Genomic DNA, 41,498 nt, shown 5'->3' on the forward strand with positions numbered 1-41,498 from the left:
CCCGTCGCGATCACCGCGACGGGCCCTCGGGCGCTGCTGCTCCGGACGACCTGCCCCCGGGCCCCTCGGTCCCGGATCCCTCGGGTCCCTCGGACCAGCGGGACCCGTCAGATCCAGGGGAACCAGGGCTTAGTGGTCGTTCCCCCCTTTGGGGTTGGGGGGTGTGGAGAAGGGGTCGCCCCCTTTGGTCGGATCGGCCGCCCTGGTGAACAGCTGGACCTGGGTGTTCGGGTCCAGCTGGGTGCCGGCGCCCGGGTTGCTCATCTGGACGATCGCGTTCGGGTCCTGCGGGCCCACCACGGTGTAGCTCAGACCGGCCTTCTGGAGCTGGCTGATGGCGTCCGACAGCTTGACGTTCTGCAGCGGCGGGACGGTCGCCTTGTCCGGCGCCTTGTAGACGACCAGCGAGATCTTCGTGCCGGCCGGGGCCTTGGTGTTGGGGGCGACCGACTGCGAGGCGACCTGGTTGACCTTGGTCGGGTCGTTGGTCGGCGTGGTCTTGGAGGCGTCGACCTGGAAGCCGAGGTTCTGCAGCTGGGACTGCGCGTCCTCCTTCTGCGCGCCCACCACGTTCGGCACGGTCTGCTTGGTCTTGCCCTGCGACACGGTCAGCTTGACCGGGGCGCTCGGGTCGGCGCTGGCGTTCGCCGCCGGGTCCTGGGCGGTGACGTTCTCCTGCGGAGCGGTGTCGTCGTCCTTGTACTCGGTGGTGACGTTGGTGAAGCCGGCGTCGGCGAGCGCCTTGGCGGCCTGGTCCTTGGTCTTGCCGACCACGTTCGGCACCTGGGCCTTGGCCGGGCCGGAGGAGAGCTGCACCGTGACGGTGCCGTTCTCGGCGACCTGGCCGCCCGCCGCCGGGTTCTGGGTGCAGACCTGGTCCTTCTTGACGTTGGTGTCCGGGCAGGCGATCTTGTCGCCCTCGGTCACCACGAGCTTGGCGCCCGCGGCCGTCTTGGCCTCGGCCAGGGTCTTGCCCACCAGGTTCGGCACGGCCACCTTCGGGGTGTCCTTGCCGCCCTTGTCGCTGAACATGGCCTGGGCCACGAAGAAGGTGCCGACCAGGACCAGCACGGCGGCCACCGCCAGCACGATCCAGGAGGTGTTGCTCTTCTTCGGCCGGTCCTCGCCGCGCCGGCCGCCGCCCTGGCCGTAACCGTCGTCGTAGCCGTCGTGGCCGCCGCCGGCCGGGGTGCCGCCGTAGGTCTGGCCGTAGCCGTCGTCCTGGTAGCCGCCCTGGCCGTAGCCGGGCTGCGCGGAGGCCTGCGGCAGGACGGTCGTCGGGCCGCCGCCGGGCTGCTGCGGCAGCACGTTGGTCTGGCCGTACGGGTCGTGCTGCTGCGGGTAGCCGTTCTGGTCGTAGCCGTAGCCGGCGCCCATGCCGTAGGCGGCGGCCTGCTGGGCGGCGGCGACCGGGAGGCCGTCGAGGAAGCGCTCGATGTCGTCGCGCATCTCGTCGGCGGTCTGGTAGCGGTAGTCGCGGTCCTTGGCGAGCGCCTTCAGCACGATCGCGTCGACCTCGGGGCGCACCTCGGGGTCGAAGACGGACGGCGGCTGCGGCTCCTCCCGGACGTGCTGGTAGGCCACCGCGACCGGCGAGTCGCCGACGAACGGCGGGCGCACGGTCAGCAGCTCGTAGAGCAGGCAGCCGGTGGAGTACAGGTCGGAGCGGGCGTCGACCTGCTCGCCCTTGGCCTGCTCGGGGGAGAGGTACTGGGCGGTGCCGATGACGGCCGACGTCTGGGTCATGGTCATCCCGGCGTCGCCCATCGCCCGGGCGATGCCGAAGTCCATCACCTTGACGTTGCCCTGCCGGGTCAGCATGACGTTGGCCGGCTTGATGTCCCGGTGCACGATCCCGGCCCGGTGCGAGTACTCCAGGGCCTGGAGGATGCCGATGGTCATCTCCAGCGCCCGCTCGGGCAGCAGCCTGCGGCCGGAGTGCAGCAGCTCGCGCAGCGTCGAACCCTCGACGTACTCCATCACGATGTACGGGATGGAGATGCCGTCGATGTAGTCCTCACCGGTGTCGTACACGGCGACGATCGCGGGGTGGTTCAGGGACGCCGCCGACTGCGCCTCGCGGCGGAAGCGGGCCTGGAACGACGGATCCCGGGCCATGTCGGCCCGGAGCGTCTTCACTGCGACGGAACGGCCGAGCCGGGTGTCATGGGCGAGGTACACCTCGGCCATGCCGCCGCGTCCGAGGACGCCGCCGAGCTCGTACCTGCCGCCTAGGCGACGAGGCTCTTCCATAGTTCCGACCCTCTCCCTCACCCGCCGGTGAGGTTGTGACGTAGGTGTCCCCGCACGCTCTGGGTGACGCCGCGCGCGCTCCGGCCGGTTCTCCGGCCGGGCCGTGCGCGGCCTCGCGGGCGGCAACGGGCACACCCGCTGCTGGCGGATACGCTACCGGTCGCACCCCACCGGACCGGAGTCAGCCGTCGGCCGATATCAGACCGGTATCCGGAAGGGGGTGCCGATCGTGACATTCGCCTCACCCTCGGCGGTGCGGCCTACTTGCCGAGGGCGGCCTGCATCACCGCCTTGGCGATCGGGGCCGCGAGGCGCCCACCGCTGATGCCGTCGCGGTTGTCGGAGCCGTCCTCGACGACGACCGCGACCGCGACCGACTGGCCGTCCGGGGCCTTCGCCCAGGAGGTGAACCACGCGTAGGGCAGGGCGGAGTTGTTCTCGCCGTGCTGCGCGGTGCCGGTCTTGCCGCCCACCTGCAGCCCCGGGATCTGGGCGTTCTTGCCGGTGCCGTCCTGGACCACCGAGACCATCAGGTCCTGCATCTTCTGCGCGGTGGCCGGGCTCATCGCCTGGGAGAACTGCTTCTCGGTGTGCTTGGAGATGGTGGTCAGCGAGGCCGAGCGCTCCGAGTCGACCAGGTACGGCTGCATCAGGCTGCCGTTGTTGGCGATCGCGGCGGAGACCATGGCGACCTGCAGCGGGGTGGCCCGGGTGTCGTGCTGGCCGATCGAGTCCTGGGCGGTGCCGTCCAGGCTGGCGCTGTTCGGGAAGATGCTCTTCTCGGCCCGGACCGGGGTGTCGATGGTGCTGTTGAAGCCGAACTTCTCGGCCTGCGCCCGCATCTTCTCCTTGCCCAGGTCCGCACCGATCTTGGCGAAGACCGTGTTGCAGGACTGGTCCAGCCCGGACTTGACCGTGGCGTTCTCGCAGCGCTCGTTCGGGCTCTCGTTCTTCAGCGGGGTCTGGGTGCCCGGCAGGATGTACGGCTCCGGGGTCGACGTGGTGTCGTCGATGCTCTGGAACATGCCGTTCTCGAACGCGGCGGTCGCGGTGACCAGCTTGAACGTCGAGCCGGGCGGATAGGTGTACTTCAGCGCCCGGTTGTCCATCGGCTTGTTCGGGTCGGCGTTGAGGGCCTTCCAGGCGTCCCCGTCGTCGTTGCCGGCGATGGTGCCCGGGTCGTAGGACGGGGTGGAGACCAGGGCCAGGATCGCGCCGGTCTTCGGGTCGAGCGCGACCACCGCGCCCTTCTTGTCGCCCATGGCGTCGAAGGCGGCCTTCTGGACCTTGGCGTTGATCGTCGTGACGACGTCGCCGCCGCGCTTCTGCTCGCCGGTCAGCATGTCCAGCGTGTTGCGGAAGAACAGCCGGTCGTCGGTGCCGGAGAGGATGCCGTCCTCCAGGTTCTCCAGCCCGTTGGAGCCGAAGGCCTGCGAGGAGTAGCCGGTCACCGGTGCGTACATCGGGCCGTCGACCCAGGAGCGCTTGTACTTGTAGCGCAGGCCGTTCACGAAGTCCGACCTCGTCACCGGCTGGCCGCTGACGATGATGTTGCCGCGCGGGTGGGCGTAGCGGTCGTACAGCTGGCGCTTGTTGTTCTTGTTGGTCGCCAGGGCGTCGGCCTGGACGCCCTGGACCCAGTTGGTGCGCACCATCAGGGCGAGGATCAGCACGAGGCAGAAGATCGAGACCCGGCGGATCGGCTTGTTCATCGGACGGGTCCTCCCTGGCCCTCGGTGGCCGGGGCCGGTTCGGCCCCGGGGCGGCGGGCGCTGTCGCTGATCTTCAGCAGGATCGCGACCAGCGCCCAGTTGGCGACCACGGACGAACCGCCCTGGGCGAGGAACGGCATGGTCATACCGGTCAGCGGGATCAGTCCGGTGACCCCGCCGGCCACGACGAAGACCTGGAGGGCCATCGCCGAGGAGAGGCCGACGGCGAACAGCTTGCCGAACGGGTCCCGGGCGGCGATGGCGGTGCGCAGGCCGCGCTGCACCAGCAGGGCGTACAGCAGGAAGATCGCCATCAGGCCGGTGAGCCCGAGCTCCTCGCCGAAGGAGCCCAGGATGAAGTCGCTCTTCGCGGCGAAGTTGATCAGCCAGGACCGGCCCTGGCCCAGCCCCGAGCCGGTCACCCCGCCGGAGCCGAGCGCCATCAGCGACTGGCCGATCTGCTCGGTGGAGCCCTTGGGCGGGTTCGGGGAGAAGGCGGCCATCGGGTCGAGCCAGGCGTCGATGCGCACCTTCACGTGGCTGGTGGTCGTGGCCACCGCCACCGCGCCGCCGACCGACATCAGCAGGCCGAACAGGATCCAGCTGGTCCGCTCGGTGGCGACGTAGAGCATCACCACGAACAGGCCGAAGAACAGGAAGGACGTGCCGAGGTCGTTCTCGAAGATCAGGATCAGCAGGCTGAGCAGCCAGATGACCACGATCGGTCCGAGGTCGCGGCCGCGCGGCAGGTACAGGCCCATGAAGCGGCGGCTGGCCAGCGCCAGGGCGTCCCGCTTGACCATCAGGTAGCCGGAGAAGAACACGGTCAGGACGATCTTGGCGAACTCACCGGGCTGGATGGAGAAGCTGCCCATCCGGATCCAGATCTTGGCGCCGAAGTCCTCCGCCCGGGCCGGGAAGAAGGCCGGCGCGGCGAGCAGGACCAGCGCCACCACCATCGAGATGTAGGTGTAGCGCTGGAGCACCCGGTGGTCCTTCAGCAGCACCATCACGCCGATGAACAGGGCCACCCCGAGGGCGGACCAGACCAGCTGGTTCTTCGCCGCCGGGAAGTTGCCGCTGAGCAGCTTCCCCGCCTTGTCGAGCCGCCAGATCATCACCACGCCCAGGCCGTTCAGCAGGGTGGCGATCGGCAGCATCAGCGGGTCCGCGTACGGCGCGAAGCGGCGCACCAGCAGGTGCGCGACCAGGGCCAGCGAGCCCATCCCCAGGCCGTAGCCGAGCATCCCCGCGGGCAGCTCGGAGTCCATCGCCAGGCCCACGTTGGCGTAGGCCAGCATCGGCAGCAGGACGGCGAAGGCCAGCAGCGCCAGCTCGGTGTTGCGCCGGTTCGGTGCGCCCTGGAGGGAGATGGTGGTGTTGCCCCGGCGCCGCGGCACGGCGCGTCCGGCCGCCGCCCGGCGCCGGCCGCCGGTGCGACCGGTGTCGCCGCTCAGGTCGTAGCTGCTCACGTGGTGACCGCTCCCTGACGGCCGGCCGGCCCGCTGCGGGCGGACCTATGTCGGATCACGGACGTCACTGCTTCGGGCAGGATTCGGCCCGGCTGCGGTCCTCGTCGCTCAGCTGGGGCGGCTGGGCCTGCTCCCCCGGGGAGCCGGCCGCCGGCGGCGTGGCGTTCTGCGTCGGGGCGGACGTCCCCGGAGCGGCCGTGCCCGGGGTGGCCGGCGTGGTCGGGGTCGGCGTGGTGGTCGGGGCCGCGGCGCCCGGGGCGCGCGGGGTCTTCTCCTTCTCGCCCGGGACGGCCGGGGTGGCGGCCACGAACGAGGCCTTGGTGGTCTGGGTCGCCTGCGCCGCCTGGGTCGGCTGGGTGCCCTGCGCGGCGCCCGCGGTGGTGAGGCCGGCGGCCTTCTGGCACAGCTGCGCCCAGCCCTTGAGGTCCTGCACCGTCGTGTCGGCCTCCTTGCGGCTGCCGACGGAGATGGTCTTGTTCACGTGGGCGAGCTGGTCCTGCGGCAGCCACTTCAGCGGGATGTCGGAGTACGCGGTGTCCACCGAGGACAGGCTCAGCCCGGCCAGGTTCTGGTTGATGCCCTGGTAGAGCGCGACGTGGTCGCCCTCCGCGCCGATGTAGTACTGGTCCTGGGTCCACCGGTAGCCGAAGTACCCGGCGCCGCCGATCAGGCCGAGCGTGACCAGGACGGCCAGCGGGACGGTCAGGCCCCGGCGCTTGCGCTTGGCGGGCTGCTCCTCGTCGAAGTCCTCGGTGCCGTACACGGAGGGTTCGGCGGAGCCGTAGCCGTACCCGCCCTCGTAGCCCTCCGCGGGGCCGAAGCCGGGGCCGTAGCCCTCCTCGTAGCCCTCGGCGGGGCCGAACGAGCCCTGGGGGCCGCGGCCCAGGCCCGCGGCGCGGCCGGCCGGGGTGTCGGCGATCGAGCGGTCGGCGGCGGCCGAGGACGGCGGGGCGTCGGCGACCGCGCCGACCACCACCGGGACGTCGTTGAACTGGCCGCTCATGGTGTCCGTGGCGCCGACGTCGATGACGTCCGCCACGATGCAGGTGATGTTGTCCGGGCCGCCGCCGCGCAGGGCGAGCTGGATCAGCTCCTGGACGGTCTGCTCGGGCGAGTAGAAGCTGCCGAGGGTGTCCTGGAGGGTCTGGTGGCTGACCGGGCCGGAGAGGCCGTCGGAGCAGATCAGGTAGCGGTCGCCGGCCCGGACCTCGCGGATCGACAGGTCGGGCTCGACCTGGCCGCGGCCGTCCAGGGCCCGCATCAGCAGCGAGCGCTGCGGGTGGGTCTCGGCCTCCTCGGGCGTGATCCGGCCCTCGTCGACCAGGCGCTGCACCCAGGTGTGGTCCTGGGTGATCTGCACCAGGGAACCGTCGCGCAGCAGGTAGGCGCGGGAGTCGCCGACGTGCACCAGGCCCATCCGCTGGCCCGTCCAGAGCATGGCGGTCAGGGTGCAGCCCATGCCCTCCAGCTGGGGGTCCTCCTCGACCATCTGCCGGAGCCGGTCGTTGGCGCCCTGGACGGCGTCACCCAGCAGGGTCAGCAGGTCGGCGCCCGGCACGTCCTCGTCCAGTCGGACGATCGAGCCGAGCACCTCCGAGGACGCGACCTCGCCGGCCGCGGCACCGCCCATGCCGTCGGCCACGGCCAGCAGCCGCGGCCCGGCGTAGCCGGAGTCCTCGTTCCCCTCCCGGATCAGTCCCTTGTGGGAGCCGGCGGCGAAGCGCAGCACCAGGGTCATGCGACCTGTGCCCCCCTCTGGGTCTTGGACGGGATGCTTGCCCTCATGCGCTACTACTTCCGCAGTTCGATGACGGTCCTGCCGATACGGATCGGCGTGCCCGGCTGGAGCGGGGTGGGCGCGGTCAGGCGCTGCCGGTCCAGATAGGTGCCGTTGGTGGAGCCTAGATCCTCGACCGTCCACTGCCCAGTCTGATCGGGATAGATCCTGGCATGCCGGGAGGACGCGTAGTCGTCGTCGAGCACGATGGTGGAGTCGTGCGCGCGGCCCAGCGTGATGGTCTGGCCCTGCAGTGCGACGGTGGTCCCGGCCAGCGAGCCCTGCACCACGACGAGCTGGGTCGGGGCGCCCCGACGGCGGCCGCCGCCCTGGGTCTGGCCCGCGGCGGACCCGCCGGCGGCGGGTGCCTGACGGCCGGCGGCCGGGGCGGCCGCGGCGGCGCCCGGTGCGGCGCCGGCGCCGCGGCGGGAGGTGCGGGGGTTCACCTTGGTGCCGAACAGGTCGCTGCGGATCACCTGGATCGCGACGATGACGAACAGCCACAGCACGGCGAGGAAGCCCAGCCGCATGACCGTGAGGGTCAGTTCTGACATGACCGTCCCGCCAGTCGGTGAGCGAGGCGCGCGAACAACTCGGACACTACCCTTCGACCTGCCGGTAGACGATGGTGGTGGAGCCCACGACGATTCGGGAGCCGTCGCGGAGCGTAGCGCGCTGGGTGTGCTGCCCGTCCACCACGATGCCGTTCGTGGACCCCAGGTCGAGCACCATCGACGGGGTGCCGGGCCGGATCTCGGCGTGCTTGCGGGAGACCCCGGGGTCGTCGATCCGCACGTCCGCCTCGGTCGAGCGGCCGAGCACGCAGGCCGCGCCGGAGATCTGGTGGCGGGAGCCGTTCACCTCGATCCAGCGGCGCACCGAGGCGCCGTGCCCGGCGCCGGGGAAGGCGCGGACGTTGCCGCCGGCCGGCTGGGCCGGGGGCACCGCCGGGGGCGCGGGCGGCGGCGGGGGCGCGTCGTACTGCCCGGCGCCGCCCTGCTGCCACGGCGCGCCGGGGGCCGGGGCGGCCGGCTGGCGGTCGTAGCCGGGCTGCGGCGGGGCGTACTGCGGGGGCTCCTCGGCGGCCAGGGTGCGGCTGCGCACCCGGTAGAGGCCGGTGTCCAGGTCGTCGGCCTTCTCCAGGTTCACCTGGAGCGGGCCCATGAAGCTGTACCGCTGGGCCTCGGCGTACTCGCGGACCATCCCGGCGAGTTCGGTGCCGAGCTGGCCCGAGTAGGGGCTGAGCCGCTCGAAGTCGTGCGGGCTGAGCTCGACGATGAAGTCGTTCGGCACGACGGTGCGGTCGCGGTTCCAGATGCTGGCGTTGTTGTCGCACTCGCGCTGCAGGGCACCGGCGATCTCCACGGGCTGGACCTCGGACTTGAACACCTTGGCGAAGGTGCCGTTGACGAGACCCTCCAGTCGCTGTTCGAACTTCTTCAGCATTCCCATGGGGCACCCCCTTCCAGGGTTCGTTCGCCTGCCTGCCGGCCGGATCCCTCCGTGGAGCGGTCCTGCGGTGGGTCGGTCGCGCCTACTTGCGGTACTTCCGTACTGATCGTATCCACGCCGGGCCCTTCCGTACGGTTCCCGGACCGCGTCGTCCCGGGGGGTGGGCTCGGACACACAGGGTGACGCATTCCGGGTGCGGCACGCCAGGTGTGCCGGTCGGAGCCGCCCTTCCTCCTTCCCCGTCCGTGCGTCGCGCACCCGTTCGGATGCGGTCGGTCTCCCCCGGATACGGATTCGGAGCCGCCGCCCAGGTCGTGCTACTGTTTTCCACGTCGGAAGGGCCGCCCGGAAGGGAAGCCGGACCGAGGAAGTGTGAAGGCCACATGGTACCGAGCACCTCCGAGGGAAGGTCGGCACGGAAGACGACACCCATGCGCGGGTGGCGGAATAGGCAGACGCGCTGGATTCAGGTTCCAGTGCCCGAAAGGGCGTGGGGGTTCAACTCCCCCCTCGCGCACAGCGAAGCCCCGCAGATCTTCGGATCTGCGGGGCTTTCTCGTTCTCCGGCACCGCGGTCGGGGTGCCGGTGGGTCGCGGGCCGGGTGCCGAAGGGCCGGCGGGCCGCGGGCCGGGCGGCCGGTTCAGGAGCGGGTGTCGGGCAGTTCGGCGCGGACCTCGAAGCCGCCGTCCCGGGTGGGGCCGGCGGTGAGCGTGCCGCCGAGCAGCTGGGCCCGCTCGCGCAGCCCGACCAGTCCGTGGCCGCCGCCCGGCAGGGTCTCGGACGGACGGACCGGCGGCGCCTCGTTGCGGACCTCGACCCGCAGCCGGCCGCCCCTCGCCCGGACCCTCACGTGCACCACCGCCGCCGGGGCGTACTTGGTGATGTTGGTGAGCGCCTCCTGGACGGTGCGGTAGGCGGCCCGCTCGACCGCCTCCGGCCAGGGGTGGTCGCCGGGGTCGAGCTCGGTCTCGGCGGTCAGGCCGCTCTCCTCGATCAGCCGGGGCAGGTCCGCCAGCCGCGGCTGCGGGGCGAGCGGGGCGTCCGGCAGCGGACCGCCGGTGCCGCGCAGCACCCCGACCATCTGGCGCAGCTCGTCCAGGGTCCGCACGGACAGTTCGCGGATGGTGCGGGCGACCGTCGCGGCGGCCGGGTCGGCGGTGCTCACCTGGAGCGCGCCGGCCTGGATGCTGATCAGGCTGACCTGGTGCGAGACCACGTCGTGCATCTCCCGGGCCAGCCGGCCGCGCTCGCTGATCAGCACCCGCTCGGCGAGCAGCCGGCTCTCCCGCTCCTGGCCGCGGGTCAGCTCCTCCAGACGGGCGGCCAGCTCCCGGCGGGTGCGGGCGAGCAGCCCGGTGGCGGCCGGACCGGCGGCCAGCATCACGGACTGGATGGCGTCCAGGGCGCTGGCCCGGCTCAGGTCGATCGGGGTGTCGGGCAGCGGCCAGTGGAAGAAGGAGACCAGCGCGAAGAGGGTCCCGCAGGGGATCAGCAGCCGGGGGCGCGAGCGCTCGACGGCCACCGTGTAGACGGCGGTGATCGGGGCCAGCCAGATGAACTCGACCCAGCTGCCGGGCATGGTGAGCAGGAACACCGTCACCGGGAAGCGGCGGCGCCAGAACAGCGCGACGGCGGCCAGCGCGGACAGGGACAGCTGCCACCAGGTGGCGTTCCGGGCCACCAGCGCGGTGTCCATCAGGGAGTACAGGACGGGCAGCAGCAGCATCAGCCACGGCGCGGTGCACCAGGCCGGCAGCCGACGGGACGGCAGCTGGTCGGCGGCCGTCATGCCCCGTCGCCGGGCTTGGGCCGCACCAGGCCGGCCCGGTGGGCGAGCACGGCGGCCTGCACCCGGTTGGCGGCGCCGAGCTTGCCGAGGATCGCGCTGATGTGGTCCTTGACCGTGCCGGTGCCGAGGAAGAGCCGGTCGGCGATCTCGGCGTTGGACAGGCCCTCGCCCAGCAGGGCGAGCACGTCGAGCTCCCGGCCGGTGAGGGTGCGGGCCAGCGCGGTGGCCTCGGCGTCCGGGCCGCCGCCGTCCACGTAGCCGCCGATCACGGTGCGGGTGACGGTCGGGGAGAGGATGTTGCCGCCGGCCGCGAGCACCCGGACGGCGTGCACCAGCTGCTCGGGCGCGGTGTCCTTGAGCAGGAACCCGGCCGCGCCGGCCCGCAGCGCGGTGCCGATGTACTCGTCGGTGTCGAAGGTGGTGAGCATCGCCACGGCGGGCGGGTCGGGCAGGGCGCGCAGGCGGCGCAGCACGGAGATGCCGTCGAGGTCCGGCATCCGGATGTCGAGCAGCACCACGTGCGGGCGCAGGCGCTGGACGTGCTCCTCCGCCTGCCCGCCGGAGCAGTCGCCGACCACCTCGAGGTCTGGCGCGGAGCCGACGATCAGGCCCAGGCCGGAGCGGACCAGGATCTCGTCGTCGACGATCAGCACGCGGGTGGTGGTGATGGTGCCTCCTCGGTTCGGGCGGCCGGGTCGGGGCGGTCCGCGTGGGTCGCTTCGCGCTTCGAGAGTAGGGGTAGGGGCGGCGGGCTGCCGAACGCATGGGGGGTGCCCGACCCCCGCCGTTCGGCGGGGGTGGGAATCCGCTACCCGGTTCACGTAATTCTCAGGAACGGTGGGCAACCATGGAGTTGGCTGCCTTTTTCCGGCCTACCGCTCTCCCCGTGGGCGGCCGGTGGGCGGGGGCGGCCGGTCAGTCCGTCGGCCCCGAGCGGGTGTCCGGCGCCGGGCCGTGTGCGGATGCGCCCCACCATCTGATCGTTTGGAATTGAGCTGTGTCGTCCACTGTGAAGCCGGAGCCGTCCGCCGCGACCACCGGGCCCCGGCCCGTCGGGCTGCTCGAGCGCTGGCGTCCGAGGGCCGCCGTGGCCTCGGTCTGGTACCTGCGCCTGCTGGCGCTGCTGAACCTGGCCACCGTGCTGCTCGTGCCGTGGGGCAACCAGGTCACGGAGCACAACGAGGGTGAGTACTTCACCCCGTACCTGATGACCTCCGGCCTGGCGGCCGCGGTGCTGTCGGTCTTCCTCGCGATCGCGATGCGACGCCGCAAGCGGGCCGCGTGGATCTTCAACACGGCGCTCGGCGGCCTGTTCGCGCTGCTGTACCTGGCGGTCATGGTGCTGCCCGACGAGCGGTTCAACCGCCACCCGCTCAACTACGTCTCGACTGTGCTGACCTGCCTGTTCGTGCTGGCGCTGCTGATCGGGCGGAAGGAGTTCACCTCCAAGGGCGACCGTTCCAACCCGAAGACCGCGGCGGCGACCTTCGTGGGCGGGCTGGTGGTCGGCGGGGTGCTCGGCGCGCTGCTGGTCTGGCTGACCAACGAGCTGGGCGGTGCGGGGTTCTGGGACCTCTTCCGCTACTCCGTCGGCCGGATGATCACCATCACCCCGTCCCAGCACCTGCGTTCGGTGATCTCCGCGCCGACCTGGGTGAACGCCCTCATCAACGCGATGGGCGCGGTGCTGTTCCTGCTGGTGCTCTACGTGGCCTTCCGCAGCCCGCGCGGCAAGGAGCTGCTCACCCCGGAGGACGAGGCGAGGCTGCGCGACCTGCTGGACAAGCAGGGGGAGCGGGACTCGCTGGGCTACTTCGCACTGCGCCGGGACAAGGCCGTGATCTTCTCCCCCAGCGGCAAGGCGGCGGTGACCTACCGGGTGGTCGGCGGGGTCTCGCTGGCCTCGGGCGACCCGATCGGCGACCCGGAGGCCTGGCCCGGCGCGATCGACGCCTGGCTGGCCGAGGCGCGCGAGCACGCCTGGGCGCCGGCCGTGATGGGCGCCTCCGAGGAAGCCGGCGTGATCTACGCCCGGCACGGGCTGGACGCGCTGGAGCTGGGCGACGAGGCGATCGTCGAGCTGGACGAGTTCTCGCTGGACGGCCGCGCGATGCGCGTCGTCCGGCAGGCGTACAACCGGGTCAAGCGGGCCGGTTACACGGTGCGGATCCGCCGCCACGAGGACATCTCCGAGGAGGAGATGGCGCAGCTGGTGGCCAAGGCCGACGAGTGGCGCGACGGCGCGACCGAGCGCGGCTTCTCGATGGCGCTGGGCCGACTCGGCGACCCGGCCGACGGCCGCTGCGTGATGCTGGAGTGCCACGACGGGACCGGCGAGCTCGCGGCGCTGCTGAGCTTCGTGCCGTGGGGGCCGGACGGGCTCTCGCTGGACCTGATGCGCCGGGCCCGGGACACCGAGAACGGCCTGATGGAATTCATGGTGATCGAGCTGCTGCAGCGCGCCGAAGAGGTGGGGCTGAAGCGGGTCTCGTTGAATTTCGCGATGTTCCGCTCGGTCTTCGAGCGCGGTTCCCGGTTGGGTGCCGGACCGGTGCTGCGGCTGTGGCGCTCCGTCCTCGGGTTCTTCTCCCGCTGGTGGCAGATCGAGTCGCTCTACCGCGCGAACGCGAAGTACCGGCCGATCTGGGAGCCGCGCTACCTGCTCTTCGAGAAGAGCAGCGAGATCCCCCGGATCGGCATCGCGAGCGCGCGGGCCGAGGGGTTCATCGTCGCGCCGAGACTGCCCGCCCTGTTCCGTCGCCGGCATTCCGGGACCGCCGTGGCGGCGCCCCGGGTACCGGTGGCGGCGCGGGACGGGAAGGGGTAGCCCTCCGTCGGGGGGCGGAGGGGGCCACTCGGACGGATGGGGGATCCGGTGGGGGGATGGTTCTCCCCCCTGAGGATGACGTGAATCCCCATCCATGGCGATGTCTCGTTCTTAACCGGCTTCTAATGTGGGAGTAGTCGAGAATCTCAGGGATTCAGGAGAAACGGTTGTGAATCACAGGGCCCACGCGGGGGGCGTGCGAAAGGGGCCGCTGGCGCTAGCCGGTGCGGCCGCTCTCGCCGAGTGGGGCACGTTGTACGCGACGGTCCGGGGTGCGGTGGTGCGGAAGAAGTTCGCCGCGTTTCCGCTGGCCAGCGTGGCGACGTTTCTGATCCTGCTGTTCAGCATCGTCCAGCACCTGCCGGGCGGTGAGCGTTTCGTCAACAACATCGGGGTGGTGCGGGCGGCGCTGCCGCTGGAGGTCTCGCTGCTGCGGACGCCGCTGTCGCTGTACGTGCCGGCGCTGGACCTGCCGGTCTGGGGGGCGCTGGCCCAGGTGTTCGTGGTCTTCGCGATCGCCGAGGTCGTGCTCGGCCGGCGGCTGACCCTGGTGATCGCCTACGCGTGCACCCTGACGGGCACGCTGTTCGCCCGCGTCGGGGTGGCGATCGGGCCGGGCCACCTGTTCGGCTTCCCGAAGTGGGTGGCCTACGTGCGGGACACCGGGCCGTCGGCCGCGGTGGTGGCGCTGGCGATCTGCATCGCGTTCCGCTGCCGGGCCTGGTTCACCGCCGGGCTGGTGGTGGTGCTGATGGTCGGTGAGGCGGTCGTGCTGCCGAACCTCGCCGGTCTGGAGCACGTGGTCGCGGTGATCACCGCGCTGCTGATCGCCGTCTCAGTCGAGGTCTTCGGGGACTTCTGGCCCCGGGTGCTGGCGGGGGTGGGCGCGGCCACCTCGGTGGCCGCGGTCGCCTCCCGGGAGGTCGCGGTGGAGGCCGGACGGCGCCGCCCGGCCGGGGCCGTCATCCCGTGAGCGGGCTGCCCGGGGCCGTCATGCCGTGAGCCCGCCCGCGTGCCGTCGGGCGGCCGTCAGGCGTGCGGGAGCAGGAGCTCGAACCAGACGACCTTGCCCACCGCCTTGCGGGCGGTGCCCCAGCGTTCGGCGAGCTTGGTGACCAGGGTGAGGCCCCGGCCGGTCTCGCCGAGCTGCTCGGCCGGCTCCAGCGAGGGCAGGTTGTGGTTGTCGTCGCTGACCTCGACCAGCAGCTTGTCGACCCGGATCAACTGGAGCTGGACGGTGTCCCGGGCGACCCGGACGGCGTTCGTGACCAGCTCGCTGACCAGCAGCTCGGTGGTGTCGCTGAGCGCCTCCAGGTGCCAGGCGGACAGCTGCTCGCGGACCAGCGAGCGGGCCCGGCGGACCTCGCGGTGGTCCACGGTGAGGTCCCAGGTCGCCACCTCCGAGGGGGCGACCCCGTCGAAGCGGGCCACCAGCAGCGCCACGTCGTCCTTGCGGTCGTCCGAGTGCAGCCGCCGCAGCACCTCGTCGCAGGCCTGCTCGGGGCTCTGCTGAGGGTCGATCAGGTTGCCGCAGAGCGCGGCGAGGCCGGCTCCTATGTCCCCGCCCCGCACCTCGACCAGGCCGTCGGTGCACAGCACCAGCATCGAGCCGTCCGAGACGTCGATGGTCTTGGCGACGAACGGCACCCCGCCGACGCCGATCGGCGCGCCGGCCGGGATCTCCAGCAGCTCGCCGGTGCCGTCCGGGTGCACCAGGACGGGCGGGACGTGCCCGGCGCTGGCCAGCTCGCAGGTCCGGTTGATCGGGTCGTAGACCGCGTACAGGCAGGTCGCCAGGTGGTCGTCACCGAGCTTGTGGGCCAGGTTGTCCAGGTGGCGCAGCAGCTGGCCGGGCGGGAGGTCGAGGGCGGCGAGGGTCTGCATCGCGGTGCGGAAGCGGCCCATCGCGGCCGCCGAGTGGATGCCGTGGCCCATCACGTCACCCACCACCAGGGCGACCCGGCTGCCGGGCAGCTGGATCGCGTCGAACCAGTCGCCGCCGACCTCGGCCTTCGGGTCGCCCGGCAGGTAGCGGTGGGCGATCTGCACACCGGGGATCTGCGGCGGGCGGGTCGGGATCATCGAGCGCTGCAGGGTGGTGGCGACCCGGGCCTCGGCCCGGTGCAGCCGGGCGTTGTCCAGCGAGAGCGCTGCCCGTACCGCCAGCTCCTTGAGGGTGGCGGCGTCGCTCTCGTCGAAGGGGGTGCGGTCGGGCAGCCGGAGCAGCTTGAGGATGCCCAGGACGGTGCCGCGGGCGGACAGCGGCACGACCAGCATCGACCGGCCGGAGACCACCGGGGCCAGCCGGGCGCCGCCGAGCGCGATCGCGTAGTCCACCGCGACGTCGTCGCTGATCACCGGGACCAGCACCGGCTGGTTCAGCTGGAGGGCCATCCCGGGCGGGGTGCGGCGGGGCATGCTGACCAGCGAGCCCTCGGAGAGCACGTGGTCCCAGGCGCCGCCGGCCTCGTTGAAGACCAGGGCGACCCGGCGCAGCATGGTGTCGTCGTCCGGCCGGGCGACCGGCAGCTCCGAGTCCGAGATCAGCCCGTCCACCAGGTCGACGCAGGCGAAGTCGGCGACCCGGGGGACCAGCACCTGGCACAGCTCGTGGGCGGTGAAGCCGAGGTCCAGGGTGGTGCCGACCTTGCCGCCGACCTCGTTCAGCAGGGCCAGCTGCTCGCCGGCCTGCCCGTTGGTGAGGAACGGGCCCAGGCGCCCGCTCGCGGGGCACTCGGCGCCGGCGGGGGCCGGGACGGTACCGGACGGGGTCGGCCCGGTGCGGCGGGGCGGGAGGCCGTCGGCGGACGGCTCGACGGCGGCCTGCTGCTCGATGGTGGCGCCTCCTCCGGTGGGCGGGGGTACCTCCCGGCCGGCGGCCCGGGGAGGGAAGGACGGGGCGCCCGCGGGCCGGGCGCCGACCGCGGCGGGGCGCTGGACCGGCTCGCGCTGCTCGTGCTGGGCGCGTGGGTCGAGGAGTTCGCGTCGTTCCGGCTGGTCCCGTCGTTCGTGCTGGGTGTGCTGGTCGCGCTGGTCGTGCGGGGCGGCCTCGCGCTGGACGGGCAGCGGGCCGGGGCGGGCGGCGCGCTGCTGGGCCGTCGGATAGCGGCGGCCGAGGCCGGCCGCCGCGTGCGCGGTGCCGGTCTGCGCGTCGGAGGGGAGCACCGGCAGCACGGTGGCCGCGTCCAGCCGCAGCGCCGGCAGCCCCCCGCTCGCCACCGCCTCCAGCAGCGGCGACCGGTGGGCGGCGGGCAGCAGCCGGGCCAGCGGTCCGGGCAGCCCGCCGACGGCCGGGACGAGCGCGGCGGTCAGCGCGTGGAAGCCGCCCCGGGCGGCGGGCGCCGCGGAGAACGGCAGCAGCCGCTCGCCGAGCGCGAGGCGCGGGCCGGTGGTGCGCAGCGGGCGGGCGTCGGCGGCCAGGGCGAGCAGCCCGCCGGACGGGCCGGGCACCGGATAGGCCCACCAGAGCACGTCGCGCTGGTGCTCCTCGCGGTCGCGCACGGTCAGCCGGCCGGCCCAGGGGCGGCCGGCGGCGGTCAGCTCGGCCAGGGTGTCGAAGGCGTCGCAGCGGCGGCGCACCGCGCAGCGGCCGAGCACCCGGGACTCCAGGGCGGGCAGCAGCCCGGAGGCGGGGCGGTCGGTGGCGGCGTCGGCGCGGTGTCCGAACAGCTCCTCGGCGGCCCGGCTCCACTGGGCGATCCGTCCCGTCCGGTCGACCAGGACGAGGGCGAGCCGGACCAGGGCGGCCACTGAGCCCGGGAGGTCTCCCGGGGCGGTCTCGGCGCCCGCCGAACGCGGTGTGGAGTTGGACTCGGCCACCATGGATTCGGTCTGCTCCCGCCTGGCCGCCGCGCCTCGAGGCGGCCGTCTCTCCGGAGGAAGGCACGCTGTGCGGATACCAGCGAAGCACGGACCGGGCCGGGCCCGACACCGAAACGGGGAGATTCATCAGGATCGGTTGCGTGTCGGGTGCCGCACGCCGGTCCGTACTGCCGCTTCACCCGGACGGGGCTTGTCCGCGCGGCGGTAGGGTGGCAGGCCGGGCCGCCCCCGCGGCGGTTCCGCAGGACCCTGCCGGCCGGAGGAGACAGAGCGAGAAGTGAGCGCGCAGACCCCCGTTCGCTGGACGGACCCGGAGCAGCAGGAGCTGGAGGAGCGGGTCGCCGCCGCCGAACTCGCCTGGCTCAGCATGGACGTGGACGTCCAGACGCTGCGGGTCGAGATCGACAACTTCGCGTTGATCCACCACCAGCTGCTCGGCCCGCTCTACGCCCGGCTGGACGAGCTGGACGCGTTGGTCGCCGAGGCCGTCGCGGCCCGCACCGGGCGGCCCGAGGACGTGCGGCGGGCCGCCGAGGCGCGCCTGCGGGTCGAGGAGCTGCCGGACCTGGACGCGCTGTTCGACTCGGTCCGTTCGGCCGGTTCGGACCGGGAGGCCGCTGCCGGGGCGACCGGCGAACCCGGCCGGGAGACCCCCGAAGCCGCCCCGCCGCCCGCCGCGCCGACCCGGGTGAAGCCGGGCAAGGAGGCCCAGCGGATCTACCGCGAGCTGGTCCGCCGCGCCCACCCCGACCTGAGCACCGATCCGGCCGAGCAGCAGCGCCGGGCGGCCTTCCTGGCCCGGGTCAACGAGGCCTACGCCTACGGGGACGCCGCCGCGCTGGAGGGCCTGGCCGCCGAGTGGTCCACCGCGCCGGAGGCCGCTCCCGCCCTCGACTCCCCCGACCGCCTGGAGTGGCTGCGCCGCCGCCTGGACTGGCTGACGGCCAGGATCGCCGCGACCGCCGCCGAGCAGGTCCGGCTGGAGCGGACCCCGATGGGGCAGCTGCTCGCCCTCGCCCCGCAGGACCCGGACCGGCTGCTGGAGCAGCTCGCCGAGGAACTGCTCGCCAAGGCGGCCGCCCAGCAGGCCGAACTGGAGCGGCTGCTCGGCGCCCGCGGACCGGCGCCGGTGGGCGACAATGACCCGGACCCGACCTCCCCCCAGCCTTCGGCCGGGGTTCACCCCCTTCAGGAGAGCCACCCGATGTTCGCGCAGATCCCCAGCACCGACGCCGCCTCCGTCCCCGCCGACGCCGCCCTGCTGGACGTGCGCGAGCCGGACGAGTGGGACGCCGGACACGTCGAGGGCGCGCTGCACATCCCGATCGGCGAGGTGATCGCCCGGATCGACGAGCTGCCCGACACCAGGCTGTACGTGCTCTGCCGGGTCGGCGGCCGCTCGGCGCAGGTCGTCCAGTACCTCGTCCAGCAGGGCCGGGACGCGGTGAACGTGGACGGCGGGATGTACGCCTGGGAGAGCGCGGGCCGGCCGATGGTCAGCAGCACCGGCCAGGAGGCCTTCGTCCTGTAGGCCGCCGCACAGACCGGTGGGCCGCACCGGCCGGTGGGCCGCCGCGGCGTCCTGGGGCAGGATGGGCGGCGCGACGCGCCGGTACGGGCCGGCGGTGCGCCGGTCGGGCGGGGGAGGCCATGACGGAGACCACGGACGGGCTCGCCTCCCGCGGGCAGCTGCGGGCCGACGGCCCCGGGGGCAGGGCCTGGTCCAAGCCCGCGCAGCTCGTGCTCGGGCTCGCCGCGGCGGTGCTGGCGGGCGGCACCGGGCTGTTCCTGGCCGTGGTGTTCCTGCACGTCGCGCCCGCCAACTCGCTGTCCCGGCAGTACCGGGACGAGATCGACGGCGTGGTGTACCCCGAGTTCGAGCAGAACTGGAAGCTGTTCGCGCCCGACCCGCTGCAGCAGAACATCAGCGTGGACGCCCGGGTGCGCACCGTCGCCGACGGCGGTGCCACCCGCACCCGCGACTGGATCGGCCTGACCGCGCAGGACATCGCCGCGATCCGGGGCAACCCGGCGCCCAGCCACGTCGACCAGAACCTGCTGCGCCGCGCCTGGGACCTCTACGAGGGCTCGCACGACCAGGACGGCAGGAGCACCGATTCGCGCGGCCGGCTCGCCGAGCAGTACCTCAAGCGGGTGGCGCTGCAGCGGATCGGGCGGGAGGTGGACGGCGAGCGGGTGCTGGAGATCGAGTTCCGGGTGACCTCGGCCACCGTGCCGCCGCCGCCCTGGAGCGGCGAGGCCGAGCCGCCCGCGCCCAAGGTGCGGGAGCTGCCGTGGTGGCCGGTCGGGGACGAGGACTACCGGGGGCTCGGGTGAACGAGGTGCGGGCCGCCGAGCGCGTGCAGGGCGGCATCCCGCGGCCGGCCGGACCGCCGCCCGTTCCCGCAGCGGCCCCGAAGGGCCCGGCAGCGGTGGTCGGGCGGGCGATGGCGGCGTTCACCGGGCGGGTCCTCGGCCGGCACCAGGCCGCGGTCGTGCGGATCGGCTTCGGCCTGGTCCAGCTCGCCTACCTGGTGCGCGAGTGGCCGAACCGGCGGGTGCTGTACGGCGACCGCTCGCCGTGGTCGATGGAGCTGGCGGAGCGGCTGCTCGCCGACAACGGGGCGTTCAGCGTGCTGCCCTGGTTCGGCGGGCGGCTCTGGTTCGAGCTGGTCTACCACCTGTCCGTGCTGGCCGCGCTGGCGCTGCTGCTGGGCTGGCGGACCAGGGCGGCCACGGTGCTGTTCATGGTCACCGTGCTGTCGCTGCAGAACCGCAGCGTCTTCCTCGGGGACGGCGGCGACAACGTCGTCCACCTGATGGCGGTCTACCTGGTCTTCACCCGCTGCGCCGAGGTGTGGTCGCTGGACGCGCGGCGCCTGCGGCGGTCCGTAGGGTCCGGCTCCGGCCGGGAGCGGTCGGGGGTGGTGCTCTGGGGGCTGCTGGGCGCGGTGCTGGCGGTCTGCCAGTTCGGCGGCTTCGCCGGGGGCGGTCTGACCTGGACCGGCGCGACCTTCCCGTACCTCGGCTGGTCGCCGCTGTTCTGGGGGCTGTGGGCGGTGGCCGGGCTCTGGTGGGCGGTCGGCCGGTGGCGCCCGGCGGGCGAGCTGCGGGCGGTGCTCGACGCGCTGGCCACCATGGTGCACAACTGCGCGCTGCTGGTGATCGCGGCCGAGGTGGCGCTGATCTACGCGACGGCCGGCTGGTACAAGGTGCAGGGCTCGCGCTGGCAGGACGGCACCGCGCTGTACTACCCGCTGCACCTGGACTACTTCACCCCCTGGCCGGGGCTGTCGGCGCTGATCGGCTCGGCGCTGCTGCCGGTGTTCCTGCTGTCGTACGGCACGGTGGTCCTCCAGGTCGCCTTCCCGTTCACGCTGTTGAACCGGCGGGTCAAGAACGTGCTGCTGGCGGTGATGGTGGTCGAGCACCTGGGGATCGCGGTGGTGCTCGGGCTGCCGGTGTTCTCGCTCGCGATGGTCGCGGCGGACGCGGTGTTCCTGCCGACCGGCGTCCTGCTCCGGGTGGCGGCCCGGCTGGGGCGCACCCGGTTCACCGGGTCCACCGGACACACCGGGGGCGCCGGGGGCGCCGATCACGTCGGCCGCGTCGGGCGCACGGGACGTGCGGGGCGCATCGGTCGTATCGGGCGCATGGGGCGAAACGGTCGGAGGTCCGCCGCCTAGGATGGCGTCATGTCCTGGTTCGCCGCCCTTCGTGACACCGCGCGGACCGGACTCACCCTGGACCGGGCGCTCACCGATCCCAAGCGGGCCGCGCGCGGAGCGGTCGCCGTGGCGGTGGTGCTGTTCCCGACGCTGGCGCTCGGTGGAGTGGGGCTCGCCACCTCGGCCGCGATGGGGGCGTTCATCGCCGGGGCGGCGACCTTCCAGCGCAGCTTCCGCCCGCGGGCCAGCCTCGCCGTCGCCGCCGGTGCCGGACTCGGCGCCAGCACCTTCCTGGGCTACCTCGCCGCCGGGGTCACCGGGCTCTTCCCGGTGCTGCTCGCGGTGTGGGCCTTCGGGGCCGGGCTGGCCTGGGCGATCGGGCCGACCGCCGGGGTGGTCGCGGCCAACACCGTGTCGGTGATGCTGATCATCGTCCAGCTGCCGGTCAGCGCGCTCGCCGCGTTCGGCCACGGGCTGGTCGCGGCGCTCGGCGGGGTGGTCCAGGCCGTCGTCATCACGCTGTGGCCGATCGGGAGTTGGACCGCCCAGCGGGACGCCCTCGCCGACACCTACGCCGAACTCGCCGACTACGCCCGCAGGTTGCGGCAGGACCCGACCGCGCACCTGGACCCGGCGCCGTTCATGACCGCCCGCAGCGCCGCCGCCCTGACGCCCTGGCAGGACCGCCACCGGCCCGCCGAACTGCGCGGCCTGCGCGGCATCGCCGAGCGCGTCAGGCCCACCCTCGCCGCCCTCGCCGACCCCAAGGTGGGCGCCCCCGAGGAGGGCCCGGAGCGGGACCGGGCCCGCGAGGTGCTGGCGGCCTCCGCCGAGGTGATGGACGCCCTGGCCAGGGCGATCCGCACCGGCGATCCCGTCCGGCTCCCCAGCTCGGCGCCCGCCCTCACCCTGGTCGGGTCGGAGGACGGACCGCGGCTGCAGGGCGCGGCCCGGCGCGCCGCCCGGCGGCTCGGCGGACTGCTGCGCAAGGCCGCGGACACCCTGGACCGCAGCGACGAGGACACCATCACCACGCCGGTGGCCGGGGCCGGCGGGGCGCTGCACAGGCCGTCCATCGGCCGGATGCTGCCGGTCGCGCTGCGGACCGTACGGCGGCAGCTGCACCCGCGGTCGGCGGTCTTCCAGCACACCGTACGGCTGGCCGCGGTGGTCACCCTGGCCTACGTCCTGGCCCGGCTGGCCGGCTTCCACCACGGGTACTGGGCGCCGATGACCGCCGCGATGGTGATGCGGCCGGACTTCGCCCAGACGTACAGCCGGGGCGTCGCCCGCCTGGCCGGGACGGTCGTCGGGGTCAGCGTGTCCACGCTCGTGGTGCAGCTCGCCCACCCCGGGCAGTGGGTGCTGGCCGCGCTCGCGGTGCTGTGCATCGGCGGCTCGTACCTCGCCTTCCGCACCGGGTACGCGCTGACCACGGTCGGGATCTCCTCGTACGTGGTGTTCCTGCTCGGGCTGCAGGCCGGGAACCCGCTGGAGACCGCCTTCGAACGGGTGGGGATGACGCTGCTCGGCGGATCGGTGGCGCTGCTGACGTACGCGCTGTTCCCCACCTGGCAGACCGCCCGGCTCGGGGAGCGGCTCGCCGAGTGGCTGGCCGCGGCCGGGCGGTACGCGGCGGCGGTGATCGCCTGCTACGAGCAGCCGGCGCAGCCGCGGGAGCGGACGGTGCGGTCGGCGCTGCTGGACTCCAGGGAGGCGCGGGCCGAGCTGATCCAGGCCATGCAGCGGGCCGATGCCGAACCGGGGCGGCACGCGTCCGGGCTGGCCGGGGTGAGCCGGCGCCAGATCGACCGGGCCCGGGCGGCGATCGGGCACCTCGGGCGGGCGGCGCTGCTGCTGGAGGCGCACCTGCCGGCCGCCGACGCGGATCCGGTGCCCGGGGCGGCGGAGTACGCGGAGGAGCTGCGGCTGGCGACGGCACTGGCGGCGGGGGCGCTGCTGACGGGGCAGCCGGTGGAGTTCGGGGCGGTGCGGGAGGCGCAGGCGCGGCTGGAGGAACGGCTGGCGCAGGCGCCGGCGGGGGTGCAGCGGGACGTGGTGGTGGCGGGGACGCGCCTGGTGGAGGTGGCGCTGCGGGACCTGGAGCGGGCGTTGCGGGGGAGCTCCGAGGGGCGGTAGGGCGTGCTGCGGGCAGGTGGGGGCGGGCGCGGGTGCGGGTGGGAGAGTGGGCGGTATGGCAGATGACGAGGAGCTGGTGCGGGCGTGGCGGGCGGTTGAGCGGGAGCCGGGGGCGGTGTTGCTGGACGGGTTCCACGCGCTGAAGCACGCGCTGCGGTTCGGCGGGGACGTCCGGCGGGTGCTGACGGCTGATCGGGCGGCGCTGCTGGCGCTCGCCGGCGAGTTGGCGGGGGACGTCGTCCCGGTGCTGGAGGGGCTCGCGGTGGAGCTGCCGGAGGCGCGGCTGCGGGTGCTGGCGCCCCGGTTGCATCCGACGGGGGTGATCGCGTTGGCCGTCCGCCCGTCGGTCGGGGCCAACCGGGCGGCGCTGGAGCACCGGCCGCGCAGGGCGCCGGTGGTGGTGCTGGAGAATCCGCGCAATCTGGGGAACGTGGGGGCGGTGATCCGGCTGGCGGCCGGGTTCGGTGCCACCGGGGTGGTGACCACCGGCGACCTGGACCCGTGGCACCCGACGGTGCTGCGCGGGAGCGCGGGGCTGCACTTCGCCACCGCCGTCGAGCGGCTGAGCCTGCCGGAGCTGCCGGACGGGCCGCTGTTCGTGCTGGACCCGGAGGGCACGGACATCCGGGACCTGCCGTTCCCGGACGACGCGCTGCTGGCCTTCGGCACCGAGCGGCACGGCGTCTCGGCGGAGCTCAGGGCCCGCGCCGACCACCTGGTCGCGGTGCCGATGCAGCCCGGGGTGTCCAGCTTCAACCTGGCGACCAGCGTCGCGATGGGGCTGTTCCACTGGCAGTCCGGCAAGCGCTGAGGCGGTCAGGAGAACAGCGCGCGCCAGGTGTCCGGGCCGGGGTAGCCGTCGGCCTCGGCGCCGCGCCAGCCCTGCGCCTGCTGGAAGGCCTGGACGGCCCGCCGGTCGCTCTCCGTCCAGACCGGGCCGGGGCCGACGGCGTAGGAGCCGCCGAAGCCCTTGCGGACCAGCTGCTCGCCGAGCTGCCGGACGTGGTCGTTGTCCTGGCCGGGCCCGAAGTACTGCGGGCCGGGGAAGGCGGGGGCGCCCGGGTCCGGCGGTGGCGGGGGCGGCAGCGGGGTGGCCGCGGCGATGTCGCGGCCCTTGCCGTGCACCAGGTAGTCCCAGGTGTCCTTGCCGGGGATGCCGTCGGCCTCGCTGCCGCGCCAGCCCTGGGCGAGCTGGAAGGCCTCGGTGGCCCTGCGGTCGGCCTCGCCCCAGCGCGGGCCGGGGCCCTCGGAGTAGAAGCGGCCGCCGCCGCGCTGCACCAGCATCTGCCCGAGCCGGGTGACGTACGCGTTGTCGGCGCCGGGCCCGAACTTGTCCGCACCCGGGAAGGCGTTCGCGGAGGTGCCGCCGTCGCCGGACAGGCCGGTGTAGCGGTACGGGACGTAGGAGGCGGAGTTGTTCCAGTAGGCGTAGGGGGTGGAGCGCTTCTTGGCGCCGGGTGAGGTCTGCTCGTAGGCGACGTAGCGGGTCCGGGAGGAGTCCGTCCAGCCGCCGAAGATCGTCACGTGCGATCCGGCCTGCGGGTTGGCGGGGTTGTTGTAGATCAGCACGTCGCCGGGCTGGAGGTCGTTCTTGCCGATCCGCTCGGCGAAGTCCGGCAGGGTCCAGGTGGTCTGGTTGCCGGCGAGGCCCCAGGCCATCGAGACGAAGCCGGAGCAGTCCTGGCGGTAGCCGTCCGACCAGTAGCGGCTCATGCTGTACGGCACGCCCTGGTCGACCCAGCTCTGGGCGCGCTGGATGATCCGGGCCCGGGTGACGGGCTGGGCGGCGAGCGAGCGGGCGGCGGCGTCCTCGCCGTAGGGCCCGCCGACCTCGCCCTGGGGGGTGCGCGGGGGCTGGGTGGTGCTGTTGCCGCCCGGGGCGGGGGACGCCGCGGTGGCGGCGGCCGTCCCGCCGCCCAGCGCGGTGCCCACGGCGGCCATCAGCACGGCGGCCCGGCGGTGGAGGCTGCGGGAGGCGGCGTGCGACCGGGCGCGTCGGCGGGCCCGGCAGCCCCCGCATATGCAGTCGTCCTCCGGTTCGACCTCGTCGAACTCCAGCAGTGCGGAGAGGGGGTCGGTCAGGGTCATGCTCCGCCTCTTTCCTGCGGTCTCTCCCGGCCGTTCCTGACGGCGGGACAGAGACCAAGGTCCCAAAGCGGCGGCGGTGCGGCGCGGCGGGTGAGCCGGGCGGGTGACGTCCGTTCGGCCCGCGGGCGTGGCGAGGGCGGGTGGGAGCGGGTAGGGCGGGTGGGGATCGCTACCGGCCGGATGACGGGGGATCAGCGCGGATTGGCCGGCGAGTACTCGGGCTCGGTCCAGGTCAGCGGGCTGGCGTCGGCGATCTCCAGCACGTCGGTGACGGCCAGTTCGACCATCCGCTCGGCGCCCGGGGCGGCCTCCCGGGCCTCCTCGGACCAGTCGGCGCGCGCCTCGCCGGTGATCAGCAGGGCCCTGCCGGTCTCCCACTCGGGCAGCAGCAGCCCGGCCCGCGGGTCGAGCTCCAGGTTCCCCAGCGTCATGAACATGCTGTTGCCGCGGTATTCGGGCCAGCGCACCCGGTTCGGCCCGACCGCCTCCAGGAAGCCGGGGAAGCCGCCGCGGTGCGAGGCGTCCACGCTGCCGTCCGGGCCCGCGGTGGCGATGAAGAAGGTGTCGGCCGTGGCCACGGTCAGCCGCTGCGCCACGGACAGCTCCGGGCCGGCCGCGACGATCCGGGGCGCGCCCGCGCCCGGGCGGTCCAGCGGGGTGCGGCGCTGGATGTACTTGGGGCAGTTGGACACCACCTCCTCGGCGCGGACCGTCAGCCCGCCCCGGCCGTCCGGCGCCGAGCGGCCGTTGAGCCGCATCCGGCGGCGGCCGGCCGGGTCCAGGGCGATGGTGCCGACCCGGGCCGGACGGGTCAGCGCCTCGGCCAGCGGGTCGGCCCCGGCCGGACGGGCGGCGACCGTCAGGGTCCGCTCGTCGGGAGCCTGGAGGAAGCCGGCCGGGCCGGCCAGCTGGGTGGCCCAGATCCGGCCGTCGAGGTCGGCGGCGCCGACCACCAGCATCCGCCGCTCGGCCAGGAAGCGGGCGGCGACGGCCGGGACGGTGCCGCGGATCGAGCGGCCGGCGTGGTCGGCCCGTTCGGTCAGGCCGGCCCGGGCCTGGGCGGCCCGCTCGCCGGCGTGGTAGGGCGTGCTGACGGTCGTCATGGTGTCTCCGCTCGGCTGGTCCGGTGTGCACCCCCGCGGCACACCGGGCGCAGGCGGGGTGGTCGGCGGCTTCTAGAAGAAACCGCAGGTGGGGGCGGTGGCATCGGGGGCCTTGGCCTCGGTCTCGTCCACTCCGGCGCGGGTGTAGACCTCCAGCCGGATGCCGTCCGGGTCGGTGAAGAAGATGCCGCCGGAGGCGGAGCCCTCGCGGTGCGGGACGACGCCGTCGTAGGCGAACTCGGCGCCCAGCTCGCGCAGCAGCCGTTCGGTGGCGCGCACCTCGTCCAGGTTCTCGACCTCGAAGGAGAGGTGGTGGAGGCCGGGCGTCCCGGTGGCGAAGGCGCCGGTGCTCTGCTGCCAGAGGGTGACGACGAGGCGGCCGTCGCGGCCGAGCAGGGCGTAGCGGCGCTCCGGGTCGGTGCCCTCGTGGGCGACCTCGAGGCCGAGCACGGCGCGGTAGAAGTCGATCGAACGGGCCAGATCGGTGACGTTCAGACCCACGTGGCCGGTCTGCAGCGTGCGGAGCTGGGTGGTGCTGGACATGCCTGGTCACTCCCGGAGGCTGGTCGGTCCGGCAGGCCGTTGTTGCCTAACCGGTATGAGTGAGACTAGGGGTTAGGTGATGAGGCGTCAACCGGTTCGGGGGTCCTGAGTGGTTAGGTTCAGCCGGGGCCGGCGCGCGGGAACGCCGAAGCCCCGCCGGACCGTTCCGACGGGGCTTCAGGACTTCACGGGGTGGAGCGGGGGCTACGCCCACTCCCAGCGGATGCCGATGTGGCCGGGCTGCTGGTCCGGGGCCAGGACGTGGGCGCTCGCCGAGGCACCGATCCACAGCTGCTCCCGGCGGTGGTCGACGTCGGCGCCCGGCTCGCGGTCGTACCGCTCGCAGTGCACCGGCACGGCCGCCGGGTCGAAGTGCACCTGGAGCACGTACTCGCGCACCTGGGTGGCGAAGCGGCGGCTGTACTCCATGGTCGGGCCGCCCGGGGGGATCTCGACCTCGTACTCGAAGACCGTGCTGTCGCCGAGCCCGAGCGGGCGGTCCAGCATCAGCTCGGCGACGGTCAGCCCGACCTCGGGGCGGCGGCGGACCCGGCCGAGCCGGCCGTGCCGCACCGAGGTGATCTCCGGGCAGCCGGTCGCCTCCTCGTCGGCCTTGTGCACGACCAGGCAGCGGCCGACCCCGCCGACCGTGGCCCGCACCACCTGGCGCATCCGGAGCAGGTTGGCGCGCCGTTCGGCGTCCACGTAGTACGAGTCGTGGATGCTCAGCCGCTCCAGCTCGCCGGCCGGCGGGGCGTCCAGCTCGGCGAAGATCGCGGCGATCTCCTGCTCGCCCGGCCAGACGTCCTCCAGCCCGAGGTGGCTGGTGGTGGCGGCGGCGGCCCAGCGGCCGCGCGGACGCGGCGGCCCGAGCAGCGAGGAGAGCGAGCTGTGCGGCAGGCCGAGCAGTTCCTCCAGCAGGTGGACGGCGCGCAGCGAGCTGGCCCGTTCGGGCTGGCTGCGGCCGCGGCGCCAGTAGCTGAGGGTGGTCACGCTGACCCTGACGCCGCGGGCGGCGAGCGCCGCGCGGATCCGGTCCAGGCTGAGGCCGCTGGCCTCGATGGCCAGGTTCAGGGCGTCCGCGAAGCCGCCGGCCGGGGCGGGGCGGCCGGTGGACGGCCCGGGGGCGGGGGTCGGGGGCGCGGGGGCGTTCAGGTCCGGACCTTCCGTACGCGATCCGACCAGCCGCAGCCGCGCGGCGTCCGAAGGCTGCTGTGCGGCCATGCGGTGACCCTCCCCACCAGGTGAGTTCGGTGGCACCGGGCCGGCGCCGGAGCGCGCCGCCAGCGGCTTCACCGAGCTTTGGGGAACCCTATGCACGGTCGAGAGGCTACGTCATCAGTCGTGCGTATGACAGTGGTCACGACAGGTGGACGATATGGTTATCGATCTTGAAACAGTCCGGAAACACGGCCGGAACCCGGCCGGGTGCGGTTCCGGCCGCCGGAACGGGCACCGCCGGGACGGGCGCCGCCGGGGCGGACACCGCCGGGGCGGACACCGCCGGGACGGGCACCGCCGGGACGGGCACCGCCGGGACGGGCACCGCCGGGACGGACACCGCCGGGGCGGGCCCTGTCGGCGCCGCCCCGGCGGGGGTCACGGTGGTGCTGTTCGGTGGGACTGCCGGCTGGAGCTACCGGCCGGTGGTCACTTGACGTTCAGCGCGACGTCGTCGATCACGAAGCTGGTCTGGTTGGAGCTGTCCTCGGCACCGGTGAACTTGAGGGTCACGGTCTGGCCGGCGAAGGAGGTCAGGTCCACGGTCTGCTGGACGTAGCCGGAGGCCGCGTTCACGTTGGACCAGGTCTTCAGCGTGGTGCTGTTGGCCTGCAGGGTCAGCTTGTCGTACGCGGTGCTGCCGGTCTCCGCGGTGTCGATGTGCAGCCAGAAGGTGAGGGTCGCGGAGGCGCAGCCGGCCGGGATCGAGACGCTCTGCGACAGGGTGTCGGTGTGGGTGCTGCCGTAGCCGTCCAGCCAGGCCTTCCAGCTGCCGGCGTGGGCCGCTTCCGAGGAGCTGTTGTCGACGACGCCCGAGGAGGTGGTCCACGGAGCGGCGGTGCCGGTCTCGAAGCCGCCGTTGCCGACCAGCTGGGTGGCGGTGCAGCCGCTCGGCGGCGGGGTGGTGCCGCTGCTGCCGCCGAGGAGGGCGGTGGTCAGGGCGTCGGCGACCGGGGAGCCCCAGCCGGTGACCTGGTCGTAGCCGGCCTTCGCGGAGAAGTCCTGGTTGGCGCCGGTGGTCACGTCGTGGAACGCGCCGGAGCCGGCGGTGTTCGCGACGGAGTAGAGCCGCGGGCTCGCCTCGCCGAGGACCGGCTGCCCGGCGGCCTTGGCCTTCTGGTTGAACTGGGCGGCGTAGCCGGACCACAGCGGCGCGGCCGCGCTGGTCCCGCCGTAGACCTGCCAGCCGCCGGCGGTGTAGATCGCGAAGCCGCTCTGCGGGTCGGCGTTGGAGGCGACGTCCGGGACGGTGCGCATGGTGCCGCTGACACCGGTGCCGGTCTGCCAGCTGGGCTTGCTGAAGACGGTGGAGACGCCGCCGCCGGCGGTGCTCCAGGCGCTCTCCGAGGAGTAGGTGTTGGAGCTGGTGACCTTGAGGTTGGTGCCGCCGACACCGGTCTGGTGCGGGCTGGACGCCGGGAAGTCGACGGCCTTGACGGTCGAGCCGCTGGTGGAGCGGGTGCAGTCGCGCGAGCCGTCGTCACCGGAGGCGGAGAAGATCGAGATGCCCTGGGCGGCGGCCTGCTTGAAGGCGTTGTCGACCGCGGTCATCGAGGCGGCGGTGGTGTCCGGCTCGCAGGAGCCCCAGGAGATCGAGATGACCGAGGCGCGGTTGTCGGCCACGATCTTGTTGGCCATGTCGATCTCGCCCTGGTCGCTGTTGGGCGCCTCGTAGACCAGCTGGGTGGCCTTGGGGGCCGCGCCGCGGACGATCTCGCTGTCCAGCTCGACCTCGCCCTGGCCCTGGCCGGGCGAGGAGTCGTAGTTGGCGCCGTCCACCGAGACGGTGGAGACGGCCGGGCCGGTCAGGCCGTACTGGGCGTCGTAGGTGGTCAGGTTCGAGGACTTGTAGCCGTCGAACTCCCAGAGGGCGACCGTGGTGCCGGTGCCGTCGGCGCCGGTCTTGTTGAGGTTGTAGGCGCCCTGGTACTGGGCCGGGCTCAGGCCGCTCGGGGTGGCGGAGGCGGCGTTCGGGGTCAGCGAGCCCGGCTTGGCGATGCGGTTCTTGCGCACCGCGTGGTTGTCCAGGCCGCTCACGCCCTGGACCACGGAGGCCAGGTCGGCGGGGATCGAGGCGGCGGCGTCGTTGGCGAAGAACGCGCGCTGCAGCTGCGGGTCCAGGTAGGAGCTCTCGTGGGTGCCGAAGGCCTGGGAGACCTGGGCGGCGGTGCCGTGGGCGTTGACGACCTGGCGGTTGGCGCTGACGTCGCCGACGGTCAGGCCCTGGGCCGTCAGGTAGGCCTTGACCTGGTCCACGTCCTGCTGGGTCGGACCGAACTGGGCGGTGAACTGCTCCGGCGTCAGGTACTTGCCGAACTGCGGCGAGCCGGGCGTGGTCACCGCGGCGAGGAAGCGGTCGAGCGCGTCGGCGTTGCGCAGCTTGAGGCTGACGGCCACCGAGATCTGCTGCTCGGCGGGGACGTCGCCCTTCTTCTCCGAGTGGGCCACCGCGGGGTTCACGGTGTTCGGGAGGGCGACGCGCGGGGTGGCGTGCGGAGTGGGGGCGGCCTGCGCGGTCGAGACGCCGAGCGAGACGGCGGTCAGCGGCAGTACGGCTATCGCCGCGGCGAGGGCGAGGGTGCGGGGGCGCAACGGATCCTCCTCTGGCCGGCTGTGGGGGCCGGCAAGGGGCCAGGCGTTCCCGGGGCGGAACGCTGGCTAGAACATGTCAGAAGAGGTCAGTCCAGTGGATCATGATCTAGCAATTGATTGCTAAAAAACAGTCAAGTGTGGACGCCCGGAAAGCCCGCGGTTCCATACAGTGAATGTCCGGAACTCCCGCGCCGGTCCATACCAATTCGCCGTCCGGGCCCCGGACGTAGAATCGGGCCGAGGCGAGGGAGAGGGATGACTGACGTGACGGCGGACCCGAGGGACCCGCGACCGCTGATCGGGGAGCCGCTCGCGCTCGACCTGCTCAACACGCGCTGGGCCGGCACGCCCGTCAACGACCTGCTCACCGGCGTCGAGGAGTACCGGATCTGGCTCTCCTCCAACGGGCTGACCGACCGCTGCACCGCCGACGAAGCCGGGCTGGAGGCAATCCGCCAAGCCCGCGAGGCGATCGCACTGGCCGCCCAGGACGCTCGCGAGCAGGGGGAGTTGAGCCTAGCGGCCCGCGATGGGCTGGACGCGGTGCTGGCGCACGGCCGGATCCGGCGGACGGCCGGGCCGGAAGGTGCCGAGGACCGGCTGGAGACGGACCTGCCGCACTGGCTGGCGCCCTGGCTGGCGGCGGACGACTTCCTCACCCTGCTCGGGCAGGGCGCGCACCGGGTCAAGCAGTGCGCACACGAGGCGTGCATCCTCCATTTCTTCGACGCCTCGCAGAACGGGCGCCGCCGCTGGTGCCGGATGGCGGTCTGCGGGAACCGGGCGAAGGTCGCACGGCACTACGTGAAGGCCCGCGGTTAACGGACGACCGAACGAAGGGTCGGCGGGCGCGGTGGAGCGCCGCACCCGCCGACCGCTCGTCAGGCGGCGCCCAGCCAGGCGGTGAGGGCGTCGGCGAGCTCGCCCTGGCCCGGGTCCACGGCGGCCCAGGCGACGTAGCCGTCCGGGCGGATCAGCAGCACGGTGTCGGCCAGCTTGCCGTGCGGGTCGGCGGGGGCGGCGGAGACCATGCGCTCCGCCCAGGGCCCGGCGGCGCTCAGCTCGTCATTGCTGACCAGGACGAACTTCCCCGCGCGCAGCGCCTCGTAGAGCCGCTCGGGGGCGGCCGGGGCGCCCTCCTCGGGCTTGCTCAGCGAGGTCAGCCGCAGGTCCGGGACGCGCTTGCCGACCTGCGGGTGGGCACCCTTGGGCGCCGGGTAGGAGATCTCGATGCCGGAGACCATCCGGGCGCCGCGCTCGCTCAGCGGGTCGAGGTGGCTGCCGAGCGCGGTGAGCGCCCCGCGCAGGGCGCGGGTGGGGGCGGACTCGGCGAGCGCGATCCGGATCAGCGCGCCCGAGGTGCGCAGCACCGTCCTGCCGACCGGGTGCCGCTCGGCCTGGTAGGTGTCGAGCAGGGCGTCGGTGGCCCGGCCCTGCAGGGCGGCGGCGAGCTTCCAGGACAGGTTGGCGGCGTCCTGGAGGCCGGTGTTCATGCCCTGGCCGCCGGCCGGGGAGTGGCAGTGGGCGGCGTCGCCGGCCAGGAAGACCCGGCCGGAGCGGTAGTTGGGGGCCTGGCGCTCGTCACTGTGGAAGGTGGAGCTCCAGCGCACCTCGTGCAGCCCGTAGTCCTCGCCCTGGGTGGCCCGGACGACCGTGGTGAGCTGCTCGGCCGTGGGGGCGCTGCCGTCCGGGTGCTGCTCGTCGCGGTCCCAGGCGATGACCCGGTACCAGCCGTCGCCGAACGGGGCGATGAAGGAGAAGCCGGCCTTGTTGGCGCCGACGGCGATCGCGTCGGCGGGCTCGCGCTCCAGCCGGACGTCGGCCAGCATCACCGAGTCGACCACGGCCTCGCCGGGGAACGGGATGCCGAGCAGCTCGCGGACGGCGGAGCGGACGCCGTCGGTGCCGACGGCGTAGCGGGCGCGGTGCGTCCGCCCGTCGCCGGTCTCCAGGGTGACGCCCTCGGCGTCCTGGCGCAGTCCGGTGACCTCGGCGCCGCGCAGGATGACGGCGCCGGCCTTCTCGGCGCGGCCCTCCAGCAGCCGTTCGACGTGGTACTGGGGGGTGATCAGGACGAACGGGAAGCGGGTGGGCAGCGTGCCGAGGTCGATCGCGACGCGGTTGAACATCCGCAGCGCGCCGAGCGGCCGGCCGGTGGCGATGAGTTCGTCGGCCAGGCCCCGGGCGTCCAGCAGCTCCAGGCTGCGGGCGTGCACGGCGAAGGCCCGGGTGAGGTTGGACTCGGCGGTGCGCTTCTCCAGGACGGTGACGCCGACTCCGGCGGCGGCGAGGTCGCCGGCCAGCAGCAGTCCGGTCGGTCCGGCGCCGACGATGATGACGTCGGTATCGGTCGTCGGCTTCACGGTCATGTATCAGCTCCCGGTGTTCGGAGGACGGTCGGACGCCGTTTCCGGCGCTCCCCCAGCCTCCATCATCGCGGGCCCCGCGATCGCTGTGAACCGCCGGTCCCCCGGTGGCCCGAGGACCACCGGGGGACCGGCGCGGCCGGTGCGCCGGATCAGGCGTGCCGGCGGATCTCCACCGTGCGGAACCGGTTGGCGACGAAGGCGCCGTCGCAGTAGGCCGAGTTGGCGGCCGGGTTGGCACCGGTGCCGTGCAGGTCGGAGAAGGCGGCGGTCTGGTTGGGGTAGACCCCGCCGGTGAGGTTGAGCGAGAGCGAGACGCCGGCGTCCAGCGCGGCCTCGACGAGCAGGGCCTCCACCTCGGGCGAGGTGGTGTAGCCGGTCGCGGTCATCGCGCCCTTCTCCCGGACGGTGGTGCGCAGCAGGTCCACGGCGGCGGGGGTGGACTCGACGGCGACGGCGAAGGAGACCGGGCCGAAGCACTCGCTGCGGAACACCGAGCGGTCGTCCGGCTTGTCGGCGTCCAGCTTGACCAGCGCGGGCGTGCGGAGGGTCGCGCCGGGGAAGTCGGGCGAGGTCACCTGGCGCGGGGCGAGGGCGAGTTCGCCGTACTCGCCGCCGGCCGCGGCGGCCGAGCGCTGCAGCACGCCCGGGTTGACCACGGCGCCGAGGATGGCGGCGGCGCGGGCGTCGTCGGAGAGCAGGGCCTCGATGGCGGCGCCGAGGTCGGCGACCACCTCGTCGAAGGACTTGTCGCCCTGGTCGGTGCTGATGCCGCCGCGCGGGATCAGCAGGTTCTGCGGGGTGGTGCACATCTGGCCGCTGTAGAGCGAGAGCGCGAAGGCCAGGTTGCCCAGCATGCCCTTGTAGTCGTCGGTGGAGTCGATGACCACGGCGTTGACGCCGGCCTTCTCCGTGTAGACCTGCGCCTGCCGGGCGTTCTCCTCCAGCCAGTCGCCGAAGGCGGTCGAGCCGGTGTAGTCGATCATCTTGATCTCGGGCCGCACGGCGAGGGTCTGGGCGACGGTGCCGCCCTCGTGCTCGGCGGCCAGGCAGACCAGGTTGGGGTCGAAGCCGGCCTCGGAGAGCACCTCGCGGGCGACGGCGACGGTCAGCGCGAGCGGCAGCACGGCCCGCGGGTGCGGCTTGACTAGCACCGGGTTCCCGGTGGCCAGCGAGGCGAACAGGCCCGGGTAGCCGTTCCAGGTGGGGAAGGTGTTGCAGCCGATGAGCAGCGCGAGGCCGCGCGGGACGACGGTGAACTCCTTGGTCATCACCAGGGGTTCGCGCTTGCCCTGCGGCTTGGTCCAGCCGGCCTGCTCGGGCAGCCGGGTCTGCTCGGCGTAGGCGTAGGCGACGGCCTCCAGGCCGCGGTCCTGGGCGTGCGGGCCGCCGGCCTGGAAGGCCATGCCGTAGGCCTGGCCGGTGGTGTGCATGACGGCCTGGGCGAACTCGTGCGAGCGGGCGTTGATCCGGTGCAGGATCTCCAGGCAGACCGCGGTGCGCTCCTTCGGGGAGGCGGCGGCCCAGCCGGGGCGGGCGGCGAGCATCGCGGCGATCAGGGCGTCCGGGCCGGCGTGCGGGTAGGTGATGCCCAGCTCGATGCCGTACGGGGAGGCCTCGCCGCCGACCTGGTCGCCGTCGGTGGGGTGGCCGTCGAGGACGAAGGGCTTGCCGAGCAGGGCGTCGAAGGCGGCCTTGCCGTCCGCCGGGCCGGTCTCGCCGTATGCCTTCGGGAACTCGGGGTACGGGGACCAGTAGTCGCGCTTCGCGGCGGCGGCGAGCGCGGCGTCCAGGGTGGCCTGGTGGCGTTCGACGAGCTCGCTGACGAAGGGGTGGGTGACCGCTGCGGACATCTGTGCGCTCCTCAGGAGGGAGGACGGGACACGTCACAGGGTAACCGAACGATCGGTCGGCTCAAGAGGGTGTGCGGGGATCGGATCGCGGCGGGGACGACGGAGGGCGCGTCCTTGGCGGACGCGCCCCCGGGGCGGTGCGGACGGCGGTTTACGGCACGCCGGGCTCGAAGATGCGGCGGGTTACGGCACGCCGAGCTCGAAGATCACGTACCCGGCGTACCAGCCCGAGGCGATCGCGCCGGTGCCCAGCACCGCCGCCAGGACCGGCCAGCTGAGCTTGCGCATCCCCACCGCGAGCGCGATGAACAGCGGGAACGCCGGCAGCAGGTAGCGCGAGACGTTGCCGAAGATGCCCAGGCTGCCGAGCACCGAGACGATCGTCGCCAGCGTGTAGGCGGTCAGCACCAGCGGCGGCCGCAGCCGGACCAGCAGCACGATCAGCACCGGCAGGCTGAGCACGATCAGGGTGGCCAGCAGGTCGGGCACCGGGAAGGCGAAGGGGTAGTCGTTGCGGCCCAGCAGCACGCCGCGGACCGAGTGCCAGGTGCCCTGGCCCCAGTCGAAGTAGTGCAGCCAGGCGTCGTGCTGCAGCCGGAAGTAGCCGCCCCACTCGCCCGTCCGCCAGCCCACCCAGGCCACGTAGCCGAACAGGCCGACCGGGGCCAGCGCCATCGCCGCCAGCGGGCGCAGCACGCCGCTCTCCCGCCGGTACAGCTCGACCAGCGCGGCCAGCCCGACCGCGCCGATCAGCGCCGCCGCGGTCGGCCGGTTGAGTCCGGCGACCAGGGTGACCACCCCGGCCGTCACCCACTGCTTGGTCATCACGAAGTAGCAGGCCCAGGCGGCGAGGGCGACGAACAGGGAGTCCGAGTAGACCGCCCACTCGGCGCCCGAGCCCGGGGCGATCGCCCAGATCCCCGCCGCGATCACGCCCGCCCGGGGCCCGGCCATCCGGTCCACCACGGCGTAGATGCCGGCGGCGGCGAACAGCGAGGCCACGACCGAGACCAGCATCCCCGCGCCGTACAGGCCGAGCCCGGTGACGTCCGAGGTCAGCCGCATCAGGCCCGGGTAGAGCGGGAAGAAGGCGGCCGAGTTCTGCTCGATGGTGAAGCCGGGCAGCCCGCCGGGCACCGGCACCAGCGCGGGGTGGTAGCCGAACTGCGCGACCTGCTGGTACCACCAGCCGTCCCAGCTGGCCAGCACGTCCCAGGTGTTGGCGCCGCCGCCGAACCGGGCCGGCTTCTTCGCGTAGTCCCCGGCGAAGGACAGCAGCTTCATGAACACGGTGAAGCCGATCAGCTTCAGCACCGCGTAGCACCACACGGCCGGCCCGAAGCGGACGGCCAGCGCGCGGGCGCGGTCCTGCCAGGTGTTCGGCACGCCCTCCGGCTCCTCGCTGCGCCGCTCGGGCGCGTCGGAGGAGACTGCCGGTATTGCGTTCATCAGCGGTGGACCCCAGCCTGCTGGACGTGGACGATCGTCCGCCGAATTCTAGGTGGTCCCCGCCGGGCCCGGCAGGGATCGGACGGCCGGGCGCGGGCCGGGCGGCCCGGTGCAGGGCGGCGGAGCGCGGGCCGGGCGGCCCGGTGCGGGCGGCGCGGACCGGCCGACCCGATCGCGTGCCGGTCCGGGCGGCCGGGGATACTCGGAGGATGGCCGATCACACCACGCGCACCGCCTACACCGTCGAGTCACTGCTCGCGGTGACCGTCGACGTGTTCAACGAGCGCGGTTACGACGGCACCTCGATGGAGGACCTGTCCCGGGCGGCCGGGATCTCCAAGTCCTCCATCTACCACCACGTCCGCGGCAAGGAGGAGCTGCTGCGGCTGGCGGTGGGGCGGGCGCTGGACGGGCTGTTCGCGATCCTGGCCGAGCCGGCCGCGGTCGAGGGCCCGGCGGTGGAGCGGCTGGAGCACGTGGTGCGGCGCACCGCCGAGGTGCTGCTGGCGGAGCTGCCGTACGTGACGCTGCTGCTGCGGGTGCGCGGGAACACGGCCACCGAGCAGTGGGCGCTGGAGCGCCGGCGCGACTTCGACCACCAGGTCGCCGAACTGCTGCGGGCGGCGGTCGCGGACGGTGCGCTGCGCGCGGACGTGGAGCCGCGGCTGGCCACCCGGCTGCTGTTCGGGATGATCAACTCGATCGTGGAGTGGTACCGCCCGGGGCTGAAGGCCGCCGACGGGGTCGCCGACGCCGTGGTGCACCTGGCCTTCGACGGGCTGCGGGCGCGCTGAGGCCGCCGGGCGTCAGTCCGGCGGGACCTGGTCGGTCTCCTCGAACACCAGCATGGTTCGTGTGCCGAGCACCTGCGGGATGGACTGGATACGGTTGAGCACCAGGTCCCGCAGCGCGTGGTTGTCGGCGGTGTGGACCAGCAGCAGCACGTCGAAGTCCCCGCCGACCAGGGCGATGTGGGCGACCCCGGGCAGCTCCAGCAGCTGCTCGCGCACGGTGCGCCAGGAATTCTGGACGATCTTCAGGGTGACGTACGCGGACGCACCCTGACCCGCCCGTTCGTGGTCCACCCTGGCGGTGAAGCCGCGGATGACGCCGTCCTCGACCATCCTGGAGATCCGGGCGTACGCATTGGCCCGGGACACGTGCACCCGCTCGGCCACCGAGCGGATCGAGGCGCGACCGTCCTGCTGCAGCAGCCGCAGGATCGAACGGTCGACCCGGTCGAGTCTGGACATCTGTTCAGCCGACATGACCCCCCACCCTCACCGATTGGACGCACTGCCACCAGTCGACCTCCGCTCGGGCCGAATGTCCACCACCTTGTCACGGTTCTGGTCAAGATGAACAGACGACCGAACAATCGGTAGGGAGCCCCCGCCACCCCTGGAGGTGCCCCGAGATGACCGTTCTCGACCACAGACACCACACGGTGGTACCCGGCTGGCTGCCCGGCGCCACCGCCCCCCGCACCGACCCCGCACCCCTCCTCCCGGACGTCTCCCCCGTCCGGGTGCTCGGCACCCCCGCCCTGGAGAAGTACGACCCGGCACTGCTGCGCGAGCTCTACCGCCGCCTGGTGATCGGCCGCCGCTACAACCAGCAGGCCACCACCCTCACCAAGCAGGGCCGCCTCGCCGTCTACCCCGCCTCCACCGGCCAGGAGGCCTGCCAGGTGGCCGCCGCGCTGGTGCTCGGCGAGCGCGACTGGCTGTTCCCCAGCTACCGCGACACCCTCGCCGTGGTCTCCCGGGGCGTCGACCCGCTGGAGGCGCTGACCCTGCTGCGCGGCAACGCCCACACCGGCTACGACCCGCGCGCCAGCCGGACCGCCCCGCTCTGCACCCCGCTCGGCACCCAGGCACCGCACGCCGTCGGCCTGGCGCACGCCGCCCGGCTGAGCGGCGAGCCCGTGGTCGCACTCGCCATGCTCGGCGACGGCGGCACCAGCGAGGGCGACTTCCACGAGGCGCTGAACTTCGCGGCCGTGCTCCGGGCCCCGGTGGTCTTCCTGGTGCAGAACAACGGCTACGCCATCTCCGTCCCGCTCAGCGCCCAGTCCGCCGCGCCCAGCCTGGCCCACAAGGCCGTCGGCTACGGCATGCCGGGCCGGCTGGTGGACGGCAACGACGCGCCCGCCCTGCACTCCGTGCTCACCGAGGCGGTCGAGCGGGCCCGCAGCGGCGAGGGTCCGACCCTGGTCGAGGCGCTCACCTACCGGATCGAGGCCCACACCAACGCCGACGACGCCACCCGCTACCGCACCGAGCCCGAGGTGGCCGCCTGGCGGGAGCACGACCCGATCCTGCTGATGGAGCGCGCACTGCGCGACCTCGGCGTGCTGGACGACCGGCTGGTCCAGGACGCGGCCGACGAGGCGGAGCAGCTCGCGGCCCGGATGCGGGCCGAGTTCCACGCCGACCCGGAGCTCGACCCGATGGCGCTGTTCGCCCACGTCTACGCCGAGCCGACCCCGCAACTGCGGGAACAGGCCGCCCAGTTGTCCGCCGAGCTGGCCGCCGAGGCCGAGGTGCAGCACTGATGTCCCCGACAGCCGTCTCCGCGCGCACCGCCTCCATGGCGCAGGCGCTCAACTCCGCACTGCGCGACGCCATGCGCGACGACCCGACGGTGCACGTGCTCGGCGAGGACGTCGGCCGGCTCGGCGGCGTCTTCCGGATCACCGACGGGCTGACCGCCGAGTTCGGCCCCGAGCGCTGCCTGGACACCCCGCTGGCCGAGGCCGGCATCCTCGGCACCGCGATCGGCATGGCGATGTACGGGCTGCGCCCGGTGGTCGAGATGCAGTTCGACGCCTTCGCCTACCCCGCGCTGGAGCAGCTGTTCTCGCACGTAGCCAAGATGCGCAACCGCACCGCGGGCAAGCTCCCGCTGCCGATCACCGTGCGCATCCCGTACGGCGGCGGCATCGGCGGCGTCGAGCACCACAGCGACGCCTCCGAGGCGTACTACACCAGCACCCCGGGCCTGCACGTGGTCACCCCGGGGACGGTGGCGGACGCCTACGGGCTGCTGCGCGCCTCGATCGCCTCCGACGACCCGGTGGTCTTCCTGGAGCCCAAGCGGCTGTACTGGGGGAAGGCCGAGTTCGACCCGGCCGCGCCGGTGGAGCCGATCGGCCGGGCCGTGCTGCGGCGCACCGGCAGCTCCGCCGTGCTGATCACCTACGGCCCCTCGCTGCCGGTCTGCCTGGAGGCGGCCGAGGCGGCGCGGGCCGAGGGCTGGGACCTCGCGGTGCTGGACCTGCGCACCCTGGTGCCCTTCGACGACGAGACCGTCACCCGGGTGGTGCGCTCGATCGGCCGGGCCGTGGTGGTGCACGAGGCGAGCGGCTTCGGCGGGACCGGGGCGGAGATCGCCGCGCGGGTCACCGAGCGCTGCTTCCACCACCTGGCCGCGCCGGTGCTGCGGGTCACCGGCTTCGACATCCCGTACCCGCCGCCGATGCTGGAGCACCACCACCTGCCCGGGGTGGACCGGATCCTGGACGCGGTCGCCCGGCTGCAGTGGGAGGACTGAGGATGATGCCCGTCGTGCGGGAGTTCCGGCTGCCCGACCTCGGTGAGGGACTCACCGGGGCGGAGGTGGTCCGCTGGATGGTCGAGGTCGGTGACGTCATCGCGGTCGACCAGCCGGTGGTGGAGGTGGAGACGGCCAAGGCCGTGGTGGAGGTGCCCTGCCCGTACGGCGGGGTGGTCACCGCTCGGTACGGCGGGGAGGGCGAGGAGATCGCCGTCGGCGCGCCGCTGGTGACGGTCGCGGTGGCGCCGGCGGAGGGCGGTGCGCTGGACGGCGGGGTGCTGGACGGGCCGGGAGGCGCGTCCGCCGCTGTTCCCGCCGACGCTTCCGCCGATGCTTCCGCCGCGGAGGTCGAACGGCCGCTGGTCGGGTACGGGGTCGCGGAGAGCAGGGGTGCGCGGCGGCGTCGGGTCGGCGGGGCCGGTCCCGCTGCGGTGGCCGCGCCGGCCCCGGTCGGCGCTGCTGCCGTTTCCGCTGCTGGGGCTCCTGCTGCGGCGGCGCCGGCGGTTCCTGCCGTGCCGGCCGTGGTGCCGGTGATCTCGCCGTTGGTGCGGCGGCTGGCCCGGGAGCAGGGGGTCGACCTGGCCGCGCTCACCGGGAGCGGCCCGGACGGACTGATCATGCGGGCGGACGTCGAGCGGGCGGTCGCGGCCAAGGTGGCGGCTCCGGCGGTCACCGCGCAGGCCGCCGCTCCGGCGGCCGGGGCGGACGTCGTCCCGCTGCGCGGACTGCGCAAGGCGGTGGCCGACAAGCTCAGCCGCAGCCACCGGGAGATCCCGGCCGCGACCTGCTGGGTCGACGCGGACGCCACCGAACTGATGGCGCTGCGGCGGCAGTTGAACGCGACAGCGGGCCCGAAGGTGAGCGTGCTGGCGCTGCTGGCCCGGATCTGCACGGTCGCGTTGGCGCGCTTCCCCGAGCTCAACTCCAGCGTGACCGAGGACGGTTCGGGGATCCTCCGGCACTCGGCGGTGCACCTGGGCTTCGCCGCCCAGGGGGAACGCGGCCTGGTCGTCCCGGTGGTGCGGGACGCGCAGCGCCTCAGCACCGAACAACTCGGCGAGGAGCTGGGGAGGTTGACCGAGTCGGCGCGCAAGGGGTCGCTCACTCCGGCCGAACTGACCGGCGGCACGTTCACCTTGAACAACTACGGGGTGTTCGGCGTGGACGGCTCCACGCCGATCCTCAACCACCCCGAGGCGGCGATGCTCGGGGTCGGCCGGATCGTTGCCAAACCCTGGGTGCACGACGGGGAGTTGGCGGTGCGCGAGGTGACCCAGCTGTCGTTCACCTTCGACCACCGGGTCTGCGACGGCGGCACGGCGGGCGGCTTCCTGCGCTTCGTGGCGGACTGCGTCGAGCAGCCGGGGATGCTGCTGCGGCAGCTCTGAGCCCGGTCCGACCAGGCGGTGATCGCCCTGGGTGTGCTGCTCGGCACTCAGGGCGACCGCCGATCGAGCGAGAGTAGCGCGTTCCCGGGCCGGGCGTCCGGGCTTCGCGTGATTTGTCGGATGAGTACTTCGGGCGTGCCACGCTGCCTAGGCATCAGCAGAGCCAAGCCAGGTGGTGGCGCAGGCCGGCCGGAGGCGAAACGATTCTCTTGGGTACTCGAAACGTAGCGGTGAAGTCCCGCAGAACACTTCTGATCCGCACCGGGCACGGCTCGGCGGGGGCCGCCTCCGTCCCGGGGCTTCCGGAGCTGCCGCCCCGGCCGGAGGCGGCCGGAACCCCGGCCGGGGAACGGTCCGTCCGCCCGCCGATGCCGCTGGACCCGCCGGACCTCCCGCCGTCGGCGCCGGCGGAGGCGCCGACGGCC

The 41,498-nt window shown here is 73.6% G+C and carries 31 protein-coding genes, 1 tRNA gene and 1 pseudogene; 15 read left to right on the top strand and 18 right to left on the bottom strand.

From position 1 onward, the window contains the following. Positions 1 to 129: 129 nt before the first annotated feature. The 6 genes from pknB to ABT247_RS07540 all read right to left on the bottom strand — a co-directional run bounded on the left by pknB (position 130) and on the right by ABT247_RS07540 (position 8,666). On the bottom strand, positions 130 to 2,253 hold the full coding sequence (gene pknB / locus ABT247_RS07515; protein ID WP_350739435.1) for a Stk1 family PASTA domain-containing Ser/Thr kinase: 2,124 nt from the start codon (positions 2,251 to 2,253) through the stop codon (positions 130 to 132). Positions 2,254 to 2,513: 260 nt separating this feature from the next. Beyond that, positions 2,514 to 3,965 (bottom strand): peptidoglycan D,D-transpeptidase FtsI family protein, encoded by a 1,452-nt coding sequence (locus tag ABT247_RS07520; RefSeq protein WP_350739438.1) that lies wholly within the window; start codon positions 3,963 to 3,965, stop codon positions 2,514 to 2,516. Continuing rightward, positions 3,962 to 5,365, bottom strand: a complete 1,404-nt coding sequence (locus tag ABT247_RS07525; RefSeq protein ID WP_350739512.1) for an FtsW/RodA/SpoVE family cell cycle protein — start codon at positions 5,363 to 5,365, stop codon at positions 3,962 to 3,964. The genes ABT247_RS07520 and ABT247_RS07525 overlap by 4 nt, the downstream gene beginning before the upstream one ends. A gap of 136 nt (positions 5,366 to 5,501) precedes the next feature. Then, complete coding sequence (locus ABT247_RS07530; RefSeq protein WP_350739442.1) at positions 5,502 to 7,175, bottom strand: PP2C family protein-serine/threonine phosphatase; 1,674 nt, start codon at positions 7,173 to 7,175, stop codon at positions 5,502 to 5,504. A 53-nt stretch (positions 7,176 to 7,228) separates the two neighbouring features. Further along, positions 7,229 to 7,768: an FHA domain-containing protein FhaB/FipA gene (locus tag ABT247_RS07535; protein ID WP_350739445.1), complete on the bottom strand. Its 540-nt coding sequence runs from the start codon at positions 7,766 to 7,768 to the stop codon at positions 7,229 to 7,231. A 46-nt stretch (positions 7,769 to 7,814) separates the two neighbouring features. Next, positions 7,815 to 8,666 carry an FHA domain-containing protein gene (locus ABT247_RS07540; protein ID WP_350739448.1) on the bottom strand — a complete coding sequence of 284 codons (852 nt, stop codon included), beginning with the start codon at positions 8,664 to 8,666 and terminating at the stop codon, positions 7,815 to 7,817. Positions 8,667 to 9,099: 433 nt separating this feature from the next. Between ABT247_RS07540 and ABT247_RS07545 the strand changes: the two genes are divergently transcribed. Next, positions 9,100 to 9,183: transfer RNA gene (locus ABT247_RS07545), tRNA-Leu, on the top strand. Between the two features lie 124 nt (positions 9,184 to 9,307). Here ABT247_RS07545 and ABT247_RS07550 read toward each other — a convergent pair. Together ABT247_RS07550 and ABT247_RS07555 are read right to left on the bottom strand one after the other, a co-directional pair. Then, positions 9,308 to 10,456 (bottom strand): sensor histidine kinase, encoded by a 1,149-nt coding sequence (locus ABT247_RS07550; RefSeq protein ID WP_350739451.1) that lies wholly within the window; start codon positions 10,454 to 10,456, stop codon positions 9,308 to 9,310. After that, positions 10,453 to 11,106: a response regulator gene (locus tag ABT247_RS07555; protein ID WP_502892401.1), complete on the bottom strand. Its 654-nt coding sequence runs from the start codon at positions 11,104 to 11,106 to the stop codon at positions 10,453 to 10,455. Before ABT247_RS07555 ends, ABT247_RS07550 begins: the two co-directional genes overlap by 4 nt. A 407-nt stretch (positions 11,107 to 11,513) precedes the next feature. Between ABT247_RS07555 and ABT247_RS07560 the strand changes: the two genes are divergently transcribed. Then, entirely contained in the window at positions 11,514 to 13,283 is a 1,770-nt protein-coding gene (locus ABT247_RS07560) for a phosphatidylglycerol lysyltransferase domain-containing protein (RefSeq protein WP_350739518.1), read from the top strand. A gap of 316 nt (positions 13,284 to 13,599) precedes the next feature. Next, positions 13,600 to 14,256: a hypothetical protein gene (locus ABT247_RS07565; protein WP_350739454.1), complete on the top strand. Its 657-nt coding sequence runs from the start codon at positions 13,600 to 13,602 to the stop codon at positions 14,254 to 14,256. 56 nt (positions 14,257 to 14,312) lie between these two features. Here the strand turns inward: ABT247_RS07565 and ABT247_RS07570 are convergent, their stop codons facing one another. After that, positions 14,313 to 17,105: an ATP-binding SpoIIE family protein phosphatase gene (locus ABT247_RS07570; RefSeq protein WP_350739457.1), complete on the bottom strand. Its 2,793-nt coding sequence runs from the start codon at positions 17,103 to 17,105 to the stop codon at positions 14,313 to 14,315. Positions 17,106 to 17,382: 277 nt separating this feature from the next. On the opposite strand from ABT247_RS07570, the gene ABT247_RS07575 reads away from it, so the two are divergent. The 5 genes from ABT247_RS07575 (at position 17,383) to ABT247_RS07595 (ending at position 23,723) form a co-directional block, all read left to right on the top strand. After that, complete coding sequence (locus ABT247_RS07575; protein WP_350739460.1) at positions 17,383 to 18,636, top strand: rhodanese-like domain-containing protein; 1,254 nt, start codon at positions 17,383 to 17,385, stop codon at positions 18,634 to 18,636. Between the two features lie 119 nt (positions 18,637 to 18,755). Next, positions 18,756 to 19,442 (top strand): DUF5819 family protein, encoded by a 687-nt coding sequence (locus tag ABT247_RS07580; protein ID WP_350739462.1) that lies wholly within the window; start codon positions 18,756 to 18,758, stop codon positions 19,440 to 19,442. Then, positions 19,439 to 20,791 (top strand): HTTM domain-containing protein, encoded by a 1,353-nt coding sequence (locus tag ABT247_RS07585; RefSeq protein WP_502892400.1) that lies wholly within the window; start codon positions 19,439 to 19,441, stop codon positions 20,789 to 20,791. Before ABT247_RS07580 ends, ABT247_RS07585 begins: the two co-directional genes overlap by 4 nt. A 9-nt stretch (positions 20,792 to 20,800) precedes the next feature. Then, positions 20,801 to 22,912, top strand: a complete 2,112-nt coding sequence (locus tag ABT247_RS07590; RefSeq protein ID WP_350739465.1) for an FUSC family protein — start codon at positions 20,801 to 20,803, stop codon at positions 22,910 to 22,912. A gap of 55 nt (positions 22,913 to 22,967) precedes the next feature. Continuing rightward, positions 22,968 to 23,723: a TrmH family RNA methyltransferase gene (locus ABT247_RS07595; RefSeq protein ID WP_350739468.1), complete on the top strand. Its 756-nt coding sequence runs from the start codon at positions 22,968 to 22,970 to the stop codon at positions 23,721 to 23,723. A gap of 5 nt (positions 23,724 to 23,728) precedes the next feature. Here the strand turns inward: ABT247_RS07595 and ABT247_RS07600 are convergent, their stop codons facing one another. From ABT247_RS07600 to ABT247_RS07615, 4 genes are all read right to left on the bottom strand, one after another. Further along, positions 23,729 to 25,000 carry a peptidoglycan-binding protein gene (locus tag ABT247_RS07600; RefSeq protein ID WP_350739471.1) on the bottom strand — a complete coding sequence of 424 codons (1,272 nt, stop codon included), beginning with the start codon at positions 24,998 to 25,000 and terminating at the stop codon, positions 23,729 to 23,731. 191 nt (positions 25,001 to 25,191) lie between these two features. Then, positions 25,192 to 26,103, bottom strand: coding sequence for a pyridoxamine 5'-phosphate oxidase family protein (locus tag ABT247_RS07605; protein ID WP_350739474.1), 912 nt, complete (start codon positions 26,101 to 26,103; stop codon positions 25,192 to 25,194). 72 nt (positions 26,104 to 26,175) lie between these two features. Further along, positions 26,176 to 26,646, bottom strand: coding sequence for a VOC family protein (locus ABT247_RS07610; RefSeq protein WP_350739477.1), 471 nt, complete (start codon positions 26,644 to 26,646; stop codon positions 26,176 to 26,178). Between the two features lie 204 nt (positions 26,647 to 26,850). Then, positions 26,851 to 27,870: an XRE family transcriptional regulator gene (locus tag ABT247_RS07615; RefSeq protein WP_350739480.1), complete on the bottom strand. Its 1,020-nt coding sequence runs from the start codon at positions 27,868 to 27,870 to the stop codon at positions 26,851 to 26,853. A 167-nt stretch (positions 27,871 to 28,037) separates the two neighbouring features. On the opposite strand from ABT247_RS07615, the gene ABT247_RS07620 reads away from it, so the two are divergent. Next, complete coding sequence (locus ABT247_RS07620; RefSeq protein WP_350739482.1) at positions 28,038 to 28,304, top strand: hypothetical protein; 267 nt, start codon at positions 28,038 to 28,040, stop codon at positions 28,302 to 28,304. Here ABT247_RS07620 and ABT247_RS07625 read toward each other — a convergent pair. Then, positions 28,297 to 30,459 carry a protease pro-enzyme activation domain-containing protein gene (locus tag ABT247_RS07625; RefSeq protein ID WP_350739485.1) on the bottom strand — a complete coding sequence of 721 codons (2,163 nt, stop codon included), beginning with the start codon at positions 30,457 to 30,459 and terminating at the stop codon, positions 28,297 to 28,299. The genes ABT247_RS07620 and ABT247_RS07625 overlap by 8 nt on opposite strands. 255 nt (positions 30,460 to 30,714) lie before the next feature. On the opposite strand from ABT247_RS07625, the gene ABT247_RS07630 reads away from it, so the two are divergent. Next, positions 30,715 to 31,281, top strand: coding sequence for a CGNR zinc finger domain-containing protein (locus ABT247_RS07630; RefSeq protein WP_350739488.1), 567 nt, complete (start codon positions 30,715 to 30,717; stop codon positions 31,279 to 31,281). 59 nt (positions 31,282 to 31,340) lie between these two features. On the opposite strand, the gene ABT247_RS07635 is transcribed toward ABT247_RS07630, so the two are convergent. The 3 genes from ABT247_RS07635 to ABT247_RS07645 form a co-directional block, all read right to left on the bottom strand. After that, positions 31,341 to 32,828, bottom strand: coding sequence for an FAD-dependent monooxygenase (locus ABT247_RS07635; protein ID WP_350739491.1), 1,488 nt, complete (start codon positions 32,826 to 32,828; stop codon positions 31,341 to 31,343). A 149-nt stretch (positions 32,829 to 32,977) separates the two neighbouring features. Beyond that, positions 32,978 to 34,678: a phenylacetic acid degradation protein PaaN gene (gene paaN / locus ABT247_RS07640; protein WP_350739494.1), complete on the bottom strand. Its 1,701-nt coding sequence runs from the start codon at positions 34,676 to 34,678 to the stop codon at positions 32,978 to 32,980. Positions 34,679 to 34,861: 183 nt separating this feature from the next. Then, positions 34,862 to 36,127: a putative hexosyltransferase gene (locus tag ABT247_RS07645; RefSeq protein WP_350739498.1), complete on the bottom strand. Its 1,266-nt coding sequence runs from the start codon at positions 36,125 to 36,127 to the stop codon at positions 34,862 to 34,864. Positions 36,128 to 36,336: 209 nt separating this feature from the next. Here ABT247_RS07645 and ABT247_RS07650 point away from each other — a divergent pair, with 209 nt between their 5' ends. Beyond that, the gene (locus ABT247_RS07650; protein WP_350739500.1) at positions 36,337 to 36,921 is read left to right on the top strand and encodes a TetR/AcrR family transcriptional regulator; all 585 of its coding nucleotides are present in this window, start codon (positions 36,337 to 36,339) and stop codon (positions 36,919 to 36,921) included. Between the two features lie 12 nt (positions 36,922 to 36,933). Here the strand turns inward: ABT247_RS07650 and ABT247_RS07655 are convergent, their stop codons facing one another. After that, positions 36,934 to 37,380, bottom strand: a complete 447-nt coding sequence (locus ABT247_RS07655; protein ID WP_350739503.1) for an Lrp/AsnC family transcriptional regulator — start codon at positions 37,378 to 37,380, stop codon at positions 36,934 to 36,936. Between the two features lie 164 nt (positions 37,381 to 37,544). Here ABT247_RS07655 and pdhA point away from each other — a divergent pair, with 164 nt between their 5' ends. The 4 genes and pseudogenes from pdhA to ABT247_RS07675 form a co-directional block, all read left to right on the top strand. After that, on the top strand, positions 37,545 to 38,684 hold the full coding sequence (gene pdhA, locus ABT247_RS07660; protein ID WP_350739506.1) for a pyruvate dehydrogenase (acetyl-transferring) E1 component subunit alpha: 1,140 nt from the start codon (positions 37,545 to 37,547) through the stop codon (positions 38,682 to 38,684). Next, positions 38,684 to 39,682, top strand: coding sequence for an alpha-ketoacid dehydrogenase subunit beta (locus tag ABT247_RS07665; protein WP_350739509.1), 999 nt, complete (start codon positions 38,684 to 38,686; stop codon positions 39,680 to 39,682). The genes pdhA and ABT247_RS07665 overlap by 1 nt, the downstream gene beginning before the upstream one ends. Before the next feature lie 5 nt (positions 39,683 to 39,687). Beyond that, positions 39,688 to 41,073, top strand: coding sequence for a dihydrolipoamide acetyltransferase family protein (locus ABT247_RS07670; RefSeq protein ID WP_350739523.1), 1,386 nt, complete (start codon positions 39,688 to 39,690; stop codon positions 41,071 to 41,073). Positions 41,074 to 41,303: 230 nt separating this feature from the next. Further along, a pseudogene (locus ABT247_RS07675) lies at positions 41,304 to 41,498 on the top strand (hypothetical protein); the annotation flags it as partial.

This window comes from Kitasatospora sp. NPDC001539, from assembly GCF_040298565.1.
In the GTDB taxonomy this organism is placed as follows: Bacteria; Actinomycetota; Actinomycetes; order Streptomycetales; family Streptomycetaceae; genus Kitasatospora.

What these genes read in the sequence shown, in the direction of transcription:
- pknB (WP_350739435.1), bottom strand. Translation starts at nt 2,253, where the DNA reads ATGGAAGAGCCTCGTCGCCTAGGCGGCAGGTACGAGCTCGGCGGCGTC.
- ABT247_RS07520 (WP_350739438.1), bottom strand. Translation starts at nt 3,965, where the DNA reads ATGAACAAGCCGATCCGCCGGGTCTCGATCTTCTGCCTCGTGCTGATC.
- ABT247_RS07530 (WP_350739442.1), bottom strand. Translation starts at nt 7,175, where the DNA reads ATGACCCTGGTGCTGCGCTTCGCCGCCGGCTCCCACAAGGGACTGATC.
- ABT247_RS07535 (WP_350739445.1), bottom strand. Translation starts at nt 7,768, where the DNA reads ATGTCAGAACTGACCCTCACGGTCATGCGGCTGGGCTTCCTCGCCGTG.
- ABT247_RS07540 (WP_350739448.1), bottom strand. Translation starts at nt 8,666, where the DNA reads ATGGGAATGCTGAAGAAGTTCGAACAGCGACTGGAGGGTCTCGTCAAC.
- ABT247_RS07550 (WP_350739451.1), bottom strand. Translation starts at nt 10,456, where the DNA reads ATGACGGCCGCCGACCAGCTGCCGTCCCGTCGGCTGCCGGCCTGGTGC.
- ABT247_RS07570 (WP_350739457.1), bottom strand. Translation starts at nt 17,105, where the DNA reads ATGGTGGCCGAGTCCAACTCCACACCGCGTTCGGCGGGCGCCGAGACC.
- ABT247_RS07580 (WP_350739462.1), top strand. Translation starts at nt 18,756, where the DNA reads ATGACGGAGACCACGGACGGGCTCGCCTCCCGCGGGCAGCTGCGGGCC.
- ABT247_RS07590 (WP_350739465.1), top strand. Translation starts at nt 20,801, where the DNA reads ATGTCCTGGTTCGCCGCCCTTCGTGACACCGCGCGGACCGGACTCACC.
- ABT247_RS07595 (WP_350739468.1), top strand. Translation starts at nt 22,968, where the DNA reads ATGGCAGATGACGAGGAGCTGGTGCGGGCGTGGCGGGCGGTTGAGCGG.
- ABT247_RS07600 (WP_350739471.1), bottom strand. Translation starts at nt 25,000, where the DNA reads ATGACCCTGACCGACCCCCTCTCCGCACTGCTGGAGTTCGACGAGGTC.
- ABT247_RS07605 (WP_350739474.1), bottom strand. Translation starts at nt 26,103, where the DNA reads ATGACGACCGTCAGCACGCCCTACCACGCCGGCGAGCGGGCCGCCCAG.
- ABT247_RS07610 (WP_350739477.1), bottom strand. Translation starts at nt 26,646, where the DNA reads ATGTCCAGCACCACCCAGCTCCGCACGCTGCAGACCGGCCACGTGGGT.
- ABT247_RS07615 (WP_350739480.1), bottom strand. Translation starts at nt 27,870, where the DNA reads ATGGCCGCACAGCAGCCTTCGGACGCCGCGCGGCTGCGGCTGGTCGGA.
- ABT247_RS07630 (WP_350739488.1), top strand. Translation starts at nt 30,715, where the DNA reads ATGACTGACGTGACGGCGGACCCGAGGGACCCGCGACCGCTGATCGGG.
- ABT247_RS07635 (WP_350739491.1), bottom strand. Translation starts at nt 32,828, where the DNA reads ATGACCGTGAAGCCGACGACCGATACCGACGTCATCATCGTCGGCGCC.
- paaN (WP_350739494.1), bottom strand. Translation starts at nt 34,678, where the DNA reads ATGTCCGCAGCGGTCACCCACCCCTTCGTCAGCGAGCTCGTCGAACGC.
- ABT247_RS07645 (WP_350739498.1), bottom strand. Translation starts at nt 36,127, where the DNA reads ATGAACGCAATACCGGCAGTCTCCTCCGACGCGCCCGAGCGGCGCAGC.
- ABT247_RS07650 (WP_350739500.1), top strand. Translation starts at nt 36,337, where the DNA reads ATGGCCGATCACACCACGCGCACCGCCTACACCGTCGAGTCACTGCTC.
- ABT247_RS07655 (WP_350739503.1), bottom strand. Translation starts at nt 37,380, where the DNA reads ATGTCCAGACTCGACCGGGTCGACCGTTCGATCCTGCGGCTGCTGCAG.
- pdhA (WP_350739506.1), top strand. Translation starts at nt 37,545, where the DNA reads ATGACCGTTCTCGACCACAGACACCACACGGTGGTACCCGGCTGGCTG.
- ABT247_RS07665 (WP_350739509.1), top strand. Translation starts at nt 38,684, where the DNA reads ATGTCCCCGACAGCCGTCTCCGCGCGCACCGCCTCCATGGCGCAGGCG.
- ABT247_RS07670 (WP_350739523.1), top strand. Translation starts at nt 39,688, where the DNA reads ATGCCCGTCGTGCGGGAGTTCCGGCTGCCCGACCTCGGTGAGGGACTC.